This is a genomic window from Brevibacterium metallidurans, assembly GCF_037101285.1.
In the GTDB taxonomy this organism is placed as follows: domain Bacteria; phylum Actinomycetota; class Actinomycetes; order Actinomycetales; family Brevibacteriaceae; genus Brevibacterium; species Brevibacterium metallidurans.
Genome location: NZ_BAAAAF010000008.1, coordinates 57021 through 114691 on the forward strand (window position 1 = coordinate 57021; position 57671 = coordinate 114691).

Below are 57671 nucleotides of genomic sequence, written 5' to 3' on the forward strand. Positions count from 1 at the left end.
TCCCGCTGCTGCGCTCGGCGGCCGAGCAGATCTCGGCCGATATGCGCCGCGGAGCCTGAGGCCCCGCGGCGCTGCGGTGGCGCTGCCCTGCGACGGCGCGCCTACGCGTCCCCGCCGGCCGTGCCGGAGGTCCCCGCGGTGACGTCGTGGAGTCGGTACTTCCGGGCCGCCTCGGCGGGTGAGCGCGGATCGACCTCCCCGCGGTCGGCGAGCATCTGCAGGGCGCGGACGACCATCGAATGCGCGTCGATGCGGAAGTGCCTGCGGGCTGCGGCCCGGGTGTCGGAGAAGCCGAACCCGTCCGCGCCGAGCGTCGCGAAGTCCTGGGCGAGGAAGGGCCGGATGAGGTCGGGCTGCGTCGAATCGAAGTCGCTCGTGGCCACGATCGGTCCCGGCTCACCGCCGAGGCGAGAGCGGACGTAGGGCACACGCGGCTCGGCCTCGACGTCTCTCAGGCGCGCGGCCTCACACTCGAGTCCGTCCCGGCGCAGCTGCGCCCACGAGGTCACCGACCACACAGCCGCATCGACGTCCCAGTCCTGGGCGAGCAGCCCGCGGGCCTCGAGCGCCCAGGGCACGGCGACCCCGGAGGCGAGCAGCTGGACGACCGGACGCTCCCCCGCCCCCGCCTCGGCGATCCGATGGATGCCCCGCAGGATCCCGTCGACGTCGACCCCTTCGGGTTCGGCAGGCTGGACCATGGGCTCGTTGTAGACGGTGAGGTAGTACATGACGTTGCGCGCGTCCTCGCCGAGGTCGTGCTCGCCGTACATCCGGTGGAGTCCGTCCGCCATGATGTGGGCGATCTCGTAGCCGAACGCCGGATCGTAGATACGCACCGCCGGATTCGTCGCCGCAAGCGTGGGCGAGTGCCCGTCGGCGTGCTGGAGGCCCTCCCCGGTCAGCGTCGTCCGGCCCGCGGTGGCACCGATGATGAAGCCGCGGGTCATCTGGTCGGCGGCCGCCCAGAAGGCGTCGCCGGTGCGCTGGAAGCCGAACATCGAGTAGAAGACGTAGATGGGGATCATCGGCTGTCCGTGCGTCGAGTACGCGGTGCCGGCCGCCGTGAACCCGGCGGCCGCCCCCGCCTCGTTGATGCCGACGTGGAGGAGCTGGCCGGAGCTCGCCTCCTTGTAGGAGAGGAAGAGCTCCCGGTCGACGGCGAGGTAGTTCTGGCCGTTGGGGTTGTAGATCTTCGCGGTCGGGAAGAACGCGTCGATGCCGAAGGTGCGGGCCTCATCGGGGATGATCGGCACGATCCGCTCCCCCAGCCCCTTCTCCCGCATGAGGTCCTTGAGCAGGCGGACGAAGGCCATCGTCGTCGCCGCCTGCTGCTGGCCCGAGCCCTTCTTGGACTGTGCGAACGCCTTGTCGCTTGCCGCCGGCAGGGTGATCGCACTGCGGTCGCGCCTGCGTTCGGGGACGAACCCGCCGAGGCGGCGGCGCCTTTCGACCATGTACTCGATCGCCTCGTCGCCCGGCCCCGGATGGTAGTAGGGCACGGAGTAGGGATCATCGTCGATGACCTTGTCGGTGATGGGGATGTCCATCCGGTCGCGGAAGGCCTTGATGTCGGCGGCTGAGAACTTCTTCATCTGGTGGGTCGCGTTGCGCGACTCGAAGCTCGTGCCCAGGCCGTAGCCCTTGACGGTCTGGACGAGGACGACGGTCGGCCGGTCGGTCTCGCTGACCGCACGATCGTAGGCGGCGAAGACCTTCTGGTAGTCGTGGCCGCCGCGTTTGAGGTTCCAGATGTCGTCGTCGCTGAGGTGCTCGACGAGGCTCTTCGTCACCGGGGAGCGGCCGAAGAAGTTGTCGCGGATGAAGCCCCCGGACTCGGCCTTGAACGTCTGGAAGTCCCCGTCGAGGGTCTCATTCATGATCCGCACGAGATCGCCCGTGCGGTCGGCAGAGAGCAGGGAGTCCCACTCGCGACCCCAGAGGACCTTGATGACGTTCCAGCCGGCGCCGGTGAAGACCGCTTCGAGCTCCTGGACGATCTTGCCGTTGCCGCGCACGGGCCCGTCGAGGCGCTGGAGGTTGCAGTTGACGACGAAGGTGAGGTTGTCCAGGCCCTCGTTCGCCGCGAGCTGCAGGGCCCCGCGCGATTCGGGTTCGTCCATCTCGCCGTCGCCGAGGAACGCCCACACCCGCTGCCCGGAGGTGTCGGCGATCCCCCGATGGTGGAGGTAGCGGTTCATCTGCGCCTGGTAGATCGCGTTGATCGGCCCGAGTCCCATCGACACCGTGGGGAACTGCCAGAAGTCGGGCATGAGGCGCGGGTGCGGGTAGGAGCTCAGTCCGTTCGGCGCGCGCGAGACCTCCTGGCGGAAGCCGTCGAGCTGGGTCTCGGTCAGCCTGCCCTCGAGGAAGGCACGGGAGTACATGCCGGGTGAGGCATGGCCCTGGAAGAAGACCTGGTCCCCGCCGCCGGGATGGTCCTGGCCGCGGAAGAAGTTGTTGAACCCGATCTCGTAGAGCGTCGCGGCACCCGCGTAGGTCGAGATGTGCCCGCCGACGGAGATCTCGGGTCGCTGCGCCCGGTGGACGAGCATCGCGGCGTTCCACCGCAGCCACTTCCGGTAGCGGCGCTCGAGCCGCTCGTCACCGGGATAGGCCGGTTCCTGGTCGGCGGGGATCGTGTTGACGTAGTCCGTCGTCGTCACCTTCGGCTGGGCCACGGAGTTCGTCGCGGCCCGCCGACGCAGGGCGTCCATGATCTCGCCGGCGCGCTGGGTGCCCTGCGTGGACACGAGTCCCTCCCAGGACTCGAGCCACTCGTCGACCTCGTCGTCGGCGGGGGTCACGGGGCTTTCGGGGCGGTTGGACAGTGCGGTCATCGGGGTTCGCCTCTCTGTCGGTTCTGAGAATCGGGCAGGGTCATACGACTCGGGCCCGCGGGAGAGGTTCCCGCGGGCCCGAGTCCGCAGCTGAGGTCAGCAGAAGCCCTTGATGTGCATCCAGGCGTCCTTCGACTCCTCGACGCCGTCACGGGTGAACGTCGCTTCGATGAGTCCGTAGGGACGGTCGGCGACGATGAACACCTCGTTCGGGTTCTCCAGCCCGAAGCGCTCGATGTCGTAGAGGAAGTGGTGCTTGTTCGGGCACGAGAAGCGGATCTCGTCGATCTCCTCGACCTGCTCGATGACCTTCTCGCCCATCTTGTACAGGGTCTGCTGGAGGGCCTTCGAGTAGTGGTCGGTGAACGCGTCGAGGATGATCGCCTTGACCTTCTCATACGTCGCCTCGAAGTCGACGTCGGTGGTGTTGTAGACCCAGCGGGTGGCGATGTCGGTCGCGAGGATCCGGTCCTCGGTCTCCGGCAGGGTCGTGTACTTGTCCCGCGGGTAGCCGACGAAGCCCGACGCCGTGGTCTTGAGCACTGTGAGGTCGCGGAAGCCGGAGATCAGCGTGTCCGTGTCCCCGTCGCGGGTGAGCACGGCGGTGCGCACCTCAGGGGCGGCCCGGTAGAACGAATGGTCGTGGTCGTTGATGCGCGCCCAGCCGAACTCCTCGGCCTCCCAGCGGCCCCCGCTCACCCAGTCGAAGCTTGAGGTGAAGTGGTCGGCGAGCCCGAGGAGGAACTGCTCGGGCGAGCTCACCCCGAGCTCCTTGGCCTTCGCGTAGACCGTGTTCTTCTGGGTGTCGGTGGCGACGACGTGCTCGTTGTCGCCTTCGGTGTGCGCGGTCTCGAAGTCGCCCCACAGCTGGGAGGTGACGTTGAGGTCGCGGATCTCATGCCGGTCGGTGTCGCGGTAGACCCGCATGAGGCGGTTCTCCGCCTTGCCGTACTGGTTCGTCGTCAGTTTCACTGTGCTCATTGCCGTACTCCTCGTTGTGCCGTCGCGGTGGTCGCGATCGGCCCGGATGTCTGACGAGGCTGCCGGTGGACTCCGGCGAGCTTCGGCGGTTTGTTGAGGATGGAGATCCTGCAGGGGGCCTGCTTCCCCTGGTGTCTGCGGATGTGCGGCGCGGTTCGCGCAGCGCTGCGGTGTCTCAGCTCCCCCGGTACGTGCTGTACGCGAACGGGCTGAGCAGCAGCGGGATGTGGTAGTGGGCCTCGCCCTCCCTGACGGTGAAGTCGATCGTCACCTGCGGGTGGAAGTGGTCCTGACCGCGGGCCTCGAAGTACTCGCCGGTGCCGAAGACGATCCGGTAGGTGCCGGGCTCGAGCCGGTCGGGACCGAACTCGGAGACCCGGCCGCCGGCATCGGTGCGGGCGCTCACGATCTCCTCCTCCCCGTCGAAGAGGGTCACGGCGAGGTCCGCGGCGGGAGTGCCGGCGGTCGAGTCGAGGGCGTGGGCGGTGATGAAGCTCATGCGAGGATCCCTTCGAGGCGGAGGACGGCGATCTCGATGAGCTGGCGGCCCACCTCGGCGAGCTCATCGTCATCGGAGTTGGTCATGCGGCGGTCGAGTTCGTCGAGGATCTCCTCGGGGCTGCGGCCGGCGGCGCGGATGAGGAAGACCCGGTCGAAGCGCTCCTCGTAGGCGGCGTTGCCGGCGCGCAGGCGCTCTTCGACGGAGCCGTCGAGGGTGCCGAGGCCGGCCTGTTCGCGGGAGGAGTGGGCCGCCTCGGCGGAGTCGCCGCTCGCCTTCTCCCCGATCCGGGGATGGTGGGTCAGCGCCTGCCCGATCTCCTCGGGCGTGAGCGGGGAGGCGGCGGTGCGGGCGAACTCGAGCGCGGACTCGACCGTTCCGAACGGGCGGGCGGCGGTCACGGCATCGATCCAGCGCTCGACGTCGAGGCAGGGGCGCACAACCTCGCGGGCCTCGCGCTCCGGCAGCCGATCGAATTCGATCAGGTCCACATCGACCTCCAATGTCGCCGAAAGGCGGGGCGTCCGCGCGTCGGGCGACGTTTCGCTCTTCGGAAATGGTCTTCCATTCGTTGCAACGAGTGTGACGTGGGCCTCTGCGCGCTGTCAAATCGTTCCGGGCTCCAGAATGTCGATTTCGGAAGAAGCTTTCCGAATCGTGGACGCTGTTGGTGCCGGAGGAGTCCGTGCGGTTGAATGAGGCCATGAGCGAAGAAGCCCCGGTGATCGTCTGCGCCCCCGATTCCTTCAAAGGCTCCGCCGGCGCGCCCGCGGCCGCTGCGGCACTGGCCCGCGGGGCGGCGCAGGTCTTCCCGACGGCGACGATCACGCAGCTGCCCTTCGCCGACGGCGGCGAGGGCACACTCGAGGCGCTGCTCGCCGTGTGGGGAACCCCTGAGCGCACCGTCTCCGTCGTCGATGCGCTCGGGCGGGAGACGACCGCCCGCTACGGCCTCTCGGCCGACGGGACGACCGCGGTCATCGAGGCCGCGCAGGCCAACGGGCTGCCCCAGGTCTCCGACGTCGCCCTCCAGCCCGAACGCGCCGACACCTTCGGGGTCGGACTCATCGCCGCCCGCGCCCTCGACGACGGGGTCGAGGAGATCCTCCTGTGCATCGGCGGCTCGGCGAGCACCGACGGCGGCACCGGCATCGCCAGGGCGCTCGGCGCGGTCTTCCGCGATTCCGCGGGCGATCCGATCGCCGCCGGCGGGGGCGGACTGAGCGCACTGGCCGCGATCGACGACACCGGACTCGACCCGCGGGCGACGGCCGTGCGCTGGCGCATCGCCGTCGACGTCGACAATCCGCTCACCGGGCCCCGCGGGGCCGCCGCCGTCTTCGGTCCGCAGAAGGGCGCCGACCCAGAGGCCGTTGCGCGCCTCGATTCAGGGCTTGCCCACCTCGCCGAGGTGCTCGCCGGATCCGGCGATGCTGCGAGGCTCACCGACACCCCCGGGTTCGGGGCCGCCGGCGGGATCCCGCTGACACTGACCGCCCTCCTCGGCGCCGAGGTCGTCCCGGGTTCGCGCATGGTCGCCGAGGCCGTCGGTCTCGCCGAGGCGCTCTCCGGGGCCGATCTCGTGCTCACGGGCGAGGGGTCGTTCGACTCGCAGTCGCTTGGGGGCAAGGTCGTCGCGGCCGTCCGCGACCACGCCCCCGCCTCGGCGAGCATCGTCGTCGTCGCCGGACGCGTCGGGCTCACTCCCGCCGAATGCCGGGAGGCGGGGATCACGGCGGCCCTGTCGATCGCCCCGGGACCGGCCGACCTCGCGGAGCTCTCCGAGCGCGCCGAGGAGCTCATCGAAGCGACCGCCGCGCACGCATGTGCGCTCGTGGCGGCAGGACACCAGCCCGCCTCGGCGGGACACTGACCCGCGCACGCGGGACACCACCAGAAAGGGCACAGATCATGGCGAACACACTGACGGTCGGGCAGCAGGCACCGGACTTCTCCCTCCAGGACGCGAACGGGCAGACCTACTCGAAGGAGGGACTCGCGGGCCGGCGGTTCATCCTCTACTTCTACCCGAAGGCGGCGACGCCGGGCTGCACGACCGAGGCGTGCGACTTCCGCGACAACCTCGCCTCCCTGCAGTCGGCGGGCTTCGAGGTGCTCGGGGTCTCCCCCGACGGGCCCGAGGCGCTCAGGGCCTTCGCCGCGGACGAGTCGCTGAACTTCCCGCTGCTCTCCGACCCGGATGCGTCCGTTGCGAAGGCCTACGGCTCGTACGGGGAGAAGACCGTCGGCGACCGGACCTTCGAGGGCACGCTGCGCTCGACGTTCATCGTCGACGAATCGGGTGATCTCAGCCTCGCCGAGTACAACGTCTCCCCCGACGGCCACGTCCGCCGCCTCCGCGAGACCCTCGACGTCTGACCCCTGGCAACCTTCCGGGCGCTGCGCAACCCTGCGCCGAGTTGCCGAGCGCCCGGAGGGTTGCTGAGAACGACGCTCAGGGTCGTCTCGTCCGCGCCGCGGTGAGTTCGAGGATCTTCCGGAAGGACTCAGGCCGGAACAGCTGCTTCCACGTCAGCCTGATCACCCGGTAGCCGGCTGCTCGGATCGCCGCTTCGCGCTCCCGCTCCCGCTCCAGTTCGACGCGCGGAACCCCGGAGCCGAGGTAGTACTTGCCGAGTCCGTCGACCTCGACGATCGTCATCGCGCCGCGATGGCAGAAGTCGACCCGTCCGAGGAATGCGCCCGTTGAGTCCCAGATCGTCACCTGCGGCTCGAATCCGAGGATTCCGTGCTCGAAGAAGCGCACGGCACACACCGATTCGGCAACGGATTCTCGTGAGGCGTCGGCAAGGTCGAGCGCCGTGCGGATCTGCCCGGCTCCGGCGGTCTCGACGCAGTCGGCGAGCTCTGACTCGATGCGCTCGAGTGTCGCGCGCCCATGGCGCAGTGCGTGATCGAGCATGGGCACGGCGACGTCGAGGGGATGATCTCGCGCGACGTCGATGAGCGTGCGCTCGAGCGTCGTCACCCGGTAGATGCCGATCCTCATCACCTGCTTAGACGGTGTCTCGCGCCGTCGCACACGGAGGTGCGGATATGTCCGGCTGACGATGGAGCGGACTGCCTCGACACGATGCTCGACAACGCGGGAGAGCGGTAGGTCGTGGACGAGCGCGGCACTGAGATGCGAGAGGACCTCGCGCCCGGCCGGCCCCCGACCATCGAGCTCGCGGAGCGCGAGGTGCTCTGCCCGCGCCCGAATGAGCACTTTGAGGCCCTCGATCTCATCGCGCATGTCGCCGAAGTCGGTGAGCTCCTCGGTGTCCCCTGACTCGATCGTCTCCCACAGGACGCGATGAACCGGATCATCGCAGACGTGAGTGACCACGTAGCGCCCCCGGGCCACCCGGGGCAGGCAGCACTCGAGGGCGAGGCGGATCTGCGTCTTCGTCACACCTCGGCGAGAGAGGACCGCGGTCGATACATATGCGTACATGCACTCTAAAGTGCATCACATTTCATCAAACGGCAATAGGCAATCCTCAAGCTGTGGATAAACCAGTGGATAACTTGATGGAGGTCTCGCGATTCTCGCGGGTGAGGTCCCGCCTGCCGGCATGCAGCCGCTGCCGAGGCACTGCGCGCCGATCACCCGAGGGCTCGTGGGCAACCTTCCGGGCGGCCCGGTGAATTCTCGGCAACCCTCCGGGCGCTGAGCAACCCTGCGCAAGGTTGCCGAGCGCCCGGAGGGTTGCTCAATATGGTCGGCCCGCCCGCGGGGTTGCCGACCGCCCGGAAGGCTGCCGTGCGCGCGGGGTTGCCGAGCGCCCGATGGGTCAGGGGGCGGTGAGGAGGCGGCCGTGCGGGGTGTCGAAGTCGACGGGAGCGCCGGCCAGCAGGGTCTGCGTGACCCTGCCGCTCACGGTGCGCTGGTCGTACGCGGTGATCTGGTTGCGGTGGTGGAGCTCGGTCGCGCTCACCGTCCACTCCTCGTCGGGGGCGAAGAGCGCGAAGTCCGCGGCATTGCCGACCGCGATCGACCCCTTGCCTTCGACGCGGGCGATCGCCGCCGGGGCCGCAGACATCCAGCGGACCACCTCGGTCAGATCGATGCCCCGACGCTGTGCCTCCGTCCACACGAGCGGCAGCCCCAGCTGGAGCGAGGAGATCCCGCCCCAGGCCGCGCCGAAGTCACCGGAATCGAGGAGTTTGAGCTCGGCCGTCGAGGGCGAATGGTCGGAGACGATGCAGTCGATCGTGCCGTCGATGAGCCCCTGCCACAGCGCCTCCCGGTTCGACTCCTCCCGGATCGGCGGGCAGCACTTGTGCGTCGTCGCCCCGTCGGGGATCTCCTCGGCGGTGAAGACGAGGTAGTGCGGGCACGTCTCGACGGTCAGCCGCACCCCCTCGGCCTTGGCCGCAGCGATCTGCGGCAGCGCATCGGCCGAGGACAGGTGGAGGATGTGCGCGCGGCCCCCGGTCGCCCGGGCCGCGTCGATGACGTGTCCGATCGCGACGTTCTCGGCCTCGCGCGGACGTGAGGCGAGGAAGTCGGAGAACTTCCGGCCCGAGGCACTCGGCGCTTCGGCCATGACCTCATGATCCTCGGCGTGGACGATGAGGAGGCCGTCGAAGTCGGCGATCTCGGCGAGGTCGGCCCCCATCTCGGTCGGGGTGAGCGGCGGGAACTCGTCGACCCCGGAGTCCTCGAGGAAGCACTTGAATCCAAAGACCCCCGCCTCGTGCAGGGGCCGCAGCTCGCCCATGTTGCCGGGGATCGCCCCGCCCCAGAAGCCGACGTCGACGAACGCCTTCGGACCGGCCACGGCCCGCTTGACCTCAAGCGCCGGCACGTCGACGGTGGGCGGCAGGGAGTTGAGCGGCATGTCGAGGATCGTCGTCACGCCGCCGGCCGCGGCCGCCTTCGTCGCCGAGGCGAATCCCTCCCATTCGCTGCGCCCGGGATCGTTGACGTGGACGTGGGTGTCGACGAGGCCCGGCAGGAGCACCTGCGTGTCATCGACGTCGATGACCTGCGCCGAGGTGGTGCCCAGCCGGTCCTCCCCCGTCGCGATCTCGACGATCCGACCGTCCGTCACAGCCACCTCGGCGGCGGCGATGCCATCGGGCAGGAGTGCGCGCTTCGCGCGGATGATGAGATCGACGCCGGCCTCGGTCTCGGGCGGCGTGTGGGTCTGTGCGCCATCGACGCTCATGGGTTCCTCCTCGAATTCCTGAGCACTGCGCTGAGCGCTGCACTGCACTGCACTGCGCTGCGCTGCGCTGCTGTCAGCGCGGGAAAGCCCCGCTCACGGGGTCATGGTATACCGGAACGGGTCGGTCGCGGGGAGCCGTCCGGCTCTCCACGACCGACCGCTGATCACTTCGTCGCAGCCAGCTCGCTCAGGGGTGTGAGCGCGGTCGGCGCATCGGCGGGCGTCTGCGCGAGGACGTCGAACTCGTTGATCGCATCGAGCGCGAGCCCCATCGAGATGTTCGTGACGCGTTCGAGGATGATCTCGACGACGACGGGCACCTGGTGTTCGTCCATGAGCTCCTTCGCCACCCGCAGACCCTCCCCGATGAGTTCGGGATCCTCGACGCGCAGCGCCTTGCACCCGAGCCCCTGGGCGACCGCGACATGGTCGACGCCGTAGCCGGCGGACTCCCCCGAAGAGTTGATGTTGTCGAAGGCGAGGGAGACCTGATAGTCCATCTCGAAGCCGCGCTGGGACTGCCGGATGAGGCCGAGGTAGGAGTTGTTGACGACGACGTGGACGTACGGGATCCGGTGCTGCGCGCCGACGGCGAGCTCCTCGATCATGAACTGGAAGTCGTAGTCGCCGGAGAGCGCGACGACGGTCTGCCCGGGCTTGCCCGTGGCCACGCCGAGCGCGGCCGGTCCCGTCCACCCGAGGGGACCTGCCTGACCGGCGTTGATCCAATGCCGGGGCCGGTAGACGTGGAGCATCTGGGCACCGGCGATCTGGCTCAGCCCGATCGTCGAGACGTACGTGACGTCCTCGCCGAAGGCAGAGTTCATCTCCTGATAGACGCGCTGGGGTTTGATCGGCTTCTCCGTGTAGTTCGTCTTCCGGTGCTCGGTCGACTTCCGCGCGGTGCATTGGGCGGCCCACTCGGTGAAGTCCGGCAGCGCCCGCTCGCTCGGCCCCGCAGCCCGCTCCCGCGCGGCGGCGAGCAGTGCGTCGAGGGCGGCCCCGGCATCGGAGACCACCCCGTAGTCGGGGGCGAAGACCCGCCCGATCTGGGTCGGCTCGATGTCGATGTGGACGAAAGTCCGGCCTCGCCGGTAGACCTCGAGGTCACCGGTGTGGCGGTTGGCCCAACGGTTGCCGATGCCGATGACGAGGTCGGAGTCGAGGAACGTCGCGTTGCCGTAGCGCACGTGCGTCTGGATCCCGACCATGCCCGCGGCCAGCGGGTGGCTGTCGGGGATCGTCCCCCACCCCATGAGCGTCGGTGAGACGGGGATCGAGGTGAGTTCGGCGAACTCGACGAGGCGCTCACTCGCATCGGCATTGATGATCCCCCCGCCGGCGATGATGAGCGGGTGCTTCGCCTCAGCGATGAGGTCGAGGATCCGCTCCGCCTGCGCCGAGGTGGCGGCGGGCTTCTCGACCGGCAGCGGTTCGTAGGTGTCGATGTCGAAGTCGATCTCGGTCTGCTGGACGTCGATCGGCAGGTCGATGAGCACGGGCCCCGGGCGCGCCGAGCGCATGAGCCCGAACGCCTTCTGGAACACTCCCGGCACCTGCCCGGCTTCGAGGACGGTCTTCGCCATCTTCGTCACGGGCGCGGCGATCGAGGCGATGTCGACGGCCTGGAAGTCCTCCTTGTCGAGCACGGCGACCGGCGCCTGCCCGGTGATGCAGAGGATCGGCTGCGAATCGGCGGCGGCCGCGTAGAGTCCGGTGATCATGTCGGTGCCCGCGGGCCCCGAGGTGCCCAGGCACACCCCGATGTTGCCCGCGGCCGCCCGCGTGTATCCGTCGGCCATGTGCGAGGCGCCCTCGACATGGCGGGCCAGGGTGTGGCGGATCCCGCCGTGGGCCCGCATCGCCGAGTAGAGCGGGTTGATCGCGGCCCCCGGCAGGCCGAAGGTCTCGGTCGCGCCCTCCTTCTCGAGGATGAGGACGATGGCGTCGACTGCGCGCATTCTCGTCATCACGCGGCCCCTTCCTGTGCGGTGTCGTCCTCTGCGGAGTCCTCGCCCGCCGAGGCGGTCGTGCCCGAGAGCTGTTCGATGACGGTGAGCAGACCCGAATGGTCGAGTCCGCCGTTGCCCTGGGCCACGGTCGCGGCGACGAGCTGGGCGACCGCGGCGCCGAGGGGGATCGCGACCCCGGCCTCGCGGGCCGCGGCGGTGACGATGCCCATGTCCTTGTGGTGGAGGGCGAGCCGGAAGCCGGGGGCGAACTCGCGGTCGAGCATCTTCTGCCCCTTCTGCTCGAGCACCTTGGACCCGGCGAGTCCGCCGCCGAGGACTTCGAGCGCCGAGGTCGTGTCGACGCCGTAGGCCTCGAGGAAGATCACCGCCTCGGCGAGGAGTCCGATGTTGCCGGCGACGATGAGCTGGTTCGCGGCCTTGACGGTCTGCCCGGCACCCGAGGGGCCGACGTGGACGATCGTCTTGCCCACGGCCGCGAAGACGTCGGAGGCGGACTCGAAGTCGGCGTCGTCTCCGCCGACCATGATCGAGAGCACCCCGTTGATCGCCCCGGGCTCCCCACCGGAGACGGGGGCGTCGAGGGGCCTGATCCCGGCCTCACGGGCCTGGGCGGCGAGCTCCTTGGCGACATCGGGCCGGATCGTCGAGAAGTCGATCCAGGTGGCACCGGGCTGGGCTGCTGAGAGGATGCCGTCGCCCCCGGTGAGGACGGCTTCGACGTCGGGCGAGTCGGGGACCATGGTGACGATGACGTCCGCGCCGTCGACCGCCTCGGCGATCGTTCCGGCTGCCTGCCCGCCGGCTGCGGCGAGCTCCTCGGCCTTGGCGGGGGTGCGGTTGAAGCCGCGGACGGTGAAACCGGCGTCGACGAGGTTCTTGGCCATGGGCAGTCCCATGATGCCGAGTCCGATGAAGGCGATTGTCCTGCTCATGATGTGTCCTTGTCTCTGGGGCGGGGTTGTCAGGGGGTCGGTGAGGACCGGGTGTCTGCTCAGCGTCCGAGCCACGTGAACGCGGTCTCGCGGTCCTGCTTGTATTCGAGAGCGATCTGACCGGAGTAGCCGAGCGCATACGAGCGTTCGATCCATTCGCGCAGCGGCAGCTGCCCGGTTCCCGGTGCTCCGCGGCCGGCGGCGTCGGCGATCTGGATGTGGCCGAAGCCCGCTGCCCCGGATTCGATGGCCGCGGCGACATCATCGCCGTTGACGGCCATGTGGAAGAAGTCGGCGAGGACGGCGATGTTGCCCTCACCGCCGGCCCTCACCTGCTCGACGACCGCGGCGGCGTCGGCGGCGGTCTTGAGCGGGTAGGCCTCGGCACCGGAGACGGGTTCGACGAGGACGGTGCCGCCGATGCCGGCCACCGCACGGGCGGCGACGGCGAGGTTCTCCAGCGCCACGGCGTCCTGCTCCTCCGGCGTCGAATCCGCAACCCGCAGACCGTAGAGGGCGTTGAAGGCCCTACAGCCGGTGCGGCGGCCGATGTCGGCGACGATCTCCGCGTTCTTCGCGAAGTCGGCCTGCGAGCCGGGGATCGAGACCATGCCGCGATCGCCTGCGACCATGTTGCCCGCCCAGAAGTTCAGGCCTTTGAGCTCGACGCCTGCGGACTCGAGGGAGGCGATGAACGCGTCGACCTCGGCCCCCGACGGCGTCGGGTCGCCGTCGAAGGGCCACCAGAACTCGACCCGATCGAAGCCTGCGTCCTTCGCGGCCTGGGCGCGGTCGAGGACGGGCAGTTCGGTGAGCAGGGTGGAGCAGTTGAGGATGTAGCTGCCTGCCTGAGTGAAGTCGAATGTCGACATCGGATCTCCTTCGCGACTCTGCGATTCTCCAAAACTTCCGTATCGTGGAAGTTCATTTCCGTTGGATGAAAACAGCATACGCATCGGCAGCGCAGGGAGTCAACCCCTCAACGCGAGCAACCCTCCGGGCTCTCGGCCACCCGGCGAGGGGTGGCTGAGCGCCCGGAGGGTTGCTCGAATCGCTGGAGTGAGGGGCCTCAGCCCTTGACGGGTTCGCCGTCGATCCACACCCGGGTGAGGTCGGCGGGCGTGCCGAGGGCGAAGATCTTCGCGAGCGCATCCTCATCGGATTCTGCGTAGTCGAGACCGACGGCCAGGGGTTGGCCGGCGACCGGGTCGACGTAGACGGCGTCGAAGCGCTTGCCCACGGACAGATCCCCCACCTCGGCGTCGAGGTCGAGGGCCGCAGCACCTGAGGCGGTGGCGAGGTGGAGGAGATGCGTCGAGGTCAGGGGAACCCCGCCGGCCGGGTCGAGCTGCTGCATGAAGTACGCCTGCACCCCCTCCTTGAGCAGGCAGAACCCGTTGCCGGCGCCGACGTCGGAGCCCAGCGCCACCCGGACCCCGGCATCGAGGTGGCGGCCCAGCGGGAAGAAGCCGCTGGCGAGCGCCGAGTTCGAGGTCGGGCAGTGCGCTGCGGCCGCTCCCGCCTCGGCCATCCGCGCAAGCTCCCGGTCGCGGGGGTGGACGTTGTGGGCGAGGATCGTCCGCTCCCCGAGCAGTCCCGCCCGGTCGTACGTGTCGAGGTAGTCGAGCGCCTCGGGATGGATCTCGGCGACCCCGGCGATCTCGTCGCGGTTCTCGTTGAGGTGGGAGGTCACCCAGATCCCCGGGTTGTCCGCGACGAGTGCGCCGCCGGCGGCGAGCAGCTCGGGACCGGCGGAGAACGAGAACCGCGGGGTCACCGCGAAGCGCAGCCGTCCCCGACCGTGCCAGTCGTCGATGAGCCGCTGACTCTCGGCCACGGAGCGGTCGACGTCGGTGAGCAGGACCTCCGGCAGGTTCCGGTCGCTCGTGACCAGTCCCGTCGTCATCCGCAGCCCCACCTCGGCGGCGGCTGCAAAGAGGATGTCGACCGCGGTCGCGAAGTGCGAACCGAAGACCATCGCCGAGGTGGTCCCCGCCGAGGTCAGTCCCGTGAGGAAGTCCGTCGCCACCCCCGCGGCGTAGGTCTCGTCGCGCAGCTTCGCCTCCTCGGGCAGGGCGCATTCGTCGAGCCAGTCGAGCAGCGGGCGTCCGAGGTGGCCGATCGCGCGGACCTGCGGGAAGTGGACGTGGGTGTCGACGAACCCGGGCAGGAGGACCCCGGCCCGGAGGTCGACGACCTCGGCGTAGGGGTGGCGCTCACGGGCGGTGGCGAAGTCGGCGCGGGCGACGATCCGCCCGGAGTCGACGACGATGGCGACGTCGGAGCCCGAGCGCAGTCCACCTCCGGCGAAGGGGTCGGTGGGGGTGTCGAAGACGCGGGCGCGGTAGATCTGCATGATGGGGGTTCCTCTCTGGAGGCGGGATGGAAGAGTTCTGGGCTCAGGCCAGTCGGCCGAGGAGGTCCGCGGCGACGCTCACGGCGATCGTCGCGGGATGCTTGCCCGGCAGTTCGGGCAGCCCGATGGGGCAGGTGATCGTGTCGACGGCCTCAGGGTCGTGGCCTTCGGCGATGAGGGCCTTGCGGAAGCGCTGCCATTTCGCGGACGAGCCGATGAGCCCGATCGTGCCGAGGTCCCCGCGGCGCAGAGCGGCGTCGCAGAGGTGGAGGTCCTCGGCATGGTCGTGGGTCATGATGTACACGTGTGCCCCGGCGGGCAGGGTCGTGAGCACCTCTTCGCCGATGACGGCGAAGTGACGGCGGACGTTCGCCACCGGGGGTTCGAGTCGGTCGATCTCGGCCAGCTGTTCGGGCCGGGAGTCGCTGACGTCGAGGTCGAGGTCGTGGCGGGCGAGGATGCGGGTGAGTTCGAGTCCGATGTTGCCGATGCCGAAGATCGCCACCGAGGCGGCCACGGGCAGCGGTTCGAGGAGGACGGTGACCTCTCCCCCGCAGCATTGGCGGCCGTGCTTCGCCGGTGCCTTGTCGTTGAGCCGCAGGGTGAGCATCTCCGGTTCGGCATGCGAGCCGGCACCCAGCTCGGTCAGCATCTCCCGGGCCCGGGTGACCGCGGTCATCTCGAGGTTGCCGCCGCCGATAGTGCCGAAGTCCTTCTCATCGGTGACGATCATCTTCGCCCCCGCCTCCCTGGGCGCATGTCCGCGCACGGAGGCGAGGGTGACGAGCACGGCCGGCTCCCGCTGCGCACGCAGCGTGGCCGCGGTGTCCATCCAGGTCATGACACGACGGCGGCGGGCGCGGACTCGCGCACCGCCTCGAGCGCCCAGAACACCGCTTCCGGGGTGGCCGGGGACGCGAGTTCGACCGAGGTGCCCGGTCGGCCGAAGGCGGCGACCGCCTCCCGCAGGGCCTCGCGGACGGAGAAGGCGAGCATGAGCGGGGGTTCGCCCACGGCCTTTGACCCGTAGACGGCACCCTCCTCGTGGGCCTTCTCGAGCAGGGAGACGTTGAAGACCTCGGGCATCTCGGAGAAGCTCGGGATCTTGTACGTGCTCGCTGCCTGCGTGGCCAGCCTGCCCCGGCTGGGCTTGTCGCTCTCATCCCAGCGCAGGTCCTCGAGGGTGAGCCAGCCGGTGCCCTGGACGAAGCCGCCTTCGATCTGGCCCAAGTCGATGAGCGGGGAGAGCGAATCCCCGACGTCGTGGACGATGTCGACCCGCCGGAGAACGTACGAGCCGTCGAAGCGGCTGACCTCGACCTCGCTCGCTGCGACCCCGTAGGCGAAGTACTTGAAGGGTTCGCCGCGCATCGTCGACAGATCCCAGTGGAGGCCTTCGGTGCGGTAGAAGCCCGAGGCCGAGAGCTGGATCCGCTGGAAGTACGCGGTGTTGATCAGCTCCTCCCACGTGATCGTCTTCGACGTCGAGAGCGCGCTGACGATGCCGCGACTGATCTCGACCTCGTGCGCGGGCGCCCCGAGGAGTCCCGCGGCGACCTGCTTGAGGCGGCCGAGGATCTGCTCGCACGCGTCCTTGACGGCCCCGCCGTTGAGGTCGGAGCCGGAGCTCGCGGCCGTCGCCGAGGTGTTGGGGACCTTGTCCGTGCGCGTGGGCGCGAGCCGCACCGTGGACAGCGGCACACCCAGGGAGGTCGCGGCGACCTGGAGCATCTTCATGTGCAGGCCCTGCCCCATTTCCGTCCCGCCGTGGGTGATGAGGACCGAACCGTCCTTGTACACGAGCACGAGCGCCCCGCCCTGGTTGAAGGCGGTGAGGTTGAAGGAGATGCCGAACTTCACGGGCGTGATCGCCAGACCCCGTTTGACGTCGGTGTGGGTGGCGTTGAACGCAGCGATCTCCGCCGACCGGGCCTCCACCTCGGCGGAGGTGATGACCTGATCCCAGGCGGCCGCGATCCGATCGGGGTGGCGCACCGGCTGGTAGTACGGGGTGTCCTGGCCGGCCTGGTAGAAGTTGCGACGGCGCAGTTCGGCGGCGTCGATGCCGAGCTGCGGGGCGACCCGACCGAGGATGTCCTCCATGACGAGCATCCCCTGGGGTCCGCCGAAGCCGCGGAAGGCCGTCTGCGAGGTCTTGTGGCACTTCGCGACCCGCCCGTGGACGCGGATGTTGGGCACCCAGTACGCGTTGTCGATGTGGCACATCGCGCGGGTGAGCACGGGTTCGGAGAGGTCGAGGCTCCATCCGCCGTCGGCGGTGAGCGTCGCGTCGAGGGCGAGGATGCGGCCCTCGGAGTCGAAGCCGATGCGCCACGTCGAGTGGAAGCCGTGGCGTTTGCCGGTCATCGTGATGTCGAGCGTCCGGTCGAGCCGCAGGCGCACGGGCCGGCCGGTGAGTGTGGCCCCGAGGGCGGCGAGGGCCGCGTAGCCGTGGGGCTGCATCTCCTTGCCGCCGAAGCCCCCGCCCATGCGCAGGCACTGGACGGTCACCTCGTTGGCGGGGATCCCGAGCACATGGGAGACGATGTCCTGGGTCTCCGTGGGGTGCTGGGTCGAGCATTGGACGAAGACCTGCCCGTTCTCGTCGACGTGGGCCAGCGAGGCCTGCGTCTCGAGGTAGAAGTGCTCCTGCCCGGCGAACTCGAACTCGCCGGCGAAGACGTGCGCGGCGTCGGCGAACGCCCCCTCAACGTCGCCCTTGTCGATGACGGGTTGGACGCCGTGGTAGCTGCCGGCGGCGATCGCATCGCGCACGGTGACGAGCGAGGGCAGGGGGGTGGCCTCGACGGTGACGGCCGCGGCACCGGCCTTCGCCGCCTCGAGGTCCTCGCCGAGCACCCACGCGACCGGCTGGCCGAAGAACATGATCTCCTCCGTCGGCAGCATCGGTTCGTCGTGTTTGACGCCCTGGTCGTTGACGCCGGGGACATCGGCGGCCGTGATCACTCGGACGACGCCGGGGATCTCGTAGGCGGGGGCGGTGTCGAGGCTCTCGAGTCGGGCGTGCGCGTGCTCGGACCGGACGGGGTAGGCGTGGAGGACGCCGGTGAGGCGTCCGATGAGGTCGTCGGTGTAGAGGGCGGCCCCGGTGACGTGGCCGAAGGCGCTCTCATGGTGGTGGGATTCGCCGACGACGGGGTCGGCGGGGCGCTGGGAGAGATGGCTCATCGTCCTGCCTCCTGATCCATGGTGCCGAGCTGTTCGGCGAAGAAGCGTTCGAGTGAGGACCGCAGCATCGCGGTGCGGTACCGGGAGCTCGCCCGGTGGTCGTCCATCGGGGTGCCCTCGGAGGCGAGGACCTCCGCGGCGGAGTGGACGGTCTCGAGACTCCACGGCCGACCTTCGATCGCGGCCTCCGTCGCCCGTGCCCGCAGCGGGGTCGCGGCGACCCCGCCGAGGCCGATCCGGGCCTTGGCCACGGTCCCGTCGACGACGTCGACGGCGTAGCCGATCGCGACCGAGGAGATGTCGTCGAAGCGGCGTTTGGCGATCTTCTGGAACGAGGTGAGCGAGGCCAACGGCAGCGGGATCCTCACCGCTCTGATGAGTTCGCCGGAGGCGCGCACGGTCTGCCGGTAGCCGGTGAAGTAGTCGGCCAGAGCCACGGTGCGCTCACCGTCTGCGGAGGCGAGGACGAGTTCGGCCTCGAGGGCGAGCAGCGCCGGCGGGGTGTCGCCGATGGGCGAACCGGTGCCGAGGTTGCCCCCGATCGTCGCCCCGTTGCGGATGAGCCGGGAGGCAAACTGGGGCAGCAGTTTGCCCAGCAGCGGCACGGCGCCGTTGAGCTCCCGTTCGATCTCGCTGAGCGTGTGGGCGGCGCCGATCTCGACGTGGGTCTCTGTGAAGCGGATCCCCCGGAGTTCGGGGAGGCGGTCGATCGCGAGCAGCGACTTGGCCCGCGCGCCCTTGATGTTGACCTCCACACCCCAGTCGGTGGCGCCGGCGACGAGGAGGACCTCGGGTTCGGCGGCGAGGATGTCGAGCGCCTCGGCGAGGTCGCCCGGCCGGCGGAAGCGTCCCAGCTCCCCGGTGGGGGTGTCGGGGCGGTGGAGGTCGGTGCGCGCCGAGGCGGGGGCCGGGTCGGTGCGGCGAGCGGCGAGCGCATCGGCCTCGGCGGGGTTTCCGAGCGCGTACGCGGCGTCCTTGATGGGACGGTAGCCGGTGCAGCGGCAGAGGTTTCCGGACAGGGCGTGGATGTCGAAGCCGTTGGGACCGTGGTGGGGGTCGGAGTCCGTGGGACGCTCGGGCCGGTAGTATTCGGCGGCCATCGAGCAGATGAAGCCGGGGGTGCAGTATCCGCACTGGGAGCCCCCGCGCACAGCCATCTCCTCCTGGACGGGATGGTAGGTCTGGCCCTCTGCGAGGCCTTCGGCGGTGATGATCTCCTGGCCGTCGAGGGCGGCCGCCGGCAGCAGGCACGCGTTGACCGAGGTCCAGCGGATTCCCTCACCGTCGGGGCGGGCGAGCAGGATCGCACAGGCTCCGCATTCGCCTTCCGCGCAGCCTTCCTTGGCTGCCGTGAGCCCCTGACCGCGGAGGAAGTCGAGGGCGTTTTCGTGTGTGGGGCCGTCGAAGTCCTTCTCGGTGCCGTTGACCGAGATCCGACAGCGGGAGCGTTCCGTGGTTGACGCGGACATCGCACTCACCTCCTGCGCCTCGTCGCTGAGGCGCACAGTGCATGGTTGGAACAGTTGCCTTCGCTCTCCCGGACTTCTGGTTATCCATGCGAACAGCAGCGGAGAGCGGTGAGGGCGTCGGGGCACACGGCACCGACGGACCGGCGTGCGTCAGTCGCCGTGGGCGATCTGCCCCTTCGTCCAGACTGTCTGCTCCGTCACAATGCTCATCCTCCCAACATAGCCGAAATGGGACCGCGAACGAAGTAGAGGACGAATCCGACGGAGACGACCCAGAGCAGCCAGTGGACGTGCTGTCCGCGGCGGCTGAAGGCGTGGATGACGGCCCACGAGATGAAGCCGACGCCGATGCCGTTGGCGATCGAGTAGGTCAGCGGCATCGTCACCATGGTGAGGAAGACCGGCAGCGAGGTGCGGAAGTCGCTCAGGTCGATCTCGCGGATCTGGGTGACCATCATCGCGCCGACGACGACGAGGGCGGCCGCACCGGCCTCCATCGGGATGACGCCGATGAGCGGGGCGAAGAACATCGAGAGCAGGAAGAGCACACCGGTCACGCATGCCGCCAGACCCGTTCTCGCGCCTTCGGCGATGCCTGCCGCCGAGTCGACGAAGACGGTGTTCGACGAGGCCGAGGCACCGCCGCCGGCGACCGCGCCGAGGCCTTCGACGATGAAGGCGCCGCGGATGCGGGGGAACATCCCGTCATCGGTCTGCAGGCCCGCACTGCGGGCCAGACCCGTCATTGTGCCCATCGCGTCGAAGAAGTTCGTGAACACGAGGGTGAAGACGAGCATCGTCGCCGCGAGCACGCCGATGCGCTCGAAGGACCCGAAGAGGTCGAAGGCGCCGATGAGCGAGAAGTCGGGCAGGGCGACGACCTGGCTGGGCAGCTGCGGTGCGCTGAGGTTCCAGCCCTGGGGGTCGGGGTTGACCGGGTCGCCGACGGTGCCGAGCTTCGCGAACGCCTGGATGATGATCGCCGCGATCGTCGCGACGATCATCCCGATGAGGATGCCGCCGGGCACCTTGCGGGCGACGAGCACCCCGATGAGGATGAGCGCGCCGATGAAGACGAGCGTCGGCAGCGAGGTGATCGACCCGTCCTGGCCCAGCTGGACCGGGGGTCCGGCCGGGGTGCGGGTGACGAACCCGGAGTTGACGAAGCCGATGAAGGCGATGAAGAGTCCGATGCCCACGGTGATGGCGATCTTCAGCGCGTGGGGCACGGCGTTGAAGATCGCGGTGCGGATGCCGGTGGCGCCGAGGAGGACGATGATGATGCCGTTGATGATGACCAGCCCCATCGCCTCGGCCCACGTGACCTCCTGGACGACGGAGACGGCGAGGAAGCTGTTCATGCCCAGGCCTGCGGCGAGGGCGAACGGCAGTCTCGCGACGACGCCGAAGAGGATCGTGATGAGACCCGCGACGAGCCCGGTCACGGCCGTGAGCTGCGCGAAGTCGAGCGTGCCGCCGGTGACGTCGGCGGACCCGCCGAGGATGAGCGGGTTGAGCACGACGATGTAGGCCATCGCCACGAAGGCGACGATGCCGCCGCGGATCTCCTGGCGCACCGAGGAGCCGCGCTTGGTTATCTCGAAGAATCTGTCCAGTGCACTCGGACTGCTGCGATCGGGGACGCTGGTCTCCGACCCCCGCTCGTCATCCGATACGTGTTTGTCTGCCATTGTCATGGACCACCTCAAACTGTTCGATTTGATCGGCCGCGACATCGTCGTCGTGGCCCTGCGCCTTGAACGTGCGCATTGAAACGAGACAGCACCCGCGGGAAGGCCGACTCCGGCACTTCCATGATGCGGAAAACTATTTCTGTTTCATCTGGACAGTCTGGCCGCACACGTGCATGTGTGTCAATCGTCACAGGAGCGCCGGGCGGATCCCGGCCCCACTGCCACCAGTGTACGACCGGTGCAGTCCCGATTGTGCCCCGGACAGCAGAAAACCCCTGGCTGACCAGGGGTTTCCTTTGGCGGTGGCGGTGGGATTTGAACCCACGGTACGGGGTTACCGTACACAACATTTCGAGTGTTGCACCTTCGGCCGCTCGGACACGCCACCGCCGACAACAATACAGTCGGTGCGGCGAGCGGGCCAAATCCTCAACCCGTGAGAGCGGTCACGCCGGTTCATGCCCGCTTCGCGGCGAAGAAGTCGGTGAGCAGGGCAGCGCACGCACTCGCCTGCACACCCGCGTAGACCTCGGGGTGATGGAGGGCGGCGCGGTCGCGGGGAATGTCCCAGACGGAACCGACGGCCCCGGCCTTGTCGTCGAAGGCACCGAAGACGAGGCGGGCGATCCGGGAGCCGACGATCGCCCCGGCGCACATCACGCAGGGTTCCAGGGTGACGACGAGGGTGCAGCCGTCGAGGCGCCACCGCCCGGTCGCCTCGGCGGCGGACCGCAGAGCGATGAGCTCGGCGTGTCCGAGCGGGTCCGCATCGATCTCGCGCCGGTTGTGTCCGGTCCCGATGATCCGTCCCGACCCGTCGAGGACGAGCGCCCCGACGGGAACGTCGTCATGTCGGGACGCTTCGGCCGCCTCGGCGAGGGCGAGGGCCATCCACGCGGAGAACTCGGCATGCCCGCCGAACCCGAGTTCGGTCGGCGGCTGACCCGGGTTCAGCGTGCGGCCTCGAGCTGGTCGGCGAAGCCCACGGTCTCGCCGACGTGGGCGACGACACGGGCCGGGTCGGACCGGTACTTCTCGACCTGTTCGATGAGGTCGGCCGCAGGCAGTCCTCGGTCGGCATAGATGTCGGCGTCCCCGCCCCATTCGGCGTCGCCGTCGAAATCGAGCATCTCGACCTCCTCATCCTCCTCGTCCTCGTCCTCATCGGAGGCCGATGCCTCCTCGTCGAGGCCGAACTCCTCCTCCGGCTCGGCCTCGTAGGCGTCGGGGCGGGAGTCGAGGTAGTCGGTGAAGATCACGGCGAAGGGGCTGAGTTCGACGGCGCGGAGGTCGGAGAGGAAGACCTTGACCTCGTTGTCCTCACACAGGCGCACGAGGCCGAACCATTCGTCCTCGTGTTCGATGACCGCGATCGCCTCGCCGTCGTCGGAGCCGGTGGTGCGCATCATGTCGACGAGGCTGTCGAGGTCCGTGGCGTCACGGACGTCGACGTCGAGGGCTCGGAAGCCGTCGCCGGTGTCGGCGAGGATCTCACTGAAGTAGGACATGTCTCCATTGTGGACTCTTCGCAGTCCTTTCACCACAGGATCCGCGCATTCCGCGCAGGTGTTTCGACGTACCATTTCCTGTATGCGCCTTCACGTAGCCGATCACCCGCTCATCGCCCACAAGCTCAGCGTCCTCCGCGACGAGTCCACCGATTCCGCGCGGTTCCGGCAGCTCACCGAGGAGCTCGTCATGCTGCTCGCCTACGAGGCGACGCGCTCGGTCGCCGTCGAAGACCGTGAGGGCAGGACCCCGGTCGCGACGTTCACCGGCACGCGCCTGGCCGAACCCCGTCCCGTCGTCGTCCCGATCCTCCGGGCCGGCCTCGGCATGCTCGACGGGATGCTGCGCATCCTGCCCACCGCCGAGGTGGGTTTCCTCGGCATGGTCCGCGACGAGACGACGTTCGAGCCCACCGCGTACGCCGACCGTCTGCCCGATGACCTGAGCGGTCGGCAGATCTTCGTCGTCGACCCGATGCTCGCGACCGGAGGCACCCTGGCCATGGCCATCGACTTCCTCCTGGCCCGCGGCGCCCGTGACGTCACCGCGGTGTGCCTCGTCTCCGCCCCCGAGGGCGTGCAGCGCATCGAGGCGGATTACGGGCAGTCGGCGAACGTCGAGATCTACACCGCCGCCCTCGACGAGCGCCTCAACGAACAGGGCTACATCGTTCCCGGACTCGGCGACGCCGGCGACCGGATGTACGGCATCGTCGACTAGGGTCGTCGACCAGACCCGGTTCGTCATATTCCGTCACAGTCGTCTCAAAAGCGGCGAATCCTTTGCACCCCCTGATGAGTGTGACGAATAATGAAGCCATGACCTCTGCGACGTATCAGCCTCGAATGTGTGCGGCAGCCATGTGCATGCCCTGCGTTCGTCGTCGGTGATCGTCCTTCCGCTGTCCGACCGCGAACGAGTGCACGTCGTCAACGCAGCGGATCCCACCTCACCATTCAGAGGACAGGTATGCCGAACCCAGAACCGAACTACGTCCACCCCCGCAGCGCAGTCGCCGTCCGGCGGGCAGGAGCCAGGTTGAGCGCCGTCGACCCGCAGAACCCCCCGCACACGTACGGTCCCTCCGGGGTCGTGCCCTCGCCGAAGGCCGCCCGCGGCATCATCGTCTACATCGGCCTCGACGAGTCGAAGGCCGCCGCCGACGGCACGAACCTCTCCGCGATCGCCGGTGAGCTCCAGGCGTATGCGAAGGAGCTCGCCTCGCAGGCGGAGACGCAGGCCGTCATCGCCCTGGCCCCCGAGGGTCGCGGCAGCGACATCGACGCGGTGCGCGCCGTCGCCACCGGCTCCCCCGCCGCCAGCGGCACCCCGGCCGGTACGCACGGACCGGTCCGCTCCCGCATTCCCAACCGCATCCACCCCCCGGCCCTGCGGGAGTCCGAGAGCTTCCCGGAGAAGGCCGCCGAGCGCCTGCGCATCGACATCCCCCGCCGGGAGGTGCGCATCGAGGGCGAACTCGTCGACGTCACGACGAAGGAGTTCGACCTGCTCGCCACCCTCGTCTCCCATGCCGATGAGACTTTGCCGCGCGAAGCGCTCATCGCCGCCGTGTGGTCGGGCGCGGACGAACCGGACGAACGCACCGTCGACGTCCACATCCGCCGGCTGCGCCGCCGCCTCGGCGAGCATTCCTCGGTCATCCGCACGATGCGGGGATCAGGCTACCGGTACGACACGCACCCCGACGTCACCGTGTGGTCGGCGACCGCGCACCGGTGACGCGGATCGCACCACTCACCCAGGAGGGGGCCAGACTTCACGGTTAGGCTGTCTAATCGATGAATCAGGCATACCCCCGAACCAAGCCCGCGCGGAGGTCCGCGAAGGGAGTCACCGCACTCGTCTTCGGCATCCTCTATGCTGCGTTCCTCCTGCTCCACGACCTGCTGCCCGCCAGGGGCGGCATCGCCCTCCTCGTCGAGAGCGTGTTGCCGTGGACCGGGGTGTTCGTCGGACTCATCCTCCTCATGGCGCTCTTCCGCTTCTCCATCCTCTCCGCGCTCGGCGTGCTCCTGCCCTCGATCGTGTGGCTGACGATGTTCGGTGGGGCGCTGCTGCCCGCCGAGGAGTCCGGGACTCCCGATCTCACCGTCGGTACGCAGAACGTCGGGGCCAGGCTGCCGCAGCCGACGGCGACCGCGCAGAGCCTCATCGACGCCGAACCCGACATCCTCACGATCCAGGAGCTCGAATCGCTCTCGGGCAGGATCATCCGCAAGCAGCTCGACTCATCGTTCGAGTACTCGCGCGTGGTGGGCACCGTCGGGGTGTGGTCGAAGTGGCCGATGTCGGCCCCCGAGGAGGTCGACCTGGGTCTGCCGTGGCAGCGGGCGTTCGCGACGACGGTGACGACCGATCACGGCAAGGTGCGCTTCTACGCCGTGCACATGCCCTCGGTGCGTCCCGGCAAGGAGGCGATGCGCAACGCCGCGCTGCGCCGACTCTCCACGGTCGTCGCCGCCGACGAGTCCGCGCAGATCATCGTCGCCGGTGACTTCAACACGGCGACGACGGACCGGAACTTCTCCGAACTCGTTCCTCCGCTCGAGGACTCCCGCGTCGAGGCCCGCGGCGGCTTCGGGTTCACGTGGCCGGCGGTCTTCCCGGTGACGCGTCTCGACCACATCCTCTACCGCGGCTTCGACGTGACCTCCGACCGCGTCCTCGACCAGGGCACGAGCGACCACCGCGCGGTCCTCGCCGGCCTCGACCTCGCCTGAGCGCGGTCTGCTTCGGGCACTGCCCTATTTCGTGCACTCGTCTTATTTCGTGCACTGCCCGGTCGGCTGCGGGGTGGTGCTGTTCGCGCCCGACTGGAGTTCGTCGCGGATCTCGGCGCGGGTGAGTGCGTAGCCGGTCTCCTCGTCGGTGGCCGAACGGGCGAAGACCATGCCGATGACGTTGCCGTCCGCGTCGAGCAGCGGCCCGCCCGAATTGCCTTCGCGGACGATGCCGCGCACCGAGTACACCTCGCGCACGACGCTGTCCTCGTCGTAGATGTCGAGGCCGCGGGCGTTGATCTTCTCGCGCACCCGTGACGGGGAGATCGTGTACGGGCCGTTGCCGGGGTAGCCGACGACGACGGAGTCGTCGCCGGGACCGGCCGGGGAGCCGAACTCGAGGGCAGGTGCGTCGAGGTCGGGAACCCGGAGCACGGCGACGTCGGCTTCGGGATCGAATTCGACCACCTCGGCGGAGTAGGGACGACCGGTGCCTCCGACCTGCACCGCCAGGCCCGTGGAGCCGGCGACGACGTGGGCGTTGGTCGCCACGAGGCCGTTGTCGTAGACGAACCCCGTGCCCTCGGACCCGGCCGAGCACGTCGTGGTCGTCGTCGTGATCTTGACGACGGACTCCTCGACCTTCCTGCCGACGTCGACCATTCCCGTATCGGGTTCGCCAACCCCGCGGATCTGCTCGGTCTGGCCGGAGAACACCTGCGGGAAGCCGGTGGCACGCAGGGTCGAGGCGAGGTCGCCCAGCGCCACCTGCGAGGAGTACGGGATGGTCCGGTCGATCGCGGCGATGACGGCGGATTCGGCGACCCACCGGTTGGGTTCGACGAGCGGCGTGGCGCGGACGAATCCGGCGGCGAGCCAGACGACGAGGACATAGACGATGCCCGCGGTCACCGTCCCGCCGATCGAGTCGATGCCCTGGCCGAGCTCGGAGTCCATGGCTTTGCGGATCCACGTGCCGATCGCGTTGCCGGCGAAGGCGAAGAGGACGCTGAGGACCAAGGGCATGGCGGCGAGGAGAGCGATGACGCCGGGGTTCTCCATCGCCGAGGTGCCTGCGGAGAGGTTCTCGACGAGCGGGGAGAGCAGGCGTCCGGCGATCCAGCCGACGACGAAGCCGACGACCGTGCACAGTCCCACGATGAAGCCCTGCCGGAATCCGAGGAAGAGCGCACCGATGCCGAGGAGGACGATGATGATGTCGACGACGATCACGAGGCCGGCCTCGCCCCGCCCTTGGCGGCTGCCAGCAGTCGGTCGCGGGCGTCGGAGAACTCGCCCAGCTCGAAGCTTTCGATGGTCTTCTCCTTCGGTCCGCCGAGGCCGGCGAGCAGACGCATCCGGGTGGTCGTGAGCTGACCGGCCAGTCGGATCATCGTGCGCATCTCCTCCTTGCCGCCGGGGAACGACTTCGCCCAGCGCTTGCCGCGGCGCCGGCCCTTCCAGGTGCCGAGCATGTCGACCTCGGCGTGGGAGAGCCATCCGGAGTTCGCGTAGTCGCCGAGCATGTTGAGCGTGTGGAGGCGCTCGCTGCGGCGCAGGATGAGTCCGACGACGACCCAGCAGGTGGTGAGGATGAAGCTCAAGACGATGAGGCCGACGATCTGGGCGACGGGGCTGATGAGCTGGAGCCCGGTCATCGAGCCGTTCCAGATCGCGTGGAGGCACATGCCGATGAGGAGTCCCGGCAGCCACATGAGGACCACGGCCCACCACGGCCATTTGCGGGCCGCGAAGCCGATCGTCACTCCCGCCCAGGTGGAGAACGCGGTGTGGAGCAGGGGCGAGCACAGGCAGCGGAGCACGAAGGTCACCCAGAGCCCCGAGGTGCTCTCCTCCCACGCGGCGCCGAGGTAGAGGACGTTCTCCGTGAACGCGAAGCCCGCGCCGATGAGGGCGCCGTAGACGAGGCCGTCGAGGGGTCCGTCGAAGTGACGGCGGGCGAGAAGGACGATGACGACGAGGAGGGAGGTCTTCACCGTCTCCTCGACGATCGGGGCCTGGACGACGGTGGCGAAGACGTCGGGGACGCCGCCGACGCCGACGAGGGAGAGCGCGACCTCGCTGATGAAGGACACGAAGAGTGTGAGCCCCACCGAGGCGACCGCGCCCCAGAGGAGGCAGAGGCCGAGGATGAGCTTCGGCTGCGGCCGCCACCTGTCGAGCCAGAGGACGTAGGCGATGATCCCGATGAGCGGGATCGCGGAGAGGCCGATGAGGCCGAAGAGGCGGGTGCCGAAGTTGTAGCCGCCGAAGATCGCCATGACGAGGAGACCGAAGACGAGCACGCAGACGGCGAGGATGGCGAGGACGAGGCGGACGACGTTGCCCGTCGATCCGGGTTCGGGTGGCGGTTCCGCACGCCGCACGGCCCCGGTCCATGCGGTCTCGGCGACGCGTTGCTGGGGTGCCTGCATCTGCGCGCGCACCCGCATCTCCTGGGTCACGGTCGGGGCGAAGCGCGGCTGTTCGTAGACCCGCTGCTGCATGAGGCGCGGGTGCGGCTGGGCCCGGTACGGGTGGGGCTGGTTATGGGGTGGTTGGCCTTGGTGCTGGCCGGGGTGAGCCTGGCCGGAGTGTTCGGTGCGCTGAGTCTGTCGCGGTCGCGGTCGGAAGCGGTCGTTGCTGCGGCGCGGATCGACGCGCGGGGGCCTCATGCTGCCGGGTGGCCCGGCGAACTGCTGCGGGCCCTGCTGCATCGCGGGCTGGCCCTGCATCGGCGGCTGACCCTGCGGCGGGCCCGCGAACTGCTGCGGATTCCGGCCCTGCACCATCGGCTGGCCCTGCAGGCCCGACACCGGTCCCGGGTGCTGCATCGGCTGGCCCTGCATCGGGGGCTGACCCTGCATCGGGGGCGGTCCGGAGCGCTGACCACCCTGCGGACCCGGAACGTGCGGCGGAGGGACGGGATGGTTCGGGGCACCGGGCCGATCACCGGGCCGATTCGGGCCCTGGCCCTGTCCTGGGCCCGACTGTTCCGACATATCTCGTCCTTCTCCGTGGGGCACTCCCACGCCGCTGTTCAGGGCGTTCTCTGCTTCTGCTCGTCCAGTCTACGGTCGAACACTGACACAGGGCCGAGCGCTGCGTGTCTGTTCGGCAACAACGCACCTGAGTTTCGGCGACAACGCTTGTCATGCCCGGGCGACAACGCACCAACGTTCTGAGCCCACTTCGCCTCCCGTCCTCGGACTCTCCCACCTTCCCGCCACCTCGCGCTGACGTCGACTCGTGCTTATTTCCCTGTGGACGGCGACTCCCTCTCATCCCCTGGATCCGGTCGACCACCGCGCCCGACCGAGCAGCCCGAACCGCTCCCCCACGTCAGCCCGCACCCACTGTCCTCCACACCCCGGTACCTCGCGGCCCTCACTCGTGCTCATATTCCTGTGGACGCTCAGACGGTTTCCACAGGCCCGAATCCGCCTCTGGTCATCCGCAGCACACTCGGCGTGCAATCGACGCATGAGCACACACAGACCACACACGCACCCGTTCGTCCTCACCCTCCTCGTCCTGGCCCTTCTCACCGCCCTGGGATCGTCTCCCGCGGCGGCGAAGGCCGGCCTCGGCGAGGTACCCCTGTCGGCGAAGTCGCAGCTCTACGGGCCCGGCCTCTGGTATGAGGCGCCCGAGGGCAGGACCTGGTACGGCGCCTACCGCACGTTCCCGGACACCTACGCGTACTGCATCGACGCGGGCAAGCAGTCCCCGCTGCCGGAGAACTTCACCGATGCGAAGGCGCAGACGGTGACGGCCCCGCAGACGGCGTGGGCGCTGAGCAAGTACTCCGATTCGGACTCCGCCGATGTCCAGGCGGCGCTCAGCGCGATCGCCCGCGCGGACAAGCGGATCGACCACGACCACACGGTTCCCCCGCAGGAGCCGGACGAGCTGGGGAAGAAGTTCGCCGGTGCCGCGAAGAAGTATGCGCAGATCACCGCCGAAGCGAAGCGGTTCGCCGGCCCCTATACGCTGTCCGTCGACCTCGAACCGGTCCTCGACATGCCGAAGCTCGAGCCGTACGACGCGAAGCCCGACGACGGCAAGGAGCTCAGCCTGCCGACGACGAACACGGTCACCCTCACCGTCTCGCTCACCTCGGCCTCGGACACGGAGGTGCCCGACGTCCCGATCACCCTGACGATCACCGGGGCCGACGGGCCGACAAGTGTGACGAGCGGAGAGAAACCGGCCACTGCGAAGCTCACCGCCTCACAGCCGGGCACCGTGGCGGTGAGTGCCGAGGCGAGTCTCGCCCCGACCACGGTCAAGCTCTTCGCACCGACTTCGGGGACCCGAGTGCAGCGGGTCATCACGCCCGATGAGCCCACGACGGTCACCGATTCCGCCGAGGTTGACCTCACCTCCCAACCGCGTGTGACCACGGAGATCTCCGAGCAGACGCCGCAGCCGGGCGACGAGGTCACCGACATCTTCACGGTCGCCGGGCTCATCGGTGATGACACCGTCACCGTCGTCCACGAGCTGTGGGCGACGAGGACGAAACCGACGGTCGGGAAGAAGAACGACGATGCCGAGTCGATCGGCACCGTGACCTCGAGAGACATCGGGAACGGGACGCACACCTCGGCGGGGATCCGGATCCCTGCGGACTTCCGCGGGTGGGTGTACTTCACCGAGACCATCGCCGGTGACGAGACGACGAAGGAATGGACGGGCGTCCACGGACAGCCGAAGGAGACCGGGTTCGTCCCGTGGACGCCGACGGCGAGCACGCAGGCCGAGATCGCCGGCGCCCAGGTCACCGACGAGATCGCGGTGTCCGGGCTGCGTCCCGGCGCCGAGGCGAAGCTCACCGTGACCGCCTACCGCACCGACGCGCAGCCGAAGCAGTCGCCCGAGGCCTCGGGCACGGAGATCGACGTCCAGGACTTCACCGTCGTCGCCGATCAGGAGGGCACGGCAAGTGTGAGCACGGAGCCGATCGAGATGCCGGTGGGCTGGGTGACGTTCGTGACGTCGATCGCCGAGGATGAGGTCCACCGAGGCTGGACGAGCGACTGGGGCATCCCCTCGGAGACGGTCGAACGTCCGCCTGAGGAGAAGCCGAGCGCGCCGCCGGCCCCTCCGACGACCCCACCCCCGCCCGAACAGCCGAGCCCGCCGCCATCGACGAAGACGCCCGCACCGAGCACTGCCCCGCCGGTCGAACCCGTGGCGGAGAAGCCCAAGGCGCCAGCCGATGAGCTGCCGCGCACGGGAGCCGAGGGCAACGCGATGCTCATCGGAATCGGCATCGTCCTCATCGGCGTCGGAGCGGCCACCCTCATCGTCACCGGTCGACAGAAGCGCGAGGAGTGAGAGCGCCGGTGTCAGTCCCCGCTCGCCCACTCCTTCGCCCAGGCCCGGGCACCGTGGGCGAGCAGGCCGACGTCGGCACCGACGAGGACGAACGAGGCCCCGGCCTCGAGGTAGGCACGTGCCTGGACGGGATCGAAGGCGTTGACGCCGACGGGTTTGCCGGCGGAACGGACGGCCTCGAAGGTGCGCAGCACCGCGGCGGTGACCTCGGGATGGGTCTGCTGACCGAGCAGACCCATCGACGCCGCGAGGTCGGAGGGACCGACGAAGACCGCGTCGATGCCCTCGACGGAGGCGATCGCCTCGGCGTTGTCCACCGCGGTCGCCGACTCGATCTGCACGGTCAGGGACACGAGCTCATCGGCGCTGGCCAGGTAGTCGGGCACCATCGTCCAGCGGGAGGCGCGGGCGAGCGCCGCACCCACCCCGCGCACCCCGTGCGGCGGGTAGCGCACGGACCGGGCGGCCTCCTCGGCGTCGGCGCGGGTGTCGACCATCGGCACAAGCAGGTTCTGCGCGCCGAGGTCGAGGAACTGCTTGATGAGGACCCGATCGAGGACGGGCACGCGGACGACGGGGGTCGCCGGGCAGCCGTTCATCGCCTGGAGCAGTGGGGTCGTCGTCTCCAGCCCGATCGGCGAATGTTCAGCGTCGAGGAGCACCCAGTCGAGTCCCGACGACGCGGCGATCTCCGCGGCCACGGGCGAACCCGAGGTCACCCACATGCCGGCCAGGTGCCCGCCCGGGGTCAGGCCGGCGAGACGGTCGGCGAGGGTCGGCGGCAGGTCTAGGCGAAACGACATGTGATGACCCCCAGATCCCGGAAGTCGGCGTGGACGGTGTCACCGGGATGAACCCACATCGGGCGGGTGAACGACCCGGCGAGCACGGTCTCCCCCGCGCGGAGGATCACTCCGTGGTCGGCAAGCTTGTTCGCCAGCCATGCGATGCCGCGGGCCGGGTGGTCGAGGACAGCGGCGGCGACCCCGGAGTCCTCGATCGTCTCGTTGCGGTAGAGCAGGGCCGAGACCCACCGAAGGTCGAGTGCGTCGACGGGCACGGGACGACCGCCGAGGACCATCGCCCCGAGGGCGGCGTTGTCAGCGATCGTGTCGACGATGGTCCGCCCCTCCATCTCGATGCGCGAAGAGAGGATCTCGAGCGCCGGGACTACGTACTCGGTGGCCCTGAGGACATCGGTGAGACCCACCCCCGGGCCGGTCAGGTCCTGACCGAGGACGAAGGCGAGTTCGACCTCGACGCGCACCCCCGAGTACTGCCCATGGTCGATGACGGACCCGGTCTCATAGACCTGGTCGGCGAAGATCGTCCCGTAGTCGGGTTCGGTGATGCCGGTGGCCTGCTGCATCGGCTTCGAGGTCAGCCCGATCTTGTGCCCGACCACGCGCCGTCCCGCGGCCTCCCCGCGGCGGCGCCATTCGGCCTGCACCGCATACGAGTCCTCGACGGTCATCTCGGGGTGTGCAGCCGTGAGCAGGCCGATCCTCGCACCGGCGCGTTCGGCCTCGGCGAGATCATCGGCGATGCCGGCGATGACGGTCTCATCGAGCATGGTCGTCCTCCTTCTCGGAACTCAAGCTGTCTCAGAGCTCAGGGTGTCTCAGAGCTGGTGGCCGAGCTTGAATTCGCTCTCGCCGTCGTCCGACCCCGAATGCTTCGCGAAGTCGTTCTCGGCGTCCTCCCGGCGCGTGTACGAGAAGCCATCGGCGCCGATCGTCACCTCCATCTCCGAGTCATCGGTGCGCGCGGTCAGCGGCACCGGCTTGCCCTCGAGGTCGAGGACCGTCGAGGCGTCGGTGTACCACGAGGGCACGACCGGGTTGCCCCACCAGTCGCGGCGCTGATTGTCGTGGACGTCCCAGGTCACCCGCGGATTGTCGGGGTCGCCGGTGTAGTAGTCCTGCGTGTAGATCTCGATGCGGTGTCCATCGGGGTCGCGGAGGTAGAGGTAGAAGGCGTTCGAGACCCCGTGCCTGCCCGGCCCGCGTTCGATCGCATCGGACATCCGCAGGGCACCCAGCTTGTCGCAGATCGCGAGGATGTTGTGCTTCTCGTGCGTGGCGAACGCGACGTGGTGCATGCGGGGACCGTCACCACCGGTCATCGCGGTGTCGTGGACGGTGGGTTTGCGCCGCATCCATGCCGCGTAGACCGTGCCGTCGCCGTCCTGGATGTCCTCGGTGACCCGGAAGCCCAGGTCCTCCATGTAGCCGACGGCCTTCGGCACATCGGGGGTGACCTGGTTGAAGTGGTCGAGGCGCACGAGCGCTCCCGGCGAGTAGAGGTCGTAGCGCCACGCGAGACGCTCGACGTGCTCGACATCGTAGAAGAACTCGTAAGGGAAGCCGAGCGGATCCTGCACGCGCACGGAGTCCCCGATCCCGCGGACGAAGCCCTCGGCCCGCCGCTGGGTGGGACATCCGAGCTCACGGTAGAACGCCTCGGCGGCATCGACCTCCTCCGGGCTGCGCACCCGGAACGAGAACGCGGCCACGGCCGCCTCCGGGCCCTGCCGGAGGACGAGGTTGTGGTGGATGAACTCCTCCATCGACCGCAGGTAGACGGTGGTCTCGTCCTCCCACGTGACCTGCAGGTCGAGGACGTCGACGTAGAAGTCGCGGGACCGTTTCAGGTCGGTGACGACGATCTCCATGTACGCACAGCGCACGACGTCGGGGGCAGGGACGGAGGGGGTGGGGATGGTCTGGGTCATGTCGGTTCCTCTCACTGCTTCCCGAAGACGGGGTTGTGGACCTCGCCGAGGTTGATGTGCACGGCCTGCTGGTCGGTGTAGAAGTCGATCGACCGGTACCCGCCCTCGTGGCCGAGGCCCGAGGCCTTGACGCCGCCGAAGGGGGTGCGCAGGTCGCGGACGTTGTTCGAGTTCAGCCACACCATGCCGGATTCGACGGCCTGCGAGAAGTTGTGCGCCCGCTTGAGATCGGAGGTCCAGATGTACGCGGCGAGACCGTACTTCGTGTCATTCGCCAGAGCGAGCGCCTCCTCGTCGGTGGAGAACGGGGTGATCGCGACGACGGGGCCGAAGATCTCCTCCTGGAAGATCCTCGCATCGGGCATGACGTCGGCGAAGACGGTGGGTTCGACGAAGTTCCCGGTCTCGAAGCCCTCGGGACGGCCGCCGCCGGCGACGAGGCGGGCCTCGCCCTTGCCGATCTCGACGTACGACATGACCTTCTCGTAGTGCTCGGGGTGGACGAGCGCTGCCACCTCGGTGTCGGGATCCGAAGGCAGACCGACCTTGACGCGCTTCGCCTGCGCGGCGTAGCGCTCGACGAACTCGTCGTAGATCGACTCCTCGACGAGGATGCGCGAACCGGCCGTGCAGCGTTCCCCGTTGAGGGAGAAGACGCCGAAGATCGTCGCGTTGATCGCGGCGTCGAGGTCGGCGTCGGCGAAGACGACGGCCGGGGACTTGCCGCCGAGCTCCATGGACAGGCCCTTGAGCCAGGGGGCGGCGTTGGCGAAGATCGTCTGCCCGGTCGAGGACTCACCGGTGAAGGAGATGAGCGGGACGTCGGGGTGCTTGACGAGGGAATCGCCGGCGAAGCCCTCCTCGCCGAAGCCGTTGACCATGTTGAACACGCCCGTGGGCAGGCCCGCCTCCTCGAAGATGCCCGGCCACAGGGACGCCGAGAGCGGGGTGAACTCGGCGGGCTTGAGCACGACCGTGTTGCCTGTCGCGATCGCCGGAGCGAGCTTCCACGATTCGAGCATGAACGGGGTGTTCCACGGGGTGATGAGACCGGCGACGCCCTTGGGCTTGCGGTTGACGTAGTTGGCCTGACGGCCGGGCACCTTGTACGCGTCGTCGACCTGGGCGACGATGAGGTCGGCGAAGAAGCGGAAGTTCTCCGCCGCCCGACGCGCCTGACCCTTGGCCTGGGTGATCGGCAGCCCCGAGTCGAAGGACTCCATCTCAGCGAGTTCGTCCTCGCGGCTTTCGACGATGTCGGCGATCCTGTTGAGCACCCGCGCGCGTTCCCGCGGGAGCATCGTCGGCCACGGTCCGTCCTCGAACGCGGTCTTCGCGGCGGCCACGGCGCGGTCGATGTCGGCCTTCTTCCCCGAGGCGGCCCTGATGTAGGGCTCGTTCGTCACCGGGTTGATGACGTCGAACTCGTCGCCGTCGAGGGAGTCGACGAACTCGCCGCCGATGTAGTGGCGGATCTTCTCCGGCAGGTTCGCCGGCGGGGTGATCGCTGCAGTGGGCTCGGTCATGACTGGTCCCTCTCTGGTGCTTCGGTGGCGGGGTTGCCGGTGGCGGGTGCCTGGGTGGCTTCCTGGTAGCTGTGGAGTGTGGCGGTGCGGTGGGCGCGGACGACGCGTTCGACCTCATCCGCCGAGGCGGCCGCCCGGATGAGTGCGATGATCCGGGAGTGCTCGTCGACGGATTCCTGCGCCCGGTCGGGGACGAAGGAGAACGTCGAGTCCCGCAGGTGGGCCAGCCGGTCCCATTCGATGGCGACGAGGGTGCGCAGCCGGTCGTTGGGGCAGCGGGCGAAGAGCGCCGCGTGGAAGGCGTGGTTGAGACGGGTGAAGGCGAGCGGGTCGAAGTTCTCGAGCAGGGCGCGCATGTCCTCGTTGAGGGCTTCGGCCTCGGCGAGGTCGGCGGCGGTGATGTGGGTGAGCGCCTGCGCGGTGGCGGCGCCTTCGAGGACGGCGACGGCCTCCATCGACTGGACGTACGAGCGATAGTCGACCATCGCGACGCGCGCCCCGACGTTGCGTTCGAAGGTGACGAGACCATCGGCTTCGAGGCGGCGGATCGCCTCCCGGACGGGAACGACCGAGGTGTCGAGGTCGACGGCGATCTGGGAGAGCACGAGCTTGTCACCGGCGACGAAGGTGTGGTCGGCGATGCGTTCGCGGATCCACCGGTAAGCGTGCTCCGCCTTGCTCAGCGGGCGCGTGGTCTCTGCGCTGCTGGTGGTCTCTGCTGTCATCGCGAGGACTTCCATTCCTCGAACTTCGCCTTCCACTCGCCCTTGGGCGGGAAGAGCTCCTCGATCGGGTGGCCCGCGGCGACCTGCGCGGCGACCCAGCCGTCCTCGACCTCCTTGGCCAGAGCTGCGTCGACGACCTCCTCGGCGAGGTCCCGAGGGATGACGATGACACCGTCGTCGTCGCCGACGATCACATCACCGGGCAGCACGGTCGCGTTTCCGCAGGCCACGGCGACGTCGGACTCCCACGGCACGTGCTTGCGGCCGAGGACCGCAGGATTCGCAGCGGTCGCGAACACGGGGAGGATGCCGGCCACCTCGGTGGAGTCGCGGACTCCCCCGTCGGTGACGACTCCGGCCGCGCCGAGGGCCTTCGCACGCAGGGCGAGGATGTCGCCGAGGGTGCCCGACCCCGATTCGCCGCGCGCCTCGATGACGATGACCTCGCCGGAGCGGAGGCTGTCGAAGGCGCGCTTCTGTGCGTTGTAGCCGCCGCCGTGGGAGGCGAAGAGGTCTTCGCGGTTCGGGACGAAGCGCAGGGTCTTGGCGACCCCGACGAGGCGGTAGCCGGCCCGCAGAGGGCGGACGCCTTCGATGACGACGTTGTTGAGACCGCGGGCCCGCAGCTGGGCGGAGAGCCCTGCGGTCGGGGCCTGCTCGAGCTTCGCGCGCAGGTCGGCGGGGAGAGCGGTGCTGTTCTCCGTGGGAAGGGCTGTGCCGCTCTCGGCGGGCAGTCCCGCTGCCTCGCGGGTACCCCAGGCGTCGACGGTGAGGGCCTCGGTCACGGCGGGAACGCTGCCGAGTTCGGCGTCGAAGTCACCGGGACCCTCGACGACCTCGGTGCGCAGGCGACCGGAGCTCAGCTCCTCCCCCGTGCTCGCCGAGGTGGTGCTCACCTCGACCTCGACGACGTCGCCGGGGACGACGACGCTCGACCCGGCGGGGGTGCCGGTGAGGATGACGTCGCCGGGCTCGAGCGTGAAGTGCTGGCTGAGGTCGGCGATGATCTGGGCGAGCGGGAAGATCAGCTGGTCGTCACCGGTGCCGTCGTCTTGGACGAGGGAGCCGTTGACCCAGGTGCGGATGCGCAGGGACCGGGGGTCCGCCTCGGCGGCGGTGATGAGGTCGGGACCCAGCGGGGTGTAGCCGTCCCGGCTCTTCGAGCGGACGTTCGAGCCCTTGTCGGGGGATTTGAGGTCGTAGAGGCCGAAGTCGTTCGCCGCAGTGACGCCGGCGACGTGATCCCATGCGCTCTCAGCGGTCACCCGGTGGGCGGGGGTGCCGATGACGACGGCGATCTCGCCTTCGAAGGCGAGGAGCTCGGTGCCGGCGGGGCGCTCGATCGTCGCACCGGAGGCGGCGATCGAACTCGTCGCCTTGAGGAAGTAGGAGGGTGCTGCGGGGCTGCTGCCGCGCTGAGCGGCGCGGGACTCGTAGGCCACGTGGACGGCGATGACCTTGCCCGGGCGGGTCGGCGCTGCCGTGACGCGGTCGGCGGGGGTTGCCACCCTGTCGGCTGGGGTCGCGGCACCTGTCGTCGTCGAATCTGCGGTCGTCATCGAGCCCTCACTCCTTCGTCCTGAACTTCTTGGATCGTATACGATACAACGCCGACCGACAAGGGGAAGTGGGCCGTTGCCCACTGCTCGGGGGCGATTGCACTCGATCGTATATGAACTGATACGATCTGGATCACAGGATGCGCGCCGGATCACAGTGACCTGCGGTGGCCGCGGCGCACAACGGCGTGTGAGAGACCGGAGGCTGAGATGCACTTCCACCAGGACGGCTACGTGTCCGCGGATCCGCGGATCGAAGACGCCGCAGGGTACGGAATCGACAGACCTGAGGCGCTGCCCGACGTCGTCGACGTCCTCATCGTCGGCAGCGGCCCGGCCGGCATGGTCGCAGCCGCGCAGCTGGCTCAGTATCCCGACGTCAACACGCGCATCATCGAGAAGCGCGACGGCCGCCTCGTCATCGGTCAGGCAGACGGCATCCAGGCGCGCTCGGTCGAGACCTTCCAGGCGTTCGGGTTCGCCGAGGAGATCATGCGCGAGGGCTACCACATCACGGAGATGTGCTTCTGGAATCCGGATCCGGAGAACCCCGAGCACATCATCCGCACGGGCAGGCCGAAGGACGATGAGACGGGGATCAGCGAGTTCCCGCATCTCATCGTCAACCAGGCGCGGGTGCTCGACTACTTCGCGCAGTTCGCCCGGCAGTCGCCTGGGCGGATCGTGCCCGACTACGGCATCGAGTTCGTCGATCTCTCGATCGAGGATCCGCAGACCGCGGCCGACCCCAAGCATCCGGTGACGGTGACGGTCCGCTACACCGCGGGCGAGCGCTCCGGCCAGCAGCGCACGATCCGCGCAGGCTATGTCATCGGCAGCGACGGCGCCCGTTCGGGCGTGCGCTCGGCGATCGGTCGGACGATGTCCGGCGACCAGGCCAACCACGCGTGGGGCGTCATGGACGTGCTCGCGAACACCGACTTCCCCGACATCAGAACGAAGTGCGCGATCTCGTCGAAGCACGGAAACATCCTCCACATCCCCCGCGAGGGCGGACACCTGTTCCGGATGTACGTCGACCTCGGCGAGGTTCCGGTCGACGATGCGAGGAAGGTGCGGCAGACGAGCATCGAGGAGATCATCGCCAAGGCGAATGCGATCATCGCCCCCTACTCGCTCGATGTGAAGAACGTCGCCTGGCACAGCGTCTACGAGGTCGGGCACCGGCTCACGGATGCCTTCGACGACACGGATGAGTCGGTGCCGGACTCGCCGTGCCCGCGCGTGTTCATCACCGGCGATGCCTGCCACACGCATTCGGCGAAGGCCGGTCAGGGGATGAACGTCTCGATGCAGGACGGGTTCAACCTTGCGTGGAAGCTCGGGCAGGTCGTCTCCGGGCGTTCGTCGACGGAGCTGCTGCGGACGTATTCGGCCGAACGACAGGTCACGGCGAAGAACCTCATCGACTTCGACAAAGAATGGTCGACGCTCATGGCCACACCGCAGGACCAGCTGCCCGACAAGGCCTACCTCGAGGACTTCTACGTCAAGACCGCCGAGTTCCCGGCCGGGTTCATGACCGAGTACACGGAGTCGATGATCACCTCGACGACGGAGAACCAGGAGCTGGCGACCGGATTCCCCGTGGGCAAGCGCTTCAAGTCCGCGCGGGTCAATCGGGTCTGCGATGCGTATCCGCTGCACCTCGGGCACGAGGCGAAGGCCGACGGTCGGTGGCGGATCTACGTCTTCGCCGATGCCGCGACCCCGGCCCCGACGGTCCCTGCCGCGGGGGCGGTCGCCGGCGGCGATGATCGTGCGTCGACGAACGCAGACCTCGCGTCGACGAACGCGCTCTCAGGTGTTCCGGCACTGGGCGAATGGCTGGAGTCCGACCCTGCTTCGCCGTTGGTCGCCTACCGGCGCCGGGGTGAGGACATCGATGCGCTCGTCGAGCTCAGCGTCATCTATCAGCAGCCGCACACCGATTTCGACTTCACCGATGCGCCGACCGCATTCCGCCCCCACGTGGGAACGTTCGGCCTCGAGTACGTCGAGAAGATCTACGCGGCCCTGCCGGATGAGGACATCTTCGACACCCGCGGGATCAGCCGCGACGGTGCCGTGGTCATCGTCCGCCCCGATCAGTACGTCGCCGGGGTCTTCCCGCTCGATGCGCGCGAGGAGATCGGGGAGTTCTTCGCCGGAGTCTTCCTGCCGGAGACATGAGGGCTCGTCGCGCCTGGGAAGTGACTGACGACTTGGGCGGCGGGTCTCGGAAAGCCGCCTTGTCTGTGGCAGGCTGAGGCCATGGCTACGAATGAGAAGAGCATCACAGTCACCCGGGTCATCGACCACTCCACGCAGGAGATCTTCGACGTCCTCACCCTGCCGGAGAACCACGAGCAGTTCGACGGTTCCGACATGGTGCGGGCCGCGGAGAAGTCCCAGCGCATCATGGGTGTCGGCGACGTGTTCGTCATGAATATGTTCTCCGAGCCCATGGGCGGGGACTACCAGATGCACAACCACGTCACCGCCTACGATGCGAACAAGATGGTCGGCTGGCAGCCTGCCCAGGCAGACAACCCCAAGGAGCCGGGCGGTTGGGAATGGCTCTACGAGCTCAATGCCGTCGGCCCCGATTCCACCGAGGTGACGCTCACCTACGACTGGTCGAAGGTCGACGACCCGAAGCTGCTGCCGCTCTTCCCGGTCGTCAGCGAGGAGCAGCTCGACGAATCGCTCAATCGCCTCGCCGCCGCAGTCTCGAGCCGCTGACGATCCTGAGTCGCTGACGGTCTTGGGTCGCTGACCGACTTGAGCCGCCGAGCGCGGCTTCTCGAGTCGCCGACGCCCGCGTTCCCAGGTCGCCGGGAGCCCGCGCGTCAGAACCGGGAGCCGTAGAACTTCTCGGCGTGCCGACGATGCCGGCAGTGCCGACTGCCGACGAGCCCGAAGATCCCTCCGGCGATGAGCGCCGCGCTGCCGAGCGCCCAGAGCACCGCGCCGGGCGCCGGATAGCCGACCTCCATGCCGCCGACCCAGCGCCCCTGTTCGTCCTGACCGTCCCACATGAAGAACGGCGGGTCCATGACCATCGCCACGAGGGCGACGAGGAGGACGAGGCCGAGGATGACCGCGGCCGGCGACCACAGCGTGAGCGAACGTGACAACCATGCCGTGACGGCACACAGCAGGATCGCCGCCCACGGCAGGGCGAACGCGATGTCGAAGTTCTCAGGGTTGATGGGATACTCGCCGAGTGAGGTGATGAGCAGTCGGGGTCCGTCATCGTTGCCGCTGTCGAGCACCGGCACCCAGATCATCGCCACCCACGCGCCCAGGGTGACGAACGGAAGCCACCGGGCGATCCACCGCGCACGCCTGCCCTTCGGCAGCAGCTGAGTGCCGATCGAGTCGGGGCGGTCCACGGTGTTCATGGCCACCATTCTTCGATTCGCCCCGATCTCGCCGGTGGCAGTCATGTTGCAGATCTGCCACCGGGTTTGCGGGCTTCTGCCACCAGGTCGGCGCACTTCTGCCACCGGGTCAGCCGGCACCCTCGAGGAGGCCTGCGAGTAGGACCTGCTCTGCCGCTGATTCCGTTCGGAGCCTGCGCAGCGATTCGAGCGGGCCACGTGTCGACACGGGTGCGACTCCGCCTCGACGCCCTGGACTCTCAGGAGCCGCAACGACCACCCGGAGGTCCGGTGGGATGGTCACGGTCTCGGCGTCGAGGCCAACGTGCTGTTCAGCCCGCGGGACTGCCGGTGGCGACACCGTCTCCGAATCACTCGCCTGTGGCTCCTTACTGCCGGGCACCGAGTCGCTCGAGGGCTCCTCACTGCCGAACGCTGAGTCGCGGGCGGGCTCTGAATCGCGTGCGGGCGCAGGACTGCCCCGCGGCGGGGTGGTGCTGACCTCGAGCAGGCTCGCGAGCTGCCTGCGCCAATCCGACGGCGGCGGATCGGCCGCACCACCCGCGCTGCCGCCCACCGCGCTGCCGCCCACCGCGCCGCCACCCACGACATCGCCGGACCCGACGGGGCGGCGCGGGTACTTCATCCGCTTGACGAACGGCGGAGTCGTCGACGAATACTTCCGGCCCGACGGGGTCGTCACGGTCAGGCCCGCGGCACTCGCCTCATGCGACCACCCGGGATGCTCCTTCGCATAGTTGCACGAGGCGCACAGCCCCGACCCGTTCTCCCATGAAGTGGCACCGCCCTCAGCGAACGGCTTGGCATGGTCGGCGTGCTTGATCGGCGCATCGCACCACGGCGTCCGGCACCGGTCGTCACGGAAGATCACCATCTCCCGCAGCCGCCCGGTGAAGGCACGCCCCCGCGCCTCCGTCCCGACGAGCTGCCCTTCCGTAACCGTGGTGAACATGCGGCGGATGAAGACCTCCGCCTCGTTCGCGGCGAGGAAGCTGCGTGCGGTCGCCGCCGGCAGCGGCCCGAAACCGGGCATCCATGCAGGAACCATGCCGTCGGCGAAGAGCGATTCGGCTTCGATGACGAGGTGGACCTGGCTCGGCACCGCCTGGGCAGACCCCTGCCCGGTGAGCCGTTCGACGAACGTGTCGGTCATGACCTGCGGCTGCCGCCTGCCACCGGCATCACCAGCGGCGATGGCCGAGTCCGCGGCCTCTTTGAGCCCGGTCCACACGGCGACGGCCTCGGGCAGCGGGAGGATCGCGCTCACCCGCCCCATGCCGTCCTCGAGGGTGGTCAGTGTGACCCTGCGGTGGGCCGCGGCCTCCCGCGCCTTCCGCTCGGCGTCCGCGCCGTCGACCTGCATAGCCATCGCCCGCACCTCGGTGCGCAGGCTGCGCGGACCCGACTGGCCGAGGCTGCCCCGCATCCTCGCATCGACCCGGCTGCGATCGGCCGGGGCGAGCGACGCCGTCTCATCGACCATGATCCGCGCCTTCTCGATCGAGATCTCACCGGAGCTCAGTGCCGTGTAGGTCTCCGGCATCTCGGTCACGATCGCACGCGCCGCGGAGATGAACTTCCGCCCCGAGCCCGGGGAGACCCTCTTTGCCAACCCCACCTCATCGCCGGCCCGCACACCCCACTCCTGGACGGGCAGACCGTTGAGCCGGTCGCGGTCACGGCGGAGATCGGCGAAGGCGACCGCCTCGGCGGACTGGGCGGCGGACAGGGTTCCGCTCAGCTCCTCGAGCGCGGTGATCCGCGCAAGTGCCTCAGCCTCGGTGCCCGCCGCAGCGGCACCGCGCAGGTACGCACTCAGCCGGGCCACCTCGGCGAGGTATTCGGAAGCCTCCATCGGCTCCCGGACGGGGTCGACGTCCATGAACCCACCCTAGACGTCGACACTGACATGAGAGTCGGCACTGACATGGGACTCGCCCCTGCCGGAGCACCGGGAAGCCGGAGCACCCAACCTCTACGCCCCGGCCTGGATCCTCCGCATGATCATGTCCATCGCGACGATGTTGTGGCCGCCCTCGGGGATGATGAGGTCGGCGTTGCGCTTCGAGGGCTCGACGTAGAGCTCGTGCATCGGCTTGACCGTGCCGAGGTACTGCTCCTCGACGGATTCGAGCGTCCTCCCCCGATCGACGACATCGCGTTTGATCCGCCGCAGCAGGCGCACATCGGCGTCGGTGTCGACGAAGAGCTTGATGTCGAGGAGCTCGCAGATCCGCGGTTCGGCGAAGATGAGGATGCCCTCGACGATGATCACCGGGGCCGGTTCGACGACGGTCGTCTCCGCCGCGCGGTTGTGGTCGGCGAAGTCGTAGATCGGGCTCTCGACCGAGTAGCCCGCACGCAGGGCAATGAGGTGTTCGACGAAGAGGTCGTTGTCGAAGGCGTCGAGGTCGTCGTAGTTGACCTTCTCGCGCTCGGCATAGGTCAGCTCGTCCTGGCGCTTGTAGTAGTTGTCGTGGAAGAGCACCGAGGACATGCCCGCGCACTTGGCCAGCAGCGCCTGAGTCAGCGTCGTCTTCCCGCTGCCGGTCCCGCCGGCCACACCCACGCTCAGTATCTCCACGTCCGCACTTTCCGTTCGCTCGGCTCCGAGGGCGACCCGCAGCCGCGCCCAACGATGAGATCCCCCGCAGAGGATCTCCCCAAATCTACCCGATTCCCCTTGACCGCCGACCTCGGATAGGGTGGAGGAAACCGCATCGCATTCCGTCATGTGCGATGCCCGCAACCGCGTGTGCCCGCAGGCCCGCAGCTCGTCGAAGGAGGTGGTCGTCGATGGATTCCGACTCTCGATTGTGCACTGCCTCCCTCATCCACTGACGCCTGCGCTGCCAGCCCGCCAGCCCTGATCCGCTGCCCGGCTTCCGCCTGCCCAGGCGTCCTCCCGACGACTGCCTGGAGAATCATCATGACCTCAGTGCTCGACGCTGCCACCATCCGCACCCTGACCGCCGACCGCGACCTCGCACGCCTGTCCGCCGCCGTCCGCGACCACAGTGAGATCGCCACGATCGACCTCATCGCCGAACTCCCCGCCACCGAGGCGGCCGTCGTCTTCCGACTCCTGCCCAAGGCCGAGTCCGTCGACGTCTTCGACCGCCTCGACCGCGGCACCCGCTCCGACCTCATCGCGGCGCTCGGCACCGAGGAGCTCACCGCGATCTTCGCCGACCTCGACCCCGAGGATCAGAGCCGCCTCGTTGACGAGCTGCCCGCCGGGGTCGCGACGAAGCTGCTCACCGCCGTCACCCCCGCCGATCTCGACGCCGTCATGGCCGTCGCCGGCTACGACCGGAACTCGATCGCCCGACGCATGTCCCCCACCGCCGTGCTCGCGTGGATCGACGACACCGCCGCCGAGGTGGCCAACCGCATCCGCGACACCGACGTCGACCTCGCCGACGTCCGGCTCGTCCCCGTCCTCGCCCCCGATCGGACGCTGCTGGGCACCCTCGATCCGCTCGAGCTGCTCCGCTGTGCGCCGGGGACTCCGATCGCGTCCGTGATGGACCCGGTCGAGGCGGTCACGCACACCGGCGATGACCAGGAGACCGCGGCCAGGGCGGCTCTGACCAGCGGAATCACCGTCCTGCCTGTGTGCGACAGCGAGGACCGCCTGGTCGGGATCGTCCCGATCGACGATGCCGCGCGCATCATCGCCGAAGCCGACGAAGCCGACTTCGCGCTCTCCGGCGGCACCCAGCCGCTCTACCGCCGCTACCTGCCCACCCCGTTCCACCGTCTCGCGCGCACCCGCGTCGTCTGGCTGCTCGTCCTCGCGGTCTCCGCGGTCCTCACCGTCCATGTCCTCGAGATCTTCGAATCGACGCTCACCGAGGTCGTCGCCCTCGCCCTCTTCATCCCCCTGCTCACCGGCATCGGCGGGAACACGGGTTCGCAGGCGGCGACGACGGTGACCCGGGCGCTGGCGATGGGCGAGGTCGGACTGCGCGACTTCTTCCGCGTCGCCGGCAAGGAGCTCACGACCGGGCTCACCCTCGGCCTCCTGCTGGCGATCCCGGCGTTCGCGATCGCCACCCCGCTCTACGGCATCGAGATCGGCTCGGTCATCGCGCTCACGCTCGTCCTCAACTGTCCGGTCGCGGCCTTCGTCGGCGGGTCGATCCCGCTCGTGGCCAAGGCGTGCCGGGTCGACCCGGCGGTCGTGTCGACCCCGTTCATCTCGACGTTCTGCGATGCGAGCGGACTCATCGTCTACTTCACGATCGCGATCACGATCATGGGGCTCTGACCCACCGACCAAGCCCTCACCTCAGGGTCCGGGTGAGCTGATTCCACAGGTCCTGATCGAAGCGGCGGCGGCCGAGGAGTCCCGACATGTGCCGCACGGCGTTGTCGACCTTGCCGCGCCACACATCGATCGCGGTCTCCGCATCGCCCCTGCTCAAGGCCGCGAGCATCGCCCGGTCGTCGCCGAGGATGCGGTCGGATGCCGGTGAGTAGTCGAGTTGGAGGATCGAGATGAACAGCCGCAGACGCAGGGTCAGCGACTCGAAGGCGCGCGCGCTCTGCCGCAGACCCGAGGCGCGGGCGATCTCCTGCTGGAAGTGGAGGTCGGCGTCCTCGACGTCGATGCCGCTGCGGGTCGCAGCCGAGGCCTCGACCTGCCGCAGGGCGAGCTGGACGGGGACGAAGAACCGCTGCGGACGCAGCGCCAGCGACCGCAGCAGGACCTCGCCCACGGCCATGCGGGCGGCGTAGAGGTCGAGGACGTCGAGGGTCGTGATGAGCGGGATCCTCGCCCCGCCGCGCGAGCCCTCGAGCAGCCCGTCGTCGACCATCCGCCGCAGGGCCGCATCGACGGAGGACCGCGGGACCTCCATGCGGCGGGAGAGCAGGCGCGGGTTGATCCGGTCGCCGGGTTCGTAGCCGGAGTCGATGATCTCCTCGCGCAGGGCGATCGCGAGGTGTTCGGTGATCGATCGGGTCGCGCTCGGCAGCCACGACGAGATCTCCATTGAGTCAGAACTCGTGGAAGTTTTCGGGACCTCGCTCTGGCGTCCCGCCTGCCATTTCACGCCTTCGAGTCCGTGCCGGACGCGACCGGCGACGAGGTCGAGCAGCGAGCCGGGGATGTCCTGACAGTGCGCGAGCGCCGTCTTCAGGGCCGCGATGAAGTCCTCGGGACCGTGGTGGAGGGAGAGGACGTCGAAGCCGGGCAGACCCGAGTCGGGGTCGGCGACGAGTTCGGCGGCCTCGCCGTGCGGGTCGTAGACGACGAGGCGCAGACGCGCCGGGTCGATGCCTGTCACCCCGGAGCGCAGCACCGTCATCGCCGCCTCGTCGGTCTGCCGGTGCTCGCTGCCGAAGCGCTGCGGCCACCGGGTGACACCGGCCGAACGCAGCCCCGCGACGACACCTGCGATGCGGCGCTGGATGCGGCGGGCCGGCACCGGCGACGGCTCGGTCGGACCGGCACCGAGGCGGAAGCCGACGACGATGAGCGGGAAGCCGCTGGCGGCGACGACGACCTCGTCGCCGCCGGCGCCGGCCTCGCGGATCGCATGGAGTTCGCTCAGGGACACCGTCATCTCGCGCATCGCCCGGGACACGATGCTCTGACTCAGGCCCGTGGCCTCGGAGAGCGCACGCGTCGAATAGTCCTTCCCGGAGATCCTCGCCCCCGCCGTCCCCACGAGCGCTTCGACGACCTGGGTGGCGGTGGACTGGATCTGCGGACGGCCGCTGCGGGGCCGGTCGGCGAGGTCGGCGCGACGGACCCAGCGACGCAGACTCGACTCGGACACCCCCGCCTCGGCGGCCGCCTCGGCGATCGACGTCGCAGCCGCACGGAGGACGGCGCTGCGCCGGAACTCAGGGGTGAACATCCCCTCATCCTACGCCCGCCGTCACGAATTCTGACTCAAAAGATTCCCGGTGCTGTCGCCAGCCATTCACCCCGGATTCGGCCCGGCGCATACTGAGGTGACAACGGCAGGGTCAGGCGGTCGACGGCGACCACGAGGGACCCCGGGAGCCGAACCACACGAGAAGAGAAGTAAGGACGGAAAGCAGTTGCTGCACACTGACACCGATCTGGACCAGCTGACGACGCAATCGGTCGACACGGTCCGCAAATGGCTGCGAGTCGCGACGAACAAGTCGGCGGCGAAGAACCCTGCCGCCGAGCGCCTCTCGGCGGTCCTCTCCGACCCCAACGGCCTCGACTTCACCGTCGGCTTCGTCGACCGCGTCGTGCGCACCGATGACGCGAACGCCGCCGCCGACGCCCTGGCCGAGGTCGGCAAGCTCGCGCCCGCGACGATGTCGGCCCTCGACCGCGCGCAGATCAAGGCCGGCGCGGCACTCGCGAAGGTCATGCCGAAGGTCGTCGTCCCCGCCGCCCGCACCCGCCTGCGTCAGATGGTCGGCCACATGGTCGTCGACGCCCGCGACAAGCAGTTCGGCTCGACCGTCGCCAAGCTCACCGGCGAGGGCCACCGTCTCAACATCAACCTCCTCGGCGAGGCCGTCCTCGGTGACGGCGAAGCCGACCACCACCTCGACGAGACCCACCGTCTCCTCGCCCGCGACGACGTCGACTACGTCTCCGTCAAGGTGTCCTCGGTCGCCTCGCAGCTGTCGATGTGGGCCTTCGACGAGACCGTCGACTACGTTGTCGACCGCCTCCGCCCCCTCTACGCGCAGGCCGCGAAGGCGCCGACGGGTGCGAAGTTCGTCAACCTCGACATGGAGGAGTACCGCGATCTCGAACTGACGATCGCCGTGTTCACCCGCCTGCTCTCCGAGCCCGAGTTCAAGGACCTCGAGGCCGGCATCGTCATCCAGGCCTACCAGCCCGATGCCCTCGGCGCGATCCAGCGGCTGAGCGAGTTCGCCTCGGCCCGGGTGGCCGCTGGCGGCGCCGGGATCAAGGTCCGCCTCGTCAAGGGCGCGAACCTCGCGATGGAGACCGTCCACGCCGAGGTGGCCGGCTGGCCGACGACGACGTGCGACTCGAAGCAGTCGACGGATGCGAACTACAAGCGCGTCCTCCACTGGCTCTTCACCCCCGAGCGGATGGCGGGCCTGCGCATCGGCGTGGCCGGTCACAACCTCTTCGACATCGCCTTCGCCCACCACCTCTCCGTGGTCCGCGAGGTCACCGACCGCGTCGAGTTCGAGATGCTCCAGGGCATGGCGACCGAGCAGGCCGCCGCGGTGACCGAGGACGTCGGCGACCTCCTCCTCTACGTCCCGGCCGTGCACCCGAAGGAGTTCGACGTCGCGATCTCCTACCTCGTGCGCCGCCTCGAGGAGAACTCCGCGACGGAGAACTTCATGTCCGGCATCTTCGAGCTCGCCAACGGCAACGAGATCTTCGACCGTGAGGCCGACCGCTTCCGCGCCTCGGTCGCCCAGCTCGAAGCCGAGCTCGCCGCCGACGGTGAGGCCGCTCCGGCACCCAACCGCACGCAGGACCGTTCGGCCGCGCACGTGGCCGGTCCCGCGCAGGTCGTCTTCGCCAACGAGCCCGACACCGACCCCTCGCTGCCGGCGAACCAGAAGTGGGTCCGGGAGATCATCGCCGAGGCGACCGCTCCCGGCTACCTCGAGACCCGTCCCGCAGCCCCGACGGTTGCGACGACGGACGATCTCGATGCGATGATCGCCCGCGGTCGCACGGCCGCTCAGGCCTGGCGTGAGATGGGGGCCGCCGCCCGCGGTGAGATCCTCCACCGGGCAGCGGAGATCTTCGCGGCCCGTCGCGGCGAGTTCATCGCCGTCGAGGCCGCCGAGGTCGGCAAGATGCCTTCGCAGTCGGATCCGGAGATCTCCGAGGCCATCGACTTCATCCGCTACTACGCCCTGCACGCGCTCGAGCTCGAGAAGCTCGAAGGCGCGCAGTTCCACCCCGACGAGATGGTCGTCGTCACCCCGCCGTGGAACTTCCCCATCGCGATCCCGACCGGCGGCACCGTCGCGGCACTGGCCGCCGGATCCGCGGTCATCCACAAGCCCTCGAAGCCGACGCCGTACTGCTCGGCGCTCATCATCGACTGCCTGTGGGAGGCCGGCGTCCCACGTGACGTCCTCCAGTTGTGCGCGCCGATCGAGCGTGAGCTCGGTCAGCACCTCGTCTCCCATCCCGATGTCGACCGTGTCATCCTCACGGGTGCCTCGGAGACCGCGGCGCTGTTCAAGTCGTTCCGTCCCGAACTCCACGTCAACGCGGAGACCTCGGGCAAGAACGCCCTCGTCGTCACCCCCGCCGCCGACCGCGACCTCGCCGTGGCCGACCTCGTCTACTCGGCGTTCGGTCACGCGGGCCAGAAGTGCTCGGCCGCCTCGCTGGGCATCATGGTCGGCTCGACGTATGACTCCGAGCGCTACCGCAAGCAGCTCATCGACGCCGCCTCCTCGATGGTCGTCGACTGGCCGGCCAACCTCTCGGCGACGATGGGTCCGCTGACCGAGGATCCCTCGGACAAGCTGCGCCGCGCCCTGACGACCCTCGAGCCGGGCGAGACCTGGCTGCTCGAGCCCAAGCAGCTCGACGACACGGGTCGCCTGTGGAGCCCGGGCATCAAGGACGGCGTCAAGCCGGGATCGTTCTTCCACCTCACCGAGGTGTTCGGTCCCGTCCTCGGCCTCATGCACGCTCGTGACCTCGACGAGGCCATCGAGCTCCAGAACGCCGTGGACTTCGGTCTCACCGGCGGCATCCACTCCCTCGACCCCGAAGAGGTCCGCGAGTGGCTCGACCGCGTCGAGGTCGGCAACGCGTACGTCAACCGCGGCATCACCGGTGCGATCGTCCAGCGTCAGTCCTTCGGCGGCTGGAAGCAGTCCTCGGTGGGTCTGGGTTCGAAGGCCGGCGGCCCGAACTACCTCATGCTCTTCGGCCACTACACCGACGATCCGGCGACCCTGCCCGGCTCGGTCGGCGACGGGCAGAGCCTCGAGCGCGCCCAGGCCGATGACAGGCGCTGGTTCGACGCCGAGTTCGGTGCGGCCAAGGACCACACGGGACTGCGGTCGGAGGCGAACATCTTCCGCTACCGCGCTCGCCCCGTGACCCTGCGCGTCACCTCGGCGGCCACGGCCTTCGACCTGCAGCGTTCGCTCAATGCGGCGGCGACCGTGGGGTCGACGGTGCAGCTGAGCGTCGCCGAGGATGTGCCGGCCGACGTCAAGATCGCCGTCACCGAGGCGGGAGTTCCCGCCCGCACGGAGTCGGCCGAGGTCTTCGCGTCGATGGTCTCCGAGGGCCGGTACGACGACACCGTCGGTGCCCGCATCCGCGTGCTCGGCGACTATGAGCCGGAGCTGCTCGCCGCCGCGGCGAAGCGTCCCGAGGTCGCCGTCATCGACGAGCCCGTGACCTCCTCGGGTCGCGTGGAGATGCGGTACTACGTGCAGGAGCAGGCGGTGTCGATGACGCTGCACCGCTTCGGCAACCCGAGCCGTGACTTCCACGAGCTCGCCGCCGAGCTCAAGGCCTGATCGCCTCAGGTCTGATCAGCAGAGCCTGATCGCGCGAGCAACCCGCAGGGCGCTCGGCCACCTTTCGCCAGGTGGCTGAGCGCCCTGCGGCGTTCCGGGAGTGCCGCGGCGCCGGGATAGAGTATCCGTCGTAGACACCGATGAAGAAGAGGGATGCAGCAGTGACTCCGACCCGGTCCATCGAGCTCAAGGGAGCGATCTTCGACTGCGATGGAGTCCTCATCGACTCCGAGCGCCCCTGGCTCGACCTCATGTCCGCGTACCTCGAGGAGCTCGGGGCGACCGAGGTGCCGGCGGAGTCCTTCCGCGGAATGTCCGGCGCCGAGGCGGCTGCCGCCCTCAGCGATGCCGCGCCCGGTCAGGCGGCGGTGCCGAGCGCGGAGGAGATCGACACCGCGTACAGCGCGGCCCTGGCCGACCTCAACGCTCCCCTGCCGGGGGTGCCCGAGCTCATCACTTCGCTGGCGGGAACGATCCCGATCGCGGTGGCGAGCAACGGGCGGCGCGAGGATGTCCGCGGTCTCCTCGAACGCGCAGGCATCCTGGGCTGCTTCGACGCGGTCGTCACGGTCGAGGACGTCGCCGCCGGCAAACCCGCCCCCGACGTCTACCTCCGCGCGGCTGCGAAGCTCGGGCTCGACGCCTCAGCGGCGACGGCGTTCGAGGACTCCGGTGTCGGATCGCAGGCCGCTCACGCCGCCGGGTGCACGGTCATCGGCGTCAATACGGACCTGCAGACTCCCCTCGTCGCCGATGTGCGCCTGTCCGAGATGACGCAGGTGCGCTTCGACCCGGACTCGCGGTCACTGGCCATCGAGGTCTCCGTGTCCTGACCACCGTGTAGGCTCGGTCACACTTCCAGCGTTCAGTGGACTGCCCGAGTGTTCACATCGCGTTCACATGGTCGCCGTCGCCGCCTCCATGGAGGCGGATAGTGTGCAAGGGCTGCGTCCTCGACGCCGCTCTGCGTCCTCGACCACGAAAGGCCTACATGAAAGCCTCGACCACGCTCGCCTCGGCGGCCGCGCTCGGACTCGTCGCCGGCATCGGAATCGCTCTCCCGTCCGGGCCTGCGATCGCCGCGACGACCCCGCACATCAGCGAGATCGGCTACACCCTCGAGACCGATTTCATCGAGATCGCCGCCGACCCCGGGACCGACCTCTCGGGCTGGACCATCGGTTCGGTCACCCGCGGCGGCAGCGTGCAGGCCGCGGAGAACGCGACGGTCGTCCCCGACGGCACGACCGTCGGCGACTCGGGTGCCGTGGCGATCGAGGTCCCGATCACGAACTCCGTGAAGTCCGGCTCAGCAGCCGAGGGCGAGTACGGGTCGTCGGCCTTCGCGATCGACGCATCGGGTGCGCTCATCTCCTTCGATCAGATCGGCGGCGTGCCCGGCGGCAAGGGCGTGACCGGGAAGTCGGGGAAGTACACCCCGAATCCCGTCGTCGACCAGGAGGCGGCCCCGACCGGTGCGGTCGCAACCGGCGGTCAGTCGATCCAGCTCGTCGACGGCACGTGGACTGCGGCGGCGCCGACCCCGAACGCCCTGCCCGGCGACGACGGCGGCAGCACCCCCGACCCTGAGGACGTGACCCCCATCGCCGAGATCCAGGGCACGGGTGCGGAGAGCCCGCTGCAGGGGCAGACGGTGAAGACCCGCGGGGTCGTCACGGCCGCGTATCCGACCGGCGGACTCGGCGGATACTACATCCAGACCGCCGGCACCGGCGGAGCCGAGGATGCGACCCCGGGCGCCTCGGACGGCGTGTTCGTCTACTCCCCCGACACCGTCAACGACATCAGCATCGGCGACTACCTCGAGGTCACCGGCACCGTCTCCGAACGCTACGGCCAGACGCAGATAAGTGTCGCCGCGTCGCGTGCGACGGTGCTCGACGAGCCCGCCGAGGCGGTCAAGCCGGTCGAGGACGAGTTCCCGACCGACGCCGCCGCCCGTGAAGCGCTCGAGGGCATGCTCCTCCAGCCCACCGGCGATCTCACCGTCGCCGACAACTACTCGACGAACACCTTCGGCGAGGTCGTCCTCGCCACCGGCAAGGGGGTGCTGCGCCAGCCCACGGATGTCGCCCGCCCCGGCAGCGACGAGGCCAAGGCGATCGAGAAGGAGAACCTCGCCCGTGAGGTCGTTCTCGACGACGGTGCGACCGTCGACTACCTCAAGGACGACACCGACGTGCCCCTGCCGTACCTGAGCCCGGATGCGCCGGTGCGGGTCGGCGCGGCGGCGACGTTCACCTCCCCGGTCGTCCTCGGCTTCGATTTCAAGAAGTGGCGATTCCAGCCGACGACGCGTCTGACCGGGGACAACGCCGAGGCTGTTCAGCCGGCGACGTTCTCCGACACCCGTCAGGCCACGCCGGGAGAGGTCGGAGGTCAGGTGAGCATCGCCGCGTTCAACGTCCTCAACTACTTCACGACGACCGGCGACCAGGTGCCCGGCTGCACGTTCTACTCCGACCGTGAGGGCAACCCGATCACCGTCCGCGGCGGCTGCGAGGCCCGTGGCGCCGCGAACGCCGAGAGCCTCAAACGCCAGGAGACGAAGATCGTCACCGCGATCAACGAACTCGACGCCTCGGTGGTCTCGCTCATGGAGATCGAGAACTCCGCGAAGTTCGGCAAGGACCGCGATGCCGCGCTGCAGACCCTCGTCACCCGCCTCAACGAGGCGGCCGGGTCGCAGAAGTGGGCGTTCATCCCCTCGCCTGCGAAGGTTCCCGCCGACGAGGACGTCATCCGCACCGCGCAGATCTATCAGACCGCCGAGGTGGTCCCGCAGGGTGAGTCCGTCATCCTCGACGACGAAGACGCCTTCTCCAACGCCCGCGAACCGCTCGCGCAGGCCTATGCGCCGAAGGACGCTGCCGGAGCGGCGGAGACCGAGAAGACCTTCGTCACCGTGTCCAACCACTTCAAGTCGAAGGGCTCGGGCAAGGGGCCGGGCAACGAGGACACCGGCGACGGTCAGGGCTTCTCGAACGCCGACCGCATCAAGCAGGCGAAGTCCCTCGTCGCCTTCGCCGGCGAACAGCAGAAGGCCGCGGGCTCGAACTACGTCTACCTCCTCGGCGACTTCAACTCGTACACGCAGGAGGACCCGATGCAGGTCCTCTACGAAGCCGGCTACAAGGACCTCGGGTCCGAGAAGACGGACAAGTCGACGTACGTGTTCAAGGGTCGGACCGGCAGCCTCGACCATGTGCTCGCCCTCGACGCCTCGGGTGGGCAGAAGGCCGGTCAGCAGAAGGCGCAGGCCGAGCTGCCGACGACCGCCTACGACGCGGTCACCGGTGCTGACATCTGGAGCATCAACTCGGTCGAACCGCTCGCCTTCGAGTACAGCCGCTTCAACTACAACGTCTCCGACCTCTACTCCCCCGACCAGTTCCGGGCCTCGGACCACGATCCGGTGCTCGTCGGACTCTTCGATGAGGAGAGCGACGGCGGCAGCGACGATGCAGACGGCAGCGACAACGCCGGGGCTGCGGCTGATGGCGGGGCCGGTGCTGCGGCGGATTCCGGGGCCGACGGCGGAAGCGGTGCTTCTGCCGACGGCGGAGACGGCGCTTCAGCCGACGCTGACGGCGGCGATCAGAAGGCGTCGGCCGGCTCGGACGGTGCGCAGGACGACGCCGATGCCGACGGCGGACAGGATGGCGCAGAAGGCAGCAGTTCTCAGAATGACGGGAATACCGACGGCGAAGACGAGACCGACTTCGGGTACGTGGTCGGCAGCGGGAACCTGCCGCGGACGGGATCCGAGCTGACTCTGCCCGTCTCGATCGCGGCGGGTCTCGTCCTCGTGGGAGCCGCTTCTGTGGCGATCGCCCGCAGGCGTCGACACGAGGGTGCGAAGCACTGACCGTGACTCCCCGCCGGTCACCGCACTGAGCACACGAGCCCCGGACCACCTGGTCCGGGGCTCGTTCGTGTCTCGAGGCGAGGACGACCCGGCGTCGGCCCAGCATCACCCGGCGTCGGTCCGGGCCAGTCCAGGTCAGTCAGGGACGGCGACCTGACCGCGCATGAGCACCCGGGCGGTGCGGAAGAGCGAGGTCGCAGTGATGGTGTTCGCACTCTCATCGCGGACGGCGGCGGCGGTGACGACGCCCGAGGGCGTGGCCAGGCGCACTTCGGGAGGTGACGACGGCTGCGGGGAGCGGGCGATGATCCCCTGGATGATCGTGTCGGGGATGAGCGCGGCCGCGGCCAGGCACATCGCCCCGGTGCCGGGCACGGCCTTGTGGGCCTGTCCCATCGAGATCATGCGGACGACGACGTCGGCATCCTCGGCGGGAAGCACCGAGCCGTCGAGCAGGGTCGTCTCCTGCGGAAAGGTGAGCACAGCGACCTTGGGAACGACCTGCGGTGCCTCCTCCGGGGTTGCGCACAGTCCCATCCGCACGGCGGCGTTGCGGCGCAGGTCCGCGATGACCCGCATCGCCGGTCGGTCGGCGTCGATCGTCTCGGGCAGTTCGACCCCGTTGAGCCCCACAGCGGAACCGGGGACGATGACGAGCGGCAGAGTGGCGTCGATGAGGGAGACGTCGAACATGCGCCCATCGGCATCGATGGACTCACGCGCCCTTCCCGTCGGCAGGAGCGCGCCGGTTCGGCTGCCGGCAGGATCGGGGTAGATGAGTTCGATCGGGGCGCCTGCACCGCTGACCCCGGGGACGACGAACTCACCGTCGACAGCGGCCTGGCCGTCCTCAACGGTGAGCCCGACGTCGACGAGTTTGCCGGTGTTCGTGTTGAACAGGCGGAAGACGTGCCAACCGTCGCCGGCTGCGATGAGTCCGGTCAGCAGCGCGAACGGGACGACCCCGGCTGAAAGGTTGCCGCAGTTGCCGGAGTAGTCGACGACCGCCTCGGCGATCTCCACCTGCCCGAACGTGTAGTCGAGGTCGACGCCGGCACGGTCGGATCGGGAGACGACCATGACCTTCGACAGGGAGGAGATGCCCCCGCCCATGCCGTCGAGCTGCCGGCCGAAGGCATCCGGGGACCCCATCGCCGAGGTGAAGATCGCGTCCCATGCGGAGCGGTCAGGTCCGCTGCCGGCCGAGTCCTCACTCACGGGCGGAAAATCCTCGGCCCGGAAGAACAGTCCTTTGCTCGTGCCACCGCGGACGAACGCGGCATCGATCCATCGCGTCATGGTGCCAGAGTAGCCGAGGGCTGCGACACCGCCTTCGGCACGATCGCCATCGCGGCGAAGCCGAGGACGGCGACGAACGCGAAGAGGTAGAAGCCCCACGGGTAGGCGATGCCGGCGGCCACGAGCGTGCCGGTGATAAAGGGTCCGACGATCGCGCCGATGCGCCCGACGGCCGAAGCCATGCCCAGTGCCGTGCCGCGGGCGGTCGCGGGGTAAATCGCGGAGACGAAGGCGTAGACGAGAACCTGAGCGGAGAAGACGAAGACACCGGTGATGAAGACGACGAGGTTGAGCACGACCTGGCTCGCCATCGGAATCGAGAGCACCGCGAGGAAGACGGCGGCGAGGACGAACCACATGAGCACGATCGGCTTCGTCCCGTGCCGGTCGGCCAGCCACCCGGCGATGACGAGACCGACGACGGCGCCGAGGTTGAGGACGAAGAGCATGACGAGGGAGTCCGAGACTTCATAGCCGGCGTCGGCCATGATCTTCGGCAGCCACGTGTTGAGGCCGTAGACGAGGAGGAGGCCCATGAAGCTCGCCAGCCACACCCCGATCGTCACGAGCGCGAACCGGCCGGCGAAGAGTCCGCGCATGCCGGTCTTCGGGGCCACCTCGGTGGCAGACCGAGTCCCGGACTCTGCCCCCGTCCGGCCATCGGCTGCGGTCGCTGCGGCCCGGGCGCTGAGGAACTCATCGGACTCGGGCAGCTTCCACCACAGGAGCGGAACCATGAGCAGGCCCGCGATGCCGCCGGCGGCGAAGAGCAGATGCCAGTTCTCGGAGTAGAAGACCGCCAGCAGGGAGATCGCCACGGCGCCGGCATGGTACCCGGTCATCGTCAGCGTCGTCGCCTTGCCGGTCTTGCCTGACCGGTTGTGCTCACTGATGTAGGCCAGGCAGCTGGGCATCACGGCGCCGAGCGCGAGCCCGGCGATGAACCGGAAGACCGTGAACAGCGCGACGTTCGGGGCGAAGGCGACCAGCAGGGTGAAGACGCTGAAGATCGTCACGCACGCGATGATCGTCCACCGGCGCCCGACCCGGTCGACGATCGGTCCGACCGTCGCCGCGCCGAGGCCGACGCCGACGAGGCTCATCGTCGCCACGAGCGTCGCCGCCTCCGGGGTGAACCCGAGGGCCTGAGTGGCGAGCAGCTGCGGGATCACCGCCCCGAGGACGACGAGGTCGAAGCCCTCGAGGGCGACGGCGAGCCAGCAGAGCACGGCGGGCCAACGGGTGTCGGCCGCGGGCTTGAGGGCGGAATGGGCAGCGGGTGCGGACATGCGTGTCTCCGGTCGTGTGACAAGTGATGTGTGACGAATGGTGTTTGTCGAGTGGTGGTTCAGAAGGGGTACGGGGCGATCTGCGAACGCATCGTGATCCATTGGACTTCGGTGAACGATTCGATGTTCGCCTCGGCCCCGCCCACGCGGGAGCCGTTGCCGGAGTCCTTCGTGCCGCCGAAGGGCACCGTGCCCTCATCGGCGACGGTCTGCTCGTTGATGTGGATCTTCCCGGTGTCGACGAGGTCGACGAGGTCGAGTGCCATGCCGAGATCGCCGAGGATGCCCAAGGAGAGCCCGTATTCGCTCGCGTTGACGAGTTCGGCGGCCTCCTCGAGCGTCGAGAACCGAGCCACGGGGGCGACGGGTCCGAAGATCTCCTGCGTCCAGGCCGGGTTCGTCGGGGTGAGGTCGGCGAGCACGGTCGCAGGCACGAAAGCCCCCTCGCCGACTCCCCCGGCGGCCAGTCTGGCCCCATCGGCTTCGGCCTTGCCGATGATCTCCCGCACATGTGTGCGCTGCCTGTCGTCGATGATCGGGCCCAGCGCCACCTCCTCGGTCGCCGGATTGCCGACCGGCAGAGCCTGGGCCTTCGCAGTCAGGGCGTCGACGTAGTCGTCGTAGATGCTCTCATGGACGAGGTGACGACCCGTGGTCATGCAGATCTGCCCCTGGTGCATCCATGATCCGAAGGCTCCCGCCGAGGCGGACGCCGCCACATCGGCTCCGGGCAGGACGATGAGCGCATTGTTCCCGCCGAGCTCGAGGTGGCAGCGCTTGAGGAGGCGCCCGGCGCTCTCGCCGACCTTCCGTCCGGCCGCGGTCGAACCGGTGAAGGAGATGACCGAGACCTCGGGTGCCTCGACGAGGGCGGCTCCGACGTCCCCGCCGCCGGGCAGGACCTGGAGGACCCCGGCGGGCAGCCCCGCCTCGGCGAAGATCTTCGCCAGGGCCACGCCTCCGGAGACCGCGGTGCGCGGATCCGGTTTGAGGAGGACGGCATTGCCGAGTGCCAGGGCCGGCGCCACGGAGCGGATGGCGAGGACCAGCG

44 protein-coding genes and 1 tRNA gene (2 of these 45 cut by a window edge) are annotated in these 57671 nt (G+C 69.0%); 13 read left to right on the forward strand and 32 right to left on the reverse strand.

Features of this window, described 5'->3' with window-relative positions; genetic code table 11:
- Positions 1-59 carry the final stretch of an IclR family transcriptional regulator gene (locus AACX88_RS11110; protein WP_339393077.1) on the forward strand. The gene continues 727 nt to the left of window position 1, outside the view, so only the last 59 of its 786 coding nucleotides appear in the window; the start codon falls outside the window, past its left edge; it ends in the stop codon at positions 57-59.
- 42 nt (positions 60-101) lie between these two features.
- Here AACX88_RS11110 and aceE read toward each other — a convergent pair whose 3' ends face one another.
- The 4 genes from aceE to uraD all read right to left on the reverse strand — a co-directional run bounded on the left by aceE (position 102) and on the right by uraD (position 4811).
- Positions 102-2840, reverse strand: coding sequence for a pyruvate dehydrogenase (acetyl-transferring), homodimeric type (aceE, locus tag AACX88_RS11115; RefSeq protein WP_339393078.1), 2739 nt, complete (start codon positions 2838-2840; stop codon positions 102-104).
- 96 nt (positions 2841-2936) lie between these two features.
- Positions 2937-3821, reverse strand: a complete 885-nt coding sequence (pucL, locus tag AACX88_RS11120) for a factor-independent urate hydroxylase (protein WP_339393079.1) — start codon at positions 3819-3821, stop codon at positions 2937-2939.
- 175 nt (positions 3822-3996) lie between these two features.
- A complete protein-coding gene (gene uraH, locus AACX88_RS11125) occupies positions 3997-4320 on the reverse strand; it encodes a hydroxyisourate hydrolase (RefSeq protein ID WP_339393080.1) in 324 nt (107 codons plus the stop codon).
- Positions 4317-4811, reverse strand: a complete 495-nt coding sequence (uraD, locus tag AACX88_RS11130) for a 2-oxo-4-hydroxy-4-carboxy-5-ureidoimidazoline decarboxylase (RefSeq protein ID WP_339393081.1) — start codon at positions 4809-4811, stop codon at positions 4317-4319. The genes uraH and uraD overlap by 4 nt, the downstream gene beginning before the upstream one ends.
- Before the next feature lie 212 nt (positions 4812-5023).
- Between uraD and AACX88_RS11135 the strand changes: the two genes are divergently transcribed.
- Both AACX88_RS11135 and bcp read left to right on the forward strand, forming a co-directional pair.
- Positions 5024-6193 carry a glycerate kinase gene (locus AACX88_RS11135; protein ID WP_339393082.1) on the forward strand — a complete coding sequence of 390 codons (1170 nt, stop codon included), beginning with the start codon at positions 5024-5026 and terminating at the stop codon, positions 6191-6193.
- 38 nt (positions 6194-6231) lie between these two features.
- On the forward strand, positions 6232-6699 hold the full coding sequence (gene bcp, locus AACX88_RS11140) for a thioredoxin-dependent thiol peroxidase (protein ID WP_339393083.1): 468 nt from the start codon (positions 6232-6234) through the stop codon (positions 6697-6699).
- Positions 6700-6775: 76 nt separating this feature from the next.
- Here bcp and AACX88_RS11145 read toward each other — a convergent pair whose 3' ends face one another.
- The 13 genes from AACX88_RS11145 to AACX88_RS11205 all read right to left on the reverse strand — a co-directional run bounded on the left by AACX88_RS11145 (position 6776) and on the right by AACX88_RS11205 (position 22618).
- Positions 6776-7777, reverse strand: a complete 1002-nt coding sequence (locus AACX88_RS11145) for a hypothetical protein (RefSeq protein ID WP_339393084.1) — start codon at positions 7775-7777, stop codon at positions 6776-6778.
- A 340-nt stretch (positions 7778-8117) separates the two neighbouring features.
- Entirely contained in the window at positions 8118-9497 is a 1380-nt protein-coding gene (allB, locus tag AACX88_RS11150; RefSeq protein ID WP_339393085.1) for an allantoinase AllB, read from the reverse strand.
- A 164-nt stretch (positions 9498-9661) separates the two neighbouring features.
- Positions 9662-11467, reverse strand: a complete 1806-nt coding sequence (gene gcl / locus AACX88_RS11155; protein ID WP_339393086.1) for a glyoxylate carboligase — start codon at positions 11465-11467, stop codon at positions 9662-9664.
- Positions 11467-12402 (reverse strand): 2-hydroxy-3-oxopropionate reductase, encoded by a 936-nt coding sequence (locus AACX88_RS11160; RefSeq protein ID WP_339393087.1) that lies wholly within the window; start codon positions 12400-12402, stop codon positions 11467-11469. Before AACX88_RS11160 ends, gcl begins: the two co-directional genes overlap by 1 nt.
- Positions 12403-12461: 59 nt before the next feature.
- Positions 12462-13274: a hydroxypyruvate isomerase family protein gene (locus AACX88_RS11165; RefSeq protein ID WP_339393088.1), complete on the reverse strand. Its 813-nt coding sequence runs from the start codon at positions 13272-13274 to the stop codon at positions 12462-12464.
- A gap of 197 nt (positions 13275-13471) precedes the next feature.
- Entirely contained in the window at positions 13472-14758 is a 1287-nt protein-coding gene (guaD, locus tag AACX88_RS11170; RefSeq protein WP_339393089.1) for a guanine deaminase, read from the reverse strand.
- A gap of 43 nt (positions 14759-14801) precedes the next feature.
- Positions 14802-15599: a xanthine dehydrogenase accessory protein XdhC gene (gene xdhC / locus AACX88_RS11175; RefSeq protein ID WP_339393090.1), complete on the reverse strand. Its 798-nt coding sequence runs from the start codon at positions 15597-15599 to the stop codon at positions 14802-14804.
- Positions 15596-17947 (reverse strand): xanthine dehydrogenase molybdopterin binding subunit, encoded by a 2352-nt coding sequence (xdhB, locus tag AACX88_RS11180; protein WP_339393091.1) that lies wholly within the window; start codon positions 17945-17947, stop codon positions 15596-15598. The genes xdhC and xdhB overlap by 4 nt, the downstream gene beginning before the upstream one ends.
- Positions 17944-19416, reverse strand: coding sequence for a xanthine dehydrogenase small subunit (locus AACX88_RS11185; protein ID WP_339393092.1), 1473 nt, complete (start codon positions 19414-19416; stop codon positions 17944-17946). The genes xdhB and AACX88_RS11185 overlap by 4 nt, the downstream gene beginning before the upstream one ends.
- Before the next feature lie 206 nt (positions 19417-19622).
- Positions 19623-21113, reverse strand: a complete 1491-nt coding sequence (locus tag AACX88_RS11190; protein WP_422614436.1) for an NCS2 family permease — start codon at positions 21111-21113, stop codon at positions 19623-19625.
- 294 nt (positions 21114-21407) lie between these two features.
- Positions 21408-21498 (reverse strand) — tRNA-Ser (locus tag AACX88_RS11195).
- A gap of 68 nt (positions 21499-21566) precedes the next feature.
- Positions 21567-22001 (reverse strand): nucleoside deaminase, encoded by a 435-nt coding sequence (locus tag AACX88_RS11200; protein WP_339393094.1) that lies wholly within the window; start codon positions 21999-22001, stop codon positions 21567-21569.
- A gap of 59 nt (positions 22002-22060) precedes the next feature.
- Positions 22061-22618 carry a tRNA adenosine deaminase-associated protein gene (locus AACX88_RS11205; protein WP_339393095.1) on the reverse strand — a complete coding sequence of 186 codons (558 nt, stop codon included), beginning with the start codon at positions 22616-22618 and terminating at the stop codon, positions 22061-22063.
- Positions 22619-22700: 82 nt separating this feature from the next.
- Between AACX88_RS11205 and upp the strand changes: the two genes are divergently transcribed.
- The 3 genes from upp to AACX88_RS11220 all read left to right on the forward strand — a co-directional run bounded on the left by upp (position 22701) and on the right by AACX88_RS11220 (position 25360).
- Positions 22701-23339 carry a uracil phosphoribosyltransferase gene (upp, locus tag AACX88_RS11210; protein ID WP_339393096.1) on the forward strand — a complete coding sequence of 213 codons (639 nt, stop codon included), beginning with the start codon at positions 22701-22703 and terminating at the stop codon, positions 23337-23339.
- Between the two features lie 249 nt (positions 23340-23588).
- Positions 23589-24359, forward strand: a complete 771-nt coding sequence (locus AACX88_RS11215; protein WP_339393097.1) for a winged helix-turn-helix domain-containing protein — start codon at positions 23589-23591, stop codon at positions 24357-24359.
- Positions 24360-24418: 59 nt separating this feature from the next.
- Positions 24419-25360 (forward strand): endonuclease/exonuclease/phosphatase family protein, encoded by a 942-nt coding sequence (locus AACX88_RS11220; protein WP_339393098.1) that lies wholly within the window; start codon positions 24419-24421, stop codon positions 25358-25360.
- Positions 25361-25402: 42 nt separating this feature from the next.
- On the opposite strand, the gene AACX88_RS11225 is transcribed toward AACX88_RS11220, so the two are convergent.
- Both AACX88_RS11225 and AACX88_RS11230 read right to left on the reverse strand, forming a co-directional pair.
- Positions 25403-26593, reverse strand: coding sequence for a MarP family serine protease (locus tag AACX88_RS11225; protein WP_339393099.1), 1191 nt, complete (start codon positions 26591-26593; stop codon positions 25403-25405).
- Positions 26590-28362 (reverse strand): PrsW family intramembrane metalloprotease, encoded by a 1773-nt coding sequence (locus tag AACX88_RS11230; RefSeq protein ID WP_339393100.1) that lies wholly within the window; start codon positions 28360-28362, stop codon positions 26590-26592. Before AACX88_RS11230 ends, AACX88_RS11225 begins: the two co-directional genes overlap by 4 nt.
- 481 nt (positions 28363-28843) lie before the next feature.
- On the opposite strand from AACX88_RS11230, the gene AACX88_RS11235 reads away from it, so the two are divergent.
- Entirely contained in the window at positions 28844-30703 is a 1860-nt protein-coding gene (locus AACX88_RS11235; protein WP_339393101.1) for an LPXTG cell wall anchor domain-containing protein, read from the forward strand.
- An 11-nt stretch (positions 30704-30714) separates the two neighbouring features.
- Here the strand turns inward: AACX88_RS11235 and AACX88_RS11240 are convergent, their stop codons facing one another.
- From AACX88_RS11240 to AACX88_RS11265, 6 genes are read right to left on the reverse strand one after another with little or no spacing between them, the layout of a single operon-like run.
- Entirely contained in the window at positions 30715-31506 is a 792-nt protein-coding gene (locus AACX88_RS11240) for an HpcH/HpaI aldolase family protein (RefSeq protein WP_339393102.1), read from the reverse strand.
- Complete coding sequence (locus tag AACX88_RS11245) at positions 31491-32276, reverse strand: fumarylacetoacetate hydrolase family protein (RefSeq protein WP_339393103.1); 786 nt, start codon at positions 32274-32276, stop codon at positions 31491-31493. Before AACX88_RS11245 ends, AACX88_RS11240 begins: the two co-directional genes overlap by 16 nt.
- A gap of 48 nt (positions 32277-32324) precedes the next feature.
- Positions 32325-33437, reverse strand: a complete 1113-nt coding sequence (gene hpaD, locus AACX88_RS11250) for a 3,4-dihydroxyphenylacetate 2,3-dioxygenase (RefSeq protein ID WP_339393104.1) — start codon at positions 33435-33437, stop codon at positions 32325-32327.
- An 11-nt stretch (positions 33438-33448) separates the two neighbouring features.
- Positions 33449-34963, reverse strand: a complete 1515-nt coding sequence (locus AACX88_RS11255; protein ID WP_339393105.1) for an aldehyde dehydrogenase — start codon at positions 34961-34963, stop codon at positions 33449-33451.
- Positions 34960-35688: a GntR family transcriptional regulator gene (locus tag AACX88_RS11260; RefSeq protein WP_339393106.1), complete on the reverse strand. Its 729-nt coding sequence runs from the start codon at positions 35686-35688 to the stop codon at positions 34960-34962. Before AACX88_RS11260 ends, AACX88_RS11255 begins: the two co-directional genes overlap by 4 nt.
- Positions 35685-37247 carry a fumarylacetoacetate hydrolase family protein gene (locus AACX88_RS11265; protein WP_339393107.1) on the reverse strand — a complete coding sequence of 521 codons (1563 nt, stop codon included), beginning with the start codon at positions 37245-37247 and terminating at the stop codon, positions 35685-35687. The genes AACX88_RS11260 and AACX88_RS11265 overlap by 4 nt, the downstream gene beginning before the upstream one ends.
- 210 nt (positions 37248-37457) lie before the next feature.
- Between AACX88_RS11265 and AACX88_RS11270 the strand changes: the two genes are divergently transcribed.
- Together AACX88_RS11270 and AACX88_RS11275 are read left to right on the forward strand one after the other, a co-directional pair.
- Entirely contained in the window at positions 37458-39440 is a 1983-nt protein-coding gene (locus tag AACX88_RS11270; RefSeq protein WP_339393108.1) for an FAD-binding monooxygenase, read from the forward strand.
- Positions 39441-39521: 81 nt separating this feature from the next.
- Positions 39522-39992, forward strand: coding sequence for an SRPBCC family protein (locus tag AACX88_RS11275; RefSeq protein WP_339393109.1), 471 nt, complete (start codon positions 39522-39524; stop codon positions 39990-39992).
- 107 nt (positions 39993-40099) lie between these two features.
- Here AACX88_RS11275 and AACX88_RS11280 read toward each other — a convergent pair whose 3' ends face one another.
- From AACX88_RS11280 to udk, 3 genes are all read right to left on the reverse strand, one after another.
- On the reverse strand, positions 40100-40654 hold the full coding sequence (locus tag AACX88_RS11280; RefSeq protein WP_339393110.1) for a hypothetical protein: 555 nt from the start codon (positions 40652-40654) through the stop codon (positions 40100-40102).
- Positions 40655-40763: 109 nt separating this feature from the next.
- Entirely contained in the window at positions 40764-42536 is a 1773-nt protein-coding gene (locus tag AACX88_RS11285; RefSeq protein WP_339393111.1) for an HNH endonuclease, read from the reverse strand.
- 93 nt (positions 42537-42629) lie between these two features.
- Complete coding sequence (udk, locus tag AACX88_RS11290; RefSeq protein ID WP_339393113.1) at positions 42630-43238, reverse strand: uridine kinase; 609 nt, start codon at positions 43236-43238, stop codon at positions 42630-42632.
- Positions 43239-43583: 345 nt separating this feature from the next.
- On the opposite strand from udk, the gene mgtE reads away from it, so the two are divergent.
- Positions 43584-44927, forward strand: coding sequence for a magnesium transporter (gene mgtE, locus AACX88_RS11295; protein ID WP_339393114.1), 1344 nt, complete (start codon positions 43584-43586; stop codon positions 44925-44927).
- Positions 44928-44943: 16 nt separating this feature from the next.
- Here mgtE and AACX88_RS11300 read toward each other — a convergent pair whose 3' ends face one another.
- Positions 44944-46524 (reverse strand): GntR family transcriptional regulator, encoded by a 1581-nt coding sequence (locus tag AACX88_RS11300; RefSeq protein ID WP_339393115.1) that lies wholly within the window; start codon positions 46522-46524, stop codon positions 44944-44946.
- 187 nt (positions 46525-46711) lie between these two features.
- Between AACX88_RS11300 and AACX88_RS11305 the strand changes: the two genes are divergently transcribed.
- From AACX88_RS11305 to AACX88_RS11315, 3 genes are all read left to right on the forward strand, one after another.
- Positions 46712-50143, forward strand: coding sequence for a proline dehydrogenase family protein (locus AACX88_RS11305; RefSeq protein ID WP_339393116.1), 3432 nt, complete (start codon positions 46712-46714; stop codon positions 50141-50143).
- 161 nt (positions 50144-50304) lie between these two features.
- Positions 50305-50976: an HAD family hydrolase gene (locus tag AACX88_RS11310; protein ID WP_339393117.1), complete on the forward strand. Its 672-nt coding sequence runs from the start codon at positions 50305-50307 to the stop codon at positions 50974-50976.
- Between the two features lie 158 nt (positions 50977-51134).
- Positions 51135-54032 carry an ExeM/NucH family extracellular endonuclease gene (locus AACX88_RS11315; RefSeq protein WP_339393119.1) on the forward strand — a complete coding sequence of 966 codons (2898 nt, stop codon included), beginning with the start codon at positions 51135-51137 and terminating at the stop codon, positions 54030-54032.
- A gap of 135 nt (positions 54033-54167) precedes the next feature.
- On the opposite strand, the gene AACX88_RS11320 is transcribed toward AACX88_RS11315, so the two are convergent.
- The 3 genes in view from AACX88_RS11320 to AACX88_RS11330 are tightly spaced (at most 59 nt apart) and all read right to left on the reverse strand, a layout consistent with a single transcriptional unit that may run on beyond the window.
- Positions 54168-55331, reverse strand: a complete 1164-nt coding sequence (locus tag AACX88_RS11320; protein ID WP_339393120.1) for a PrpF domain-containing protein — start codon at positions 55329-55331, stop codon at positions 54168-54170.
- Positions 55328-56620: an MFS transporter gene (locus AACX88_RS11325; RefSeq protein WP_339393121.1), complete on the reverse strand. Its 1293-nt coding sequence runs from the start codon at positions 56618-56620 to the stop codon at positions 55328-55330. Before AACX88_RS11325 ends, AACX88_RS11320 begins: the two co-directional genes overlap by 4 nt.
- Positions 56621-56679: 59 nt before the next feature.
- Positions 56680-57671, reverse strand: the 3' portion of a protein-coding gene (locus AACX88_RS11330) for an aldehyde dehydrogenase family protein (protein ID WP_339393122.1). It continues 472 nt past the right edge of the window; 992 of the gene's 1464 nt are visible here — the last part of the coding sequence; the start codon falls outside the window, past its right edge — the gene reads right to left on this strand; its stop codon occupies positions 56680-56682.

Excerpts from the sequence above, each read along its gene's own strand:
- AACX88_RS11185 (WP_339393092.1), bottom strand. The coding sequence starts at position 19,416 with ATGTCCGCGTCAACCACGGAACGCTCCCGCTGTCGGATCTCGGTCAAC.
- uraH (WP_339393080.1), bottom strand. The coding sequence starts at position 4,320 with ATGAGCTTCATCACCGCCCACGCCCTCGACTCGACCGCCGGCACTCCC.
- AACX88_RS11215 (WP_339393097.1), top strand. The coding sequence starts at position 23,589 with ATGCCGAACCCAGAACCGAACTACGTCCACCCCCGCAGCGCAGTCGCC.
- AACX88_RS11190 (WP_422614436.1), bottom strand. The coding sequence starts at position 21,113 with ATGACAATGGCAGACAAACACGTATCGGATGACGAGCGGGGGTCGGAG.
- AACX88_RS11160 (WP_339393087.1), bottom strand. The coding sequence starts at position 12,402 with ATGAGCAGGACAATCGCCTTCATCGGACTCGGCATCATGGGACTGCCC.
- mgtE (WP_339393114.1), top strand. The coding sequence starts at position 43,584 with ATGACCTCAGTGCTCGACGCTGCCACCATCCGCACCCTGACCGCCGAC.
- AACX88_RS11265 (WP_339393107.1), bottom strand. The coding sequence starts at position 37,247 with ATGACGACCGCAGATTCGACGACGACAGGTGCCGCGACCCCAGCCGAC.
- allB (WP_339393085.1), bottom strand. The coding sequence starts at position 9,497 with ATGAGCGTCGATGGCGCACAGACCCACACGCCGCCCGAGACCGAGGCC.
- AACX88_RS11325 (WP_339393121.1), bottom strand. The coding sequence starts at position 56,620 with ATGTCCGCACCCGCTGCCCATTCCGCCCTCAAGCCCGCGGCCGACACC.
- AACX88_RS11235 (WP_339393101.1), top strand. The coding sequence starts at position 28,844 with ATGAGCACACACAGACCACACACGCACCCGTTCGTCCTCACCCTCCTC.
- xdhB (WP_339393091.1), bottom strand. The coding sequence starts at position 17,947 with ATGAGCCATCTCTCCCAGCGCCCCGCCGACCCCGTCGTCGGCGAATCC.
- upp (WP_339393096.1), top strand. The coding sequence starts at position 22,701 with ATGCGCCTTCACGTAGCCGATCACCCGCTCATCGCCCACAAGCTCAGC.
- gcl (WP_339393086.1), bottom strand. The coding sequence starts at position 11,467 with ATGACGAGAATGCGCGCAGTCGACGCCATCGTCCTCATCCTCGAGAAG.
- AACX88_RS11165 (WP_339393088.1), bottom strand. The coding sequence starts at position 13,274 with ATGTCGACATTCGACTTCACTCAGGCAGGCAGCTACATCCTCAACTGC.
- AACX88_RS11200 (WP_339393094.1), bottom strand. The coding sequence starts at position 22,001 with ATGGCCCTCGCCCTCGCCGAGGCGGCCGAAGCGTCCCGACATGACGAC.
- AACX88_RS11285 (WP_339393111.1), bottom strand. The coding sequence starts at position 42,536 with ATGGACGTCGACCCCGTCCGGGAGCCGATGGAGGCTTCCGAATACCTC.
- AACX88_RS11270 (WP_339393108.1), top strand. The coding sequence starts at position 37,458 with ATGCACTTCCACCAGGACGGCTACGTGTCCGCGGATCCGCGGATCGAA.
- AACX88_RS11145 (WP_339393084.1), bottom strand. The coding sequence starts at position 7,777 with ATGTACGCATATGTATCGACCGCGGTCCTCTCTCGCCGAGGTGTGACG.
- AACX88_RS11280 (WP_339393110.1), bottom strand. The coding sequence starts at position 40,654 with ATGAACACCGTGGACCGCCCCGACTCGATCGGCACTCAGCTGCTGCCG.
- hpaD (WP_339393104.1), bottom strand. The coding sequence starts at position 33,437 with ATGACCCAGACCATCCCCACCCCCTCCGTCCCTGCCCCCGACGTCGTG.
- AACX88_RS11315 (WP_339393119.1), top strand. The coding sequence starts at position 51,135 with ATGAAAGCCTCGACCACGCTCGCCTCGGCGGCCGCGCTCGGACTCGTC.
- AACX88_RS11230 (WP_339393100.1), bottom strand. The coding sequence starts at position 28,362 with ATGTCGGAACAGTCGGGCCCAGGACAGGGCCAGGGCCCGAATCGGCCC.
- AACX88_RS11275 (WP_339393109.1), top strand. The coding sequence starts at position 39,522 with ATGGCTACGAATGAGAAGAGCATCACAGTCACCCGGGTCATCGACCAC.
- AACX88_RS11220 (WP_339393098.1), top strand. The coding sequence starts at position 24,419 with ATGAATCAGGCATACCCCCGAACCAAGCCCGCGCGGAGGTCCGCGAAG.
- AACX88_RS11205 (WP_339393095.1), bottom strand. The coding sequence starts at position 22,618 with ATGTCCTACTTCAGTGAGATCCTCGCCGACACCGGCGACGGCTTCCGA.
- pucL (WP_339393079.1), bottom strand. The coding sequence starts at position 3,821 with ATGAGCACAGTGAAACTGACGACGAACCAGTACGGCAAGGCGGAGAAC.
- AACX88_RS11240 (WP_339393102.1), bottom strand. The coding sequence starts at position 31,506 with ATGTCGTTTCGCCTAGACCTGCCGCCGACCCTCGCCGACCGTCTCGCC.
- aceE (WP_339393078.1), bottom strand. The coding sequence starts at position 2,840 with ATGACCGCACTGTCCAACCGCCCCGAAAGCCCCGTGACCCCCGCCGAC.
- xdhC (WP_339393090.1), bottom strand. The coding sequence starts at position 15,599 with ATGACCTGGATGGACACCGCGGCCACGCTGCGTGCGCAGCGGGAGCCG.
- AACX88_RS11260 (WP_339393106.1), bottom strand. The coding sequence starts at position 35,688 with ATGACAGCAGAGACCACCAGCAGCGCAGAGACCACGCGCCCGCTGAGC.
- AACX88_RS11135 (WP_339393082.1), top strand. The coding sequence starts at position 5,024 with ATGAGCGAAGAAGCCCCGGTGATCGTCTGCGCCCCCGATTCCTTCAAA.
- AACX88_RS11300 (WP_339393115.1), bottom strand. The coding sequence starts at position 46,524 with ATGTTCACCCCTGAGTTCCGGCGCAGCGCCGTCCTCCGTGCGGCTGCG.
- AACX88_RS11320 (WP_339393120.1), bottom strand. The coding sequence starts at position 55,331 with ATGACGCGATGGATCGATGCCGCGTTCGTCCGCGGTGGCACGAGCAAA.
- AACX88_RS11255 (WP_339393105.1), bottom strand. The coding sequence starts at position 34,963 with ATGACCGAGCCCACTGCAGCGATCACCCCGCCGGCGAACCTGCCGGAG.
- guaD (WP_339393089.1), bottom strand. The coding sequence starts at position 14,758 with ATGCAGATCTACCGCGCCCGCGTCTTCGACACCCCCACCGACCCCTTC.
- bcp (WP_339393083.1), top strand. The coding sequence starts at position 6,232 with ATGGCGAACACACTGACGGTCGGGCAGCAGGCACCGGACTTCTCCCTC.
- AACX88_RS11245 (WP_339393103.1), bottom strand. The coding sequence starts at position 32,276 with ATGCTCGATGAGACCGTCATCGCCGGCATCGCCGATGATCTCGCCGAG.